This is a genomic window from Hymenobacter coalescens (assembly GCF_054783195.1).
Genome location: NZ_BAAGRA010000011.1, coordinates 170,655 through 226,303, shown reverse-complemented (window position 1 = coordinate 226,303; position 55,649 = coordinate 170,655). Strand labels below are relative to the sequence as shown.

Genomic DNA, 55,649 nt, shown 5'->3' with positions numbered 1-55,649 from the left:
CGCGGCGTGTCCATACCCAGCCGGCTGGTGGTGCGCGAAGTGGAAACCGTGCCCTACCTGCCCGAGGCGGCCAGCCTGGAAGGCGGCGGCACCCGCGTGCTACCCTTTTTCTTCGACCAGGGACAGTCGGCCATCCGCAACTACCTAGGCACCAACGTGGCCGCGCTGGAGGAATTCATCGAGGCCAACCAGCGCACTGAGAAGGTGATGATTGTGGCTGGCCACTCCCCCGACTCGCTCGACTCGCGCGACCCGCAGCTGGCCGACAAGCGCGTACGGGCCCTGCTGAAGTACTACCAGAAGCGCCTCGACACCGATTCGTACCTGAATTCGCTGAAGTCGGTGAAGTTTGAGACGCGCGCCTACCACCGCCGCTGGGACCTGTTCGTGTCCAAGGTGCAGACCTCGGCCCTGAAGCCGGCGCAGGTCGATTCCATCGTCGACATCATCAACGAGGCGCCCGGCGGCTGGGCGGGCAAGGAAAAGGCCCTGCACCGGCTCAGCTACTTCGATTACCTGGAGCAGTACATCTACCCGGTGATGCGCTTCGGCACGGTGGCCGTGAAGTACTCGGCCCCGCAGCGGCTGCAGTCGGAGATTTACATTCTCTCGAAAAAAATCGTGGAGAAGGAAGTCGAGGCCGATGCCCTCACGCCCGAGGAGCTGCGCTACTCGGCCACGCTCACGCCGCTGCTGGCCGAAAAGCAGCGCATCTACGAAACGTCGGTGGCCACCACCGGCAGCTGGCAGGCCTACCACAACCTGGGCGTGGTGCTGCTGGAGCGCTCCGAGAAGGAAGTGTCGGACAAGGTGCGCAAGGCCTACCAGCGCCGCGCGGCCACCAACTTTACCCTGGCGGCGCACCGCAACCCCACGGCCGAAATGTTCTACCACGTGGCCACGGCCTGGCACCGCGCCGGCGACCGGCTCGAAGCCCTGCAGAACTACGACTACGCCATCAAGCTCGGCGGCCCGCGCCTGGTGCTCGACAAGGTGTTTGCCGACAAAGCCGCCCTGGAAATCGAAATCGGGCAGGCCGACGACGCGCTGCGCAGCATGGCCTACGGCGACCCGCAGGCCTACCAGAACGTGATGAACAAGGCGCTGATCTACCTGATGAAGGAGAACTACGACGGCGCCGCCCAGATCTACCAGCAGGCGCTGGAGGTCAAGCCCAACGACCCGATGGCCTACTACTGCCTGGCCGTGGTGGCTGCCCGCGCCCAGCGCGACGCCGACGTGGGCCAGTACCTGCGCCGGGCCGTGCAACTCGACCGCGCCTTTGCCCAGAAGGCCGTGGAGGACCTGGAGTTCCGGGCCTACGCCAGCAGCAAGATTTTCACCGAGGCGCTGCGGCAGTAGCACTCTGAAGCATTTCCGCTGACCGCAAACGTTTGCTATTTCCGGCAACGCGGCCCGGATTTGTCCACTCCCGCCGAGGGTTGTAGCTTTACGAGCCGGTTCTGCTCAGGGCCGGCTCGTTTTTCATTGACCCGACTTTTTCTTTCCTGACATCTACATGCGGACGATCCAATTCCGGGAAGCCCTGCGCGAAGCCATGTCCGAGGAAATGCGCCGCGACCCGCGCGTGTTTCTGATGGGCGAAGAGGTAGCTGAATACAACGGCGCCTACAAAGTAAGCCAAGGCATGCTCGACGAGTTTGGCCCCGAGCGCGTCATCGACACCCCGATTGCCGAGCTGGGCTTTGCCGGCATCGGCGTGGGCGCGGCCATGAACGGGCTGCTGCCCATCATCGAGTTCATGACCTTCAACTTCTCGCTGGTAGCCATCGACCAGGTCATCAACGCCGCGGCGAAGATGATGTCGATGTCGGGCGGGCAGTACACCTGCCCCATCGTGTTCCGCGGCCCGACCGGCAACGCCGGCATGCTCTCCTCGCAGCACTCGCAGAACTTCGAGAACTGGTACGCCAACACGCCCGGCCTGAAGGTGGTGGTACCCTCGAACCCTTACGACGCGAAGGGCCTGCTCAAGTCGGCCATCCGCGACGCCGACCCGGTTATCTTCATGGAGTCGGAACTGATGTACGGCGACAAGGGCGAGGTGCCCGAGGAAGAGTACCTGCTCGAAATCGGCAAAGCCAACGTGGTGCGCCAGGGCAAGCACGTGACCATCGTGTCGTTTGGCAAGATGATGAAGGTGGTGTACGCCGCCGCCGACGAGCTGGCCAAGGAAGGCATCGAAGCCGAGGTCATCGACCTGCGCTCGGTACGCCCCATCGACTACGCCACGCTCGTGGAGTCGGTGAAGAAAACCAACCGCATGGTGGTGGTGGAAGAAGCCTGGCCGCTGGCCTCGATCAGCTCGGAACTGGCCTACCACGTGCAGCGCTACGCCTTCGACTACCTCGACGCGCCGATCCGCCGCATCACCTCCGCCGACGTGCCCCTGCCCTACGCGCCGACGCTCATCGAAGCGGCCCTGCCGAACGTGGCCCGCACCATTCAGGCGGTCAAGGAAGTGCTCTACCGCTAATTTTTAGCGCCAAGGTTTATACAGCAGAAGGCCCCGACTCGCTGAGTTGGGGCCTTCTTTTAATTAGAACCGCTCACGTCGTTGAGCGATGAGCACAGCTGGGCCTGCCGAAGCATCTCTATCGTCTCGGATGAGTTCGTTCAATGAAACGGCAAAGATGCTTCGGCAGGCTCAACAGGACGTTCATTGGCTAGAGTCGAACCATAGCCAAATCCCACCTCAGGCGCCGCATTCATGGCCAGAGCATGCGGGGGCCGTTGGTCATGTGCCAAAGGGTGTTCGAGGAGATGATCATGCAGGTGAGCACGAAGCCCACGTAGGCAATGGCCACGGGCCAGCGCAACAGATCCTGACGCCAGGTGCGGGGCCACTGAAAGCAGAGTACCGCGTAGAGGAGCAGGTAGATGGGCAGAAAAAAGCGGCACTCCATGGCCGTGGGAATGGCCAGAATGCACGGCCCGACGAGCACGATGAGCACAATCCACTGCGGCAACGTGAGGCGGCCGTGGCGACGCTGCACCAGTAGCAGGCCGGCTACGAAAAGCACCGTATAGTTGAGCAAGGACAAGGGCAAGGTGGAGCCGTAGACGTGCTGCAGGTAGGGCGTGGGGTATTTCACATCCATACCGTTGAAGGCGTGGCGGGCGTACAGCGCCACCATGTCGGGCACGTGCCGCGACACGGCCACGAGGTAATGCTTCAGGTCGCGCAGGCCGTAGACAAAGGAAATCTGCTCCTCGTCCATGATGCGCTGCCCTACCTGGTCCACGTACATGATGCGCGGGTCGGGGTACGTGGGGTCGATGGTGGTTTCGTACTTCTGAATGGCCAGGCCCCAGGCCAGCTGCGAGAGGTAGAGGCTTTGCGGCTCGGCGGGGTTCTTCCAGGTGAGCACCAGCGGGGTGTACTGCTTGAAGTGGCGCACGTTGATGGCAAACTGCGGGGCCCCGATCAGGGCCATGCCCAGCAGAAAGGCCCCCACCAGCTTGCCGATTACCGGCCAGGCAAAGTGCCGCCGCGCCAGCCACACCCCGCCGCCGATCAGCAGCACGGCCGCGCCGGCGTACACCGGGCGCATGTTCACGGCCGCCATGCAAAGCATGCCGGCCACCAGCATCCAGCCCGCGTGCTGCCCGCGCCGGGCAATCAGCCAGAACACGGTGAGCATCACGGCCAGGGTCAGAAAGTCGGTGAGCGGGAAGTTGAAGTAGTCGCGCCAGAACACGAAGCCCAGCAGCGTAAACGCCACCCGCCGCTGCCAGCTGATGGGCCGCGGCGACACCACGGCCTGCCAGGTGGCCGGCGCGGCCCAGCCAAACAGCCCGGCGGCCAGCAACGCGCCGAGCACCCGCGTAAACTGAATGGGCTGGATGTGCGTGACGTAGGCAATGACGCGGAACGGGAACAGCAGCAAGGGCAGCAGGTACCCGCGAATGCTGTAGTTGAACGACAGCAGGTTGAAGCTCTTAGTCTCGTAGTAGAACAGGCCCGTCAGGTCCCAGTACGTCATCGAGTCGTAAAACAGGGTCCAGTAGCTGGTGCTGAAGAGGTACACCAGGTATACCAGGAAGATGGCCACGGTCAGGCGCCGGACGAGCGCGGCCTCGGAGGTTGGGAGTGGTTGCAGGGACATTCTAGCGCAAAGGTGTACCTTTTGGGCTGAGCTTGGCTTATTCTGGCCCCGCTTTTGCCGCTGCCGCCGCCATGAATCACCGCCTGCACCTGCGCTTCGAGCAGCTCGAACGCGCCACCGAACAGCTTTTGAACGCCGCTGAGAGCCTCGGCGAACGGGCCTACACCGCGCCGGCCCCCGGGCAGTGGTCGGCCGCCCACGTGGTGCACCACTTGGTCACGTCGGAAGCCGGCATCGGGCAGTACGTGCAGCACAAGCTCCTGGAGCAGGATCAGCTGGCTCAGGGCGACTTCGCCATGAAGCTGCGCGCCACCCTGCTGCGGGTACTCTTGCGCCTGCCCGGTTTTAAGTTCAAGGCACCCTCGCGCCTGGCCGACCTCACGCCCGCCGACGCGGCGCAGCTACCGCCGCTGGCCGAGATGCGCCGGCAGTGGGCCAGCGCCCGGCGGCAGCTGGAGCAGCTGCTCAACGAGTACCCCAGTCGGCTTACGCACCGGGCTATCTTCAAGCACCCGCGCGTGGGCATGCTCACCATCGGGCAGACGCTGGACTTCATGCTCGACCACGTGCTGCACCACCGCCAGCAGCTCACGCGTATCAGCAAGGCCCTGGGCGCGGCGCCCGCAGCCAATTCGGCCCGAACGGCTAGCTAGCCGCCTTGGGGCTGCGCTCAATGTCGGCGTACGTGTTGTGGCGCTCAAGCTGCCGCATAGCCTCGCCCAGCTCGGGCGGGGGCACGGCCAGCCTGCGCTGCCGCAGGTCCAGCCACGCCCCGTCGACGGTGATGATGGCCGACTCGCGCCCATCCTGCTTGTAGATGGTGTGCACGATGCGCCAGCGGCTGCCGTCGGAGCTCAGGCCCGCCAGCTGCGCCCGCACCTTAATGGTCTCGTTCGGGCTAATTTCCTTAAGGAACCGGGTGTCTTCGCGGAACAGGATAGGGCCAATACCGAGCTTGGCAAACTGCGCCAGCGGAAAGCCCGCGTCGGTGAGAAAATCGAGGCGCAGCTGGGCGGCGTAGTCGTTGTAGGCCGAGTGGCGCATGTGGCCGTTCGGGTCGAGGTCGGCCCAGCGGATGGGATAGTGCTTCGCGTACTCCATCAAGTGGTCTTGGGTAGTCGAAATGTGTCGAACAGGCCTCCGAAAGCAGGACAGCTTCGCGGGGTAGCCTGGTTTAGCGGCGCGTGAGGCGCACCAGAAACTGCTGCTGGTCGTCTTCGTCCACGAACTCCACCTCGTAGCCGGCCGCTTCGGCGTAATCCTGCACGATGGTGGGGTCGGCAAACAGCCAGTGGAACGTGGGCCCGGTTTGTTCCCGGTAGCTCATTTGGTATTCCACTTCGCCGTAGTAGGGTGCGTTCAGGTCGAACACCAGCGCCCCATCCTCGTCCTCGTAGAGGTAGCTGATGTCGGAGCTGGTAGCCAGAATCTGCCCGCCGGGCGTAAGCAGCGGGTGGGCCAGGGCCAGAAACTTCTCCAGCCCTTCGAGGGTGCCCACCAGGCCCAGGCCGTTCATGAGCATCAGAACGGTGTCGTAGCGTTCTTCGGGGGCGCGCACGGCCAGCTCAAACACGTCGTGGCAGGCCACCTCGCGCACGCCGCGCTGCTGCATCACCTGCACGGCGCCCACCGAAGCGTCGATGGCCTTGACCTGGAAGCCGCGGTTTTGCAGCTCCAGGGCGTGGGCACCGGCGCCGGCCCCGAGGTCGAGCACGCGGCCCCGGCACTCATCAAGGGCCGTACGCTCCAGTTCGGGCATCTCCCAGAGCGTGCGGAAGAAATACTTGGCGGGCAGGGGCTCGTCCTCGGCCACGTTGCTGTGCACGGTGATGGTGGCCGCCGAAGCGCCGCCCACGAAATCGAGGAGCGCGGCGCCGATGGGGTCGAAAGTAGCAGAAGCCATAGCTGGCAGGTCAGGGGCAAATTAGAAACGGCGAATCAGTACTACGCCGATGAGCAGCAAAAGTACGCCCGCCACCCGGCCCGGTGAGAGGCGCTGCATGGGCAGCCCGAACAGGCCGAAATGGTCGAACAGCACCGACAGCAGCAGCTGCCCGGCAATGAGCAAGCCGAAGGTCAGGGCCACGCCCAACCGGGGCGTGAGGATGGTGACCGACCCGACGTAAAAAGCGCCGATTACGCCGCCCAGCCACACCGTCGGCGACTGGGTGCGGGCTGCTTCGGCCAAGCCGGTCAGGCGCATGCCGGCGGCCACGGCAATGAGCAGCAGCGTGAGGGTACCAATGGCGAAAGAGGCCAGCGCGGCCACCACGGGGCCATCGGCAGCGCGGGCCAGGCGGGTGTTCAGCGCGGCCTGCACGGGCAGCAGCGCCCCCATGCTGACGGCCAGCAGCATCAACAGTAAACGATTCATGAAGGGCGGGGAGACGGAAAAAACGCGGCAAGTTAGCCACAACTTCTGGCCCGGCGGGCGAGTTAACGTCACGAACGCCTTTCTTCCCCGCCCCATGGCCGCTTCTTCGCCCGCTCCGCGCTACACCAAAGCTACTCTGCCCACCAAGCTGTGCGCTACCTGCGGCCGGCCATTCGCCTGGCGCCGGAAATGGGCCCGCTGCTGGGATGAGGTAAAGTACTGCGGCGAAAAGTGCCAGCGCCAGCGCCCCAAGCAGCCCGCCGCGTCCCGCTGAAGTCACGCCAGCAGGTCGGGGCTCCTTGTATCCTTCGCCCGTTGGCTTGCGTTGAGCATGCATTACTCTTTCCGTCATCATGGCCTCCAACCTCGACTACCTCGACCCCAACCTACTCCCGCTGGAGGAGAAAGTAAACGCCTACCTCGCCGCCGAAGAAGAACTGCGCCAAGCCGAGGTGGATGCCCGCACGCTGCAGGCCACGCACACCGGCCCGGCACCGGCCGACATGGGCGCCGGCTTTGCGCAGCGCGCCGCCACGGGCAGCTTCGATCAATCATCCGATGAGGTGCAGCTGCACCAGCAAAACCTGCACACCACGCTGGCGGAGCTGCGCCAGGACATCCTGAACCTGCTGCCCACCCGCGACGAATGGGTCAAGGTGAACCTGGGCTACGGCCCCAGCCGCGTCGGCGCCTTCCGCGACGCTAACGCGACTGGCCCCGAGCCGAGCTATATCATTCGCGTGGTGCACTAAAAGCCGGGCTGCCGATTGGCCAGTGCGGCCATGCAGGGCCTGCAGCCGTCCGCAACCGCTGCGGACGGCTGCTTAGGTATTACCACAGCCTTGGCCGGCGTAGCGGTACCTCCGATGATTTTCTGTACCGCCGCTTATTTGGCGGAGCGCAGGTTTTGCGTCACTTCGTCGCTGAGCGGCGACACGGCCGGACCAAAGTAGTGCGTCAGGCGGCCATCGGCGCTGATAAGGTATTTGGCAAAATTCCAGTCCGGAGCCTGCTCGTTCCACCCGTTGCGCTTCGCGTCGCTAAGCCAGCGGTACACCGGGTGCTGCTCGCCCTGCTTCACCACCACGCTTTTCTTCATCAGCGGAAACGACACGCCGAAATTGACTTGGCAAAACTGCTGAATGGCGTGGTCGTCGGCCTTTTCCTGCTCGGCAAAGTCGTTGGCCGGGAAGCCCAGCACCACGAGTTGATCGGCAAACCGCTCCGAGAGTTGCTGGAGCTCCTCGTACTGGTTGGTGTAGCCGCAGTTCGAGGCCGTGTTGACCAGCAGCACCTGCTTGCCCTTTAGGTCGGCGAAGGAAAACGGCTTCCCGTTGTTGAGTTGGCTGCCCAGCTCGTAAAAAGGCACGGGCGCGGCAACGCGCTGCTTGTTTTCCAGCACCTTGCCCTTGCCGCCCGACTTGGAAAGGCGCATAATCAGCGGATACAAGGACTTAAGCAGCTTTTGGCGGATGGTGGCCATTGATGAAGATGATTGAGAAGGTGGAAGGCGCGCCATTGGTCTTTTTCTGGCGTGCCCGCCTGTAGTAAGCGGATTCGCCCTAAAAGGTTAGAGAGCTTCTTTGTCCGCACACCTTAGCTCTCTGGGCTGCCGCAAACGCTGTGCAGCAGTAGCGATAAACGTGTCAGGCAGGTTGCTGTTTCGACCAAAAACGCCTCTGCCGGCGCATGTACAACGGTTAATTGCAGCGTATCACCTTAATTATCAGCAATAAAAAAAGGGCAGCTAACAGCCGCCCTCTTTTCCACAACCAAAACACCTAAAAACTATTCTTTCGCAAATTTAGTGACAATCTTCGTGCCAGAAACATTTATTGTAACAAAATATACTCCGGCCTTCAGATTGCTAACATCAAGAGTCGAACTATTGGCTCCCGGTTGCATGCGCAGCGTTTGCGAAAGAATCTGGCGGCCCAACACATCGGCTATCTGAATAGTGCCCGCAGCAGCCACTCTACTTTCAACACGCAGGTTTAGAGCATGTTGCGCTGGATTAGGAAAGACTCGAAACGACTCGGCCACCACCGCCGCTGGCTGCGTGGCCAACACCCGGCTTAGGTTGCGGGCACCACGGAATACCTGCCCCCGAATTTCGCCGCCGGGGTTGGCGGCCGTGTGCAGATTCACGTACATGCTGTCGCGGCGGAACTGCAGGGAGCGGCGCAGGGTAAAGGGCTGGCTGGCGGTGCTGGTCCAAGTGCCTTCGGCAGCGAAGGGGTTGGTGGTATTGTTGAAGAACGGCGGCAGGTTGAAAGCCACTGGTCCAGCCTGCCCAAGCAGGCCCGTATGGAAGTGGCCCGTGGTGGTCGGCCCGCTCAGGCCGCCCCAGACCATGGAAAAGTGCGCGTTGGTCTGGTCGCGGTCGATGGAAACGTAGCCCGCCCCGTAACCCTGGGTAGCCACTGGGGTTGGTGCCTCCTGCAACCCGTTCAGCGCGAAGGTGTAGCCTTCGCGGGCCAGGCGGTACACCTGCCCGCGCACCTCGCCGTTGGGGTTGGTCGCCGTGGTCAGCACGATGTTGACGCCCCCCGTCAGGAAAAGGTTGACTCCGGCTGCACTCAAGCCCGTGAGAACCAAACCGAAGCTGTTGGCGGTACCGGCCGGAATAGCTACCGTGGACAGCTGCGCGGCTGCGGTATTGGCAACGCCGGCGTCGGCGGCAAACAGCCGGATGTTGGTGGGCGGCCCGGTCAGATCGGTATGGGAAATGCTCAGCCGCAGCGTATCGAGTGTGGTATTCAGCCGCAGCACCGCCACCGCCTTGCCCGTGGTCGTCACGGCCGGCACCATCTGGCTGCCATCCAGGCGAGCGTCGTGGGCGAGGGCGCGCACCGTCGGCAGCACCTGCCCGCGAATTTCCCCGCCGGGGTTGGCGGCCGTATGGATGTTGACGTAAATCTGCCCGGCGGTAAGTGCCGTCAGGAAAGCCGCCGTGGGCGTGATTTCGCCCTCGATAAGGTTGCCGGTGCGGAAGGGCGCTAAATCGACAATGACCGGCCCGGCCACTCCGACAGCCCCGGTGTGGAAGTGCGCCAGCGTGGCAGGTCCGCTCAGGCCCGAGAAGACAATCCGAAACTTAAGCTTGGTTTGATCCTGGCTCAGGTTGAACGTGCCCAGCCCCGTGGCCGAGGTAATAACGGGCGGTACCTCCTGCCCGCCCGAAAGCGTGGCGCTGTACTCCCCGTCCGTTTCCACTTCGATCTGCCCCCGGATTTCGCCGGCCGGGTTAGCGGCCGTGTGCACGTTGATGTAGTACTCCCCGCGCAGGTATTTGCTGAGCTTGGCGCGGTCGATGTCGGCCCCGGTCAGGAAGCCTTGCATGCGGTTGCCGCGCACGAACTGCAGCAAGTTGGTAACGACGGGCCCGACCACGCCGCGGGCGCCGTCGTGCACGTGGGCCTGGGTGACGGGGCCGCTCAGGCCGTTGAAGGCGGCGGTAATAAACAGGGTGTCCCGGTTGGCGTTCAGCGTGAAGCTGGCCACGCCGCGGGCGGCCGTGGTCACCACGGGCACTTCCTGGGCGCCGGTAAGCTGCGCGCCCAGCAGCAGGTGCGGGCGCAGGTGGTCGGCGTGGGCACTCAGGCTCCACAGCAGCAGCGCGGGCAACCAGCGCAGGTAGCGGGTAGAAAGTTTGAGCATCGCAGTAGCAGGGTTTGGTTGGAAGATGAAGGCGTTATGTTGGCTGTGGCGCACTGGCTTTGCGGACAGAAAGTGTTCTGGTCCGTTGGTGTTTCGCAAAACCCAACCTGATCCGGGCCCAGTGCATTCATGCACTCGGAGCCCCGGCACTGATGGTTGCCCGCCGGCGCCGTATTTTTACCGGCTCATTCCCGTATTGCTATGGATTCTCCCAACCCCGATTTCATGCGCGAGGCCATTCGCCTCTCCGTCGAGAAAATGCAGGCCGGCCACGGCGGCCCGTTTGGTGCCGTCGTCGTCAAAGACGGCCGCATCATTGCCCGCGGCTTCAACCAGGTCACCAGCACCAACGACCCGACCTGCCACGCCGAAGTTGATGCCATTCGCAAAGCCTGCAAAGAGCTCGGCACCTTCCAGCTCGACGGCTGCGACCTGTACACCTCCTGCGAGCCGTGCCCGATGTGCCTGGGCGCCATCTACTGGGCCCGCCCGCGCCGCGTGTTCTACGGCAACACCAAGCAGGACGCGGCCGCCATCGGTTTCGACGACCAGTTCATCTACGACGAAATCGAGAAGCCCCTCCCCGACCGCGGCATTCCCATGGAACAGCTCCTGCGCGACGAAGCGCTGGCCGGCTTCCGTGCCTGGGAGCAGCACGAGGGCAAGACGGAGTATTAATACGTATCGGCCCCGAATCCAGCAGGATTCGGAGCTTTTCTTTGGCCTGGGCCCCACCAGCCAGCGCCCCGCTGTACTTTCCCCTTATGCAAGCCGCCACTCCCTCCGCTCATTTGACGCCGCTGGAACAAGAAATACATGCGGCGTTGGCTGAGCCCAATCCTGTGCTGGCCAACCTCAAAATCACCCGTTGCCATTACTTGCTGTCCGAGGCACTACAGCGGGTGTTGGGTGCCGAGGCCGGGGCCAATTTTCACTCTTGGGCCGTGTGGGGTTCGCGTAAGGCCGGAGTCACCATTCGGCAGGAAGACCTAGACCAAGCCCGGCGCGACGGCACCATAGTGGGCGGCATCGTGGGGGCAGTCGTTGGGCTGAGCTGCGGCTGGCTCATGGGGTTCCCTATGCTGGCACTGCCGGCCGGCGCACTGCTTGGGCTTGCTTGCGGGGCTGGCGTCGGGCGCCTGATCATCCGCCGCAGCCGGCGGGTATCGGCTCAGCTGATTCTGGCAGGCAACCGCACGGTGTTGGAGGATATCGGCTTGCAGACGGCCCGGTTTGTGGCTCGCTTTTCCAGCCCCGATACGCTCACTACTGCGGCCGAGAACGATTTTTTAGCTCACCTTCGGTCGGGGTCAGCTGAGAAAGGTGGCCAGGAACTGCTGCGTCAGGCCTTTTCTCAGTATTTCACGGCCGCGCGTGCCACCGATGTGACCCGCAAGCAGGAGGCTGTCTATCTGGCTAATTGTTTTGCGGTGTGGCACGAGCACGTGCGGCTGGAACCTTACATCCGAGGCGCTATGCCGCTGATCATCCGCCGCTGTGTTACGCAACGGCTGTTGCAGTTTGACATAGGACCGCGCCGCTTGGCAGTGGCCCAAGATGTACCTCTGGTCACGCCCCTACTTCCGCTGTCGGCGGAGCAGGCGCCAGCCATCCGTTTGCTGCGCAGCATCGGTGGGCCGCTCTCAGAACTGGCAACGCCTGCTTTCCGCACAGCCGCGCAGGACTGGACGCGCATACAAGAGCGTATGCGCTACGTGTTCACGCTGTTTCGGGCTTTTCATACCGAGCCGCAGGTGCTTAGCGCGCCCTATCCTCCTCCCCAATTAGCGGCCATTGCTGGCGGGCAATTCCCATTCGGCGCCCTGTAGCCGTTCTCATTCTGTTCTGCGCCTGACACGAAAAGGCCCGGCCGCTGCAAAGCGGCCGGGCCTTTTCGTGTGTGCTTACCGGAGGCTAGCGGCGCATGCCCATCATTTTGGCCATCTGCGCCATGCCGCCCTTGGTCTGGCTCATCTTGTTCATGGTGCGCATCATCTTGCGCATCTCATCGAACTGCTTCATCAGGTTGTTGACCTGCTGAATGCCCTGGCCCGAACCGGCCGCGAGGCGCTTGCGGCGCGAACCGTTGATGATGTCCGGGTTGGCCCGCTCCTGCGGGGTCATGCTCTGGATGATGGCCTCGATGGGCTTGAACGCGTCGTCGTCGATTTCTACGTCCTTCATGGCCTTGCCCATGCCCGGAATCATGCCCACCAGGTCCTTCAGGTTGCCCATCTTCTTGATCTGCTCCAGTTGGGAGAGGAAGTCGTCGAAGTTGAACTGGTTTTTGCGGATCTTCTGGTTGATGCGCTTGGCCTCGTCCTCGTCGAACTGCTGCTGGGCGCGCTCTACCAGCGAAATCACGTCGCCCATGCCCAGGATACGCTGGGCCATGCGGTCGGGGTAGAACAAATCCAGCGCCTCCATCTTCTCGCCCGTCGAGATGAACTTGATGGGCTTCTCGACCACGGCCCGGATCGAGAGGGCCGCGCCGCCGCGGGAGTCGCCGTCGAGCTTGGTGAGCACCACGCCGTCGAAGTTGATGCGCTCATTAAAGGTCTTGGCGGTGTTCACCGCGTCCTGACCCGTCATGGAGTCCACCACGAACAGGGTTTCCGAGGGGTTGATGGCCCGCTTCACCTGCTCGATTTCCTGCATCATCTGCTCATCCACGGCCAAACGGCCGGCGGTGTCGATGATGACGACCTTTTTGTTGTTCTGCTTGGCGTGCTGAATGGCGTTCTGGGCAATCTGCACGGGGTTTTTATTCTCCACTTCGGAGTACACCTCCACGCCGATCTGCTCGCCAAGCACCTTCAGCTGGTCGATGGCGGCCGGGCGGTACACGTCGGCGGCCACCAGCAGCACGGTACGGTTCTGCTTCTTGATAAAGGAAGCCAGCTTGCCGGCAAACGTGGTCTTGCCCGAGCCCTGCAGGCCCGAGAGCAGCACCACGGCCGGGTCGCCCTTGATCTGGATGTCCTTTTTCTCGCCGCCCATGAGCTCGGTGAGCTCATCGTAAACGATTTTGACCATGAGCTGGCCCGGCGACACGGCCGTGAGCACCTCGCGGCCCATGGCCTCGTCCTTGATCTTGTCGGTGACTTCCTTCGCCACCTTGTAGTTCACGTCGGCGTCCACCAGCGCGCGGCGGATTTCCTTTACAGTCGAGGCGACGTTGATTTCGGTGATGCTGCCCTGGCCTTTGAGGGTCTTAAAGGCGCGGTCGAGCTTGGTAGATAAATTATCAAACATGGGTTGGGCGTAGCAAAAGAATGCTTCGGACGAAGGAAGAAGGGCGGGCGGCAAAGCCACACCGCGGGGCGGGGCCGGAGCACCAAGCACAAAAATAGCCACAAAACCATGAAAGCCGGTTTCGTGGTTTACTTTCGCCCTCCCATAACATCAAAAACCGCCCTGCCGTGCCCGCGCCGCTTCGTTTGCTGGTCATTACCTACTACTGGCCTCCTTCGGGCGGGGCCGGGGTGCAGCGCTGCCTGAAGTGGGTGAAGCACCTGCCCGCGCTGGGCGTGGAGCCGACGGTCATCACCGTCGATTCGGCGCAGGCGGCCTATCCGGTGCTGGATTACTCCCTGGAAGCCGATGTACCCCCGGGCGTACGGGTGCTGCGCACGGCCACGCTGGAGCCGTTCGGAGCGTACCAAAAGCTCACGAACCGCCCGATTCCGCACGGCGGCTTCGCCAACGAGGGCCGCCCCTCCATGGCGCAGCGCGTGGCGCGCTTCGTGCGCGGCAACGTCTTTCTGCCCGACCCGCGCCGGGGCTGGAACCGCTTCGTGCTCCGGCAGGTGGAGGCGCTCGTGGCCCAGGGCGAGCAGTTCGACGCGGTACTGACTTCCTCGCCGCCGCACTCCACCCAGCTCATCGGCCTGGCCCTGAAGCGGCGCTACGGCTGGCGCTGGCTGGCCGACCTGCGCGACCCGTGGACCGACATCTACTACACCCAGACGCTGATGCGCACGGCCCCGGCCCGCTGGCTGGACGCGCGCTACGAGCGGCAGGTGCTGCAGGCCGCCGACGCGGTCATCACCACCAGCCCCGACACGCGCCGCCTGCTGCTGGGCAAGGCCTCGGGCCTGCATTCGGACAAGTTTGAGGTGCTGCCCAACGGCTACGACGAGGCCGATTTTCAGCATCCCTCCACCCCACCGGCCGATGCCTTGCTCCTGACCTACGTGGGCACCATCACCGCACAATACCACATCGGGCCGTTTTTGGCGGAAGTAGCCGCCTGTGCCGCGCGCCACCCCGACGTGCCGCTGCGCCTGCGCTTCGTGGGGCGGGTGGCCAAGGAAGTGGAGCGGCAGCTGGCCGACGCGGACCTGCTGGCGCGCACCGAGCTGGTGGAGTTCGTGCCGCACGACCAAGCGGTGCAGTACATGCTGCGCAGCACTGTGCTGCTGCTGGCCATTCCCGACGTGGCCCACAACCGCGGCATTCTGCCGGGCAAGGTGTTCGAGTATTTGGCGGCCAACAAGCCCATCATCTGCATCGGCCCCGAGGGGGCCGACGCGGCCCACATCCTGGAAGAAAGCCACGCGGGCCAGAACTTCAGCTACGAGGACCGCCCGGCCATGCAGGAACACTTGGAGCAGCTGGTAGCCAGCTGGCAGCAAAACCCAAACCTGGATTTGCCGGCCTTCAGCCGCGGGCGCTACTCCCGCCGCGCCCTTACGCAGCGGCTGCTTGAGCTGATTCGGCGGTAGAGTTGGCCCAAAGCCCCGGGCCAGACGCGGGCTAAAGCCCGCGCTACTGCTTCAGCCGGTCCCAGACTTTACGTACCGGCTGGGGCAGCGCATCCAGCAAAGCGGCGCGCAGCTGCCCGACGGCGGAGCGCTTCAGCTGCTGCCCTTGCCACTGGGCCAGTTCGGCGGCCAGTTGTTCGGCCAGGGCTTTGTAGAGCGGGCGTTGGTAGTGGCGCAGGTTGTTGGTCACGTCGGCGCGGGTGCGCACCGTGTCGCGTACGTCCACCACCAGACAGTTCGGCGTCGCGGCGGCGAAGGCGAGCAACGCGGCGTTCATCTGGCGGTGGCGCTCCACGGCGCCGGCCTCGGGCGAGCCGGGCACCTCCACCTCGGCGCCGGTGAGCAGCAGCAGCGGTACGGCGGCGGGCAGCTGCTGGCGCAGCCACTGCAGGTTCTGCCGAAACCGCTCGGGCGTGAGCGGGCCAGCGTAGGTAAACTCCTCGCGAAAGCGGCGCAGCCAGACTTCGTCCATGCCCCGAAACTTGCGCTGGGCGTAGCGCTGGGCCTGCGCGGCAGGGTCGACCTGGGTCAGGTCCTGGTAGCCGCCGAAGGGAATAAGCAGGCCGGTGGCGTTTTCGCGGTACAGGTCCTGGGTATAGTCCATCAGCGGGCTGTACACCACCGCGTCGTAGCCACCCTGCCAGAGCCGGGGCTGGAAGGCTTCGCGGTCCAGAAACGGCAGCGCATCGGCCAGGCGCTGCTGCTCGTCGGGGGGCAGCGTCTGGCTCAGGCGCAGCAGCTCGGTGTGCTCGGTGTGCACCGGTACCTGGTTGTCGTTGACGTAGTTGAAGTCCTCGGTCACGTCCACCTGATAGGTTTGCAGGTAGGACGTGAGCTGGCCCAGGTCGCAGCCGCCCTTGAGCAGGATGCGCAGGCGGGCCTTGCCCTCGGCAATGGAAGCTGCGGGCAGGGCTGCTGCGTCTTCCGCGCTGGTTTCCAGACTGATCCAGTCGGGCGCTTCCGTCGGGCTGAGCGCGGTGGCCACGTCGCCTTGCACATCTAAGCGCGGAAAGCCTAGGTGGGCGTAGGTCCACTGCTCCACGCCCAGGTGCAGGATGCGGCAGCTGAAGGTAAACTGGGTCAGCTCGTTGGTGTTGGTATTCAGGCAGTACACGCCCACCAAGCCGTAGTCACCGAACCGGTCACGTACGCGCACGGTGCCCCAGCGCAGGTGCGGATCGGTGAGGCAGGCTTCCAGCTCCGGCAGCGCCACGCGGCGCTTGGTGTAGTTGAGCTGGTTGGAGCGGTTGATCAGCTCATCGATGCGGGCCAAATCGGGGCGCACGGCTGCGGCCCCTTCGCGTAGCTCCACGCGCACCTGGGCGTCGCGCAGGAAAGCGAGGTTGTCGCCTTCGTATTCGGCGCGGGCCTGCTGCTGCCGCTCCAGCAGCCGGTACTGCTCCAGGCGGGCGTAGGTCGGGTCGGGCTTGCCCAGCGCCAGCAACTGCGGGGCGAGGCGGGGCAGGTCGGCGGGGTCGGCCACCTGCAGCCGGGGGTTGTAGTGCAGGGCCTCGGCCCGGTTCATGGGGTTGTCGTCGAGAAAAAGCGCGTTCGGAGCGCGTAGCTGCATATCGTCGAGCAGCTGCCGGATGATGGGGCCCTTCGGCTGCCAGCTCACCCGCAGAAACACGAACAGGTCGCGCACGCCCAACTCGGCGAGCTTGGCTTCGGCCGGCGCCAGGTCGTTTTTGCTTACCACGGTGTGGATGATGCCCCGCGCGGCCGTGGCGCGCACCAGCGCCACGTTGTCGGCAATGGCCTCGATGTCGCCCTCGGAAAGCGTGCCCCGCCAGAACGTATCGTCCAGGTCCCAGATGATGAGCTTGACGGGATTGTCCGTTGACAGGTGGAAGGTGGCAGTTGTCAGGTCGGGCGCCATGGGAAGTAATCGGTAGACAGTTGTCGGTTGTCCATTTCCGCGGTCAGGGGCCCGAACGCCGTTATCGACTTCATCCCTACTGACAACGCGCAACCGGCAACTGGCAACTGATAGACCGCAAAACTACGCAAACCCCGCCCCGATTGCCTACTTTTGCGCCCTTGCCGCCACCCACCCGGGCGGCTGGCTTTTATTTTACGCATGGCCCTCGACCTCAACCATAAATCCATCCTGGTAACCGGCGGCACCGGTTCGTTTGGCAAGCAGTTCGTGCAAACGGTGCTCGACCAATTCCCGCAGATCAAGCGCCTCGTCGTGTTTTCGCGCGATGAGTTGAAGCAGTACGAAATGGCCCAGCACTTCCCCACGGAGAAGTACCCGGCCATGCGCTACTTCATCGGCGACGTGCGCGACCCGGAGCGCATGAAGCGCGCCTGCGAAGGCATCGACATCATCGTGCACGCCGCGGCCCTGAAGCAGGTGCCCGCCGCCGAGTACAACCCGATGGAGTGCATCAAGACCAACATCTTCGGGGCCGAAAACGTGATTAATGCTGCCCTGGACTGCGGCGTGCAGGACGTGGTGGCCCTGAGCACCGACAAGGCGGCGGCGCCCATCAACCTGTACGGGGCCACCAAGCTCTGCTCCGACAAGCTCTTCGTGGCGGCCAACAACATGAAAGGCTCGCGTGATTTGCGCTTCTCGGTGGTGCGCTACGGCAACGTTATCGGCTCGCGCGGCTCGGTGGTGCCCTTCTTCCTGCAGCAGCGCCACAAGGGCGTGCTGCCCATCACCCACCCCGACATGACGCGCTTCAACATCTCCCTGGAGGAGGGCGTCGACCTGGTGCTGTACGCGCTGGAGCACTCCTGGGGCGGCGAGATATTCGTGCCGAAGATTCCTTCCTACAAAATCACGGAGCTGGCCACGGCCATTGCCCCGGAGTGCCGGCAGGAAATCGTGGGCATCCGCCCGGGCGAGAAGCTGCACGAGGAAATGATTACCGAAACCGATGCGCTGAGCACCGTGGAGCTGGACCGCTACTACGTGATTCTGCCGGCCACCCCGCCGTGGAGCATCGACAAATTCATCGCCCACTTCGGCGGCCGCCGCGTGCCGCTGGGCTTTCATTACGACTCGGCCAACAACACCGAGTGGCTGAGCGCCGAGCAACTGCGCGAGGAAATCCGCGTGCACGTCGACGCCGATTTTCAGGTGTAAGCCTGAGCAGCAAACATGAAAAAGCCCCGCCGTACTGGCGGGGCTTTTTTGATGGCACCCGGGCTCAGCGCACCACTTCCACCCAGCCCTTGCGCAATTGGCCGGTCCGGCGGTGCGTCAGCTCATAGTAGTACAGGCCGGCGGGCTAGTCGTTGCGGTACGCATCGGCCTCGAACACCACGCGGCCCCAGCGGCTGAAGAAGCGGCCGCGCCAGTCGGCCGCGTTCAAGCCTTTCAGCCGGAAATAATCGTTCTGGCCGTCGGCATTCGGCGTGATGATGTTGGGCAGGTCCGCGCACTCTTCCGGCGCAACGACCACTTCGTCGGTGGCCGAGCAGCCCGCGGCATTGGTCACCGTGACCCAGTACCGACCGGCCTCCCCCACCGTGTGCTGGGCGCTGGTGCTGCCATCGTGCCAGCGGTAGGTGCTGCCGGCGGGCTGCGCGCCGGGGCTCAGCACCCGGGTTTCGCCGTAACAAAGGGCCTGGTTGGCCCCCAGGTCGACGCGGGGCCGAGGCCTGACGGTTACCTGGGTAGTAGTGGTGTACTGGGCCCCGCCGCTGCTCGTCACGCGCAGCGTGACGGTGTAGGTGCCCGGCTGCTGGTAGCGGTGCGCGGGGGCCTGGCCCGTAGCCGCGTTTAGCGGGCCCGCCGCCGGGTCGCCAAAATCCCACGCGTAGGCGCTGGCCGTCACGAAAGGGCTGTGCGAGGACGAGAAATGCACCAACTCGCCGGCGCAGATACTGGCGCCGCTGATGTTGCCGGCGCTGCCCGCCGTCACAGGCGGCAGGCCCAGGTCGTTGGGCATCTTGGGCAGGCCCGACCAGCCCTGCGCGCCGGGCACAAACCGCAGCACCGAGTCGCGGAAAGCGGCGTTCTGCCCCAGCGCGTTGGGCCGCTCGAAGCACGATACCCAGCGCGCCGCCACGGTGACGTGGTAGATGCGGCCGTCGGGGCCCAGCTGCAGGTTGTTGCCGAAAGAGCCGGACAGGCCTTTGAACCCGCTCAGGGGCAGCGCCACCGTCGTGTGCGAAGCCGCCACGGCCGCCGGCGTACCGGCCGTCAGGTCGTACTGCCAGACGTGGGCGCTGAGCAGCGTATCCACGTACAGGCGGCTGCCGTCGGGGGAGAATTCGAGGCCGCCGGTGCCCCCAAACCACTGGCTGGGCTTGACGCGGTACCGCACCGAATCGGGGATGATATAGGCCCCGTTTACGCGCCCCGACTGCGCATCGAAGCGCGCCACTTCAATGTACCACATGCGCTGCCCGGTGACGCTACCCCGCTGGTCGAACAACAGGTTAAAGCAGCTGTATGCCAAGGTTCGGCCGTCGGTGGAAGCTTTGATCAACCCGCCCGAAGCGTGGGTTGATAACAACCGGCGCCCCGTGGGGTTGGGCGTCACCACCGGCTGCGCGTGCAGGCCGCGCCGGTCCAGCAGCCAGCTGAGGTAGTGCTGCTGGTCGTTCTTGATTACCAGCCACAGATCCTGGCCGTTGGCGTGGCGCACCGCGGTGATATCAGAGGCCACGTAGCCCACCGGGCTGCCCCAGGGCGCCGCGGCGGGGGCCATGCTCACCAGGCTGTCGCGCCCCACGACCTCGCCCAGGCCGCCTTGCCGGCGCATGTCCACGATGTAATAGGTGAGGTTGGGCGGCACCGACTGAAACGTGGGCGGCGGAATAATCCAGTGCCGGGGCATGAACACGTAATAGCGGCCCGGCCGCCCGGGCTGCGGCACGGCCATCACCTCGTTGCCGAAAATGCTGGGGCCGCCCAGTTGCCCGCCCGCCATTACCTGGAACTGCCGATTCCAGATGGTGTTGCCCTCGGCAATGAACTGCAGCACCCCGGCGCTGTCCGACACGCTGCTGCTGTGGTAGTTCAGCGGGGCCATGCCCCTGGGCAACACCGAAATGGGGTCAGTGAGAAACGTGAAGCCCGCTTCTTTGCCAAAGTACCAGTTGTAGTAGTGCTTCTGGGCCTTGGCCGGCAGCGCCGACGATATAAGCAGCCCGATGACCAGCAGGCCGAAGGCAAATAATTGGCGCATGGTCACTAACCCGAGGAATTACATTGTATAGGCAGCAAGAAAGCAAAGCGTGCCGGTGTTGCATGCAGCGCGTGCAAATAAATCCACCCGTACTTTTGGCTTCACTATGCCAGTCACTCCTCCGTCCCGCCCCATCCCCTACGGCCGTCAGCACATCACCGACGCCGACGTGCAGGCCGTCGTCAGCACGCTGCACTCCGACTTTCTCACGCAGGGCCCCAAAGTGGCCGAGTTTGAGCAGGCGTTTGCCCGCTACATCGGGGTGGAGCATGCCGTGGCGGTGAGCAACGGCACGGCGGCCCTGCACCTGTGCGCCCTGGCGCTGGGCGTGCAGCCCGGGCAGCGCGTCATCACCACGCCCATCACCTTTGCCGCCTCGGCCAACTGCATCCGCTACTGCGGCGGCGAGGTGCACTTCGTGGATATCGACCCGGCCACGGCGCTGATGGACCTCGGGGCGGTGCGCCGCCTGCTCGAAAGCCACCCGCGCGGCTACTTCCACGGCCTGATTCCGGTGGACTTTGCCGGCCTGCCCGTGGACCTGGAAGCGGCCCGGGCGCTGGCCGAAGAATTTGGCCTCTGGCTAATCGAGGATGCCTGCCACGCGCCCGGCGGCTACTTTACCGACGCTGCGGGGCAGCAGCAGCGCTGCGGCAACGGGCAGCTGGCCGAGCTGGCCATCTTCTCGTTTCACCCCGTCAAGCACATTGCCACCGGCGAAGGCGGCATGATCACCACCAACCGCCGCGACCTGTACGAGCAGCTCCTGCTGCTGCGCACCCACGGCATCACCCGCGACCCGGCCCGCCTGACCCTCCCCGACGAAGGCGGCTGGTACTACGAGATGCAGGAGCTGGGCTACAACTACCGCATGCCCGACATGCTCTGCGCCCTGGGCCTGACCCAGCTGGAGCGCGCCGACGAGGGCCTGCAGCGCCGCCGTCAGCTGGCCCGGCAGTACGACGCGGCCTTTGCCGGGGCGCCGGGCATCACCCCGCTGGCCGGAGCCGAGGGCCACGCTTACCACCTCTACGTGATTCAGGTGGAGGACCGTCGTGGGCTCTACGACTTCCTGCGTAGCCGGCAGGTGTACGCGCAGGTGCACTACATCCCGGTGCACACCATGCCCTACTACCAGCAGATGGGCTGGCAGGCCGGGGACTTTCCGCACGCCGAGGCCTACTACGCGCGCTGCCTGAGCCTGCCCATGTTCCCGAGCCTCACCGACGAGGAGCAGCGGTACGTTATCGAGTGCGTACGCGAGTTTGTGGCCCGATGACCGCCGCGGAGTTTCGGCAGAAGCTGGCCCTGGGCACGGCGCAGTTTGGGCTGGCCTACGGCATCAACAACACCCAGGGCCGCCCCGACGACGCGACCGTGGCCGCCGTGCTCGGCGCCGCGCGCAACGCAGGCCTGACCTTGCTGGATACCGCCGCGGCCTACGGCGTCAGCGAAGCCCGGCTGGGCGAGTGGCTAAGCCGAGACCCGCGTTCGTTCGAGGTGGTGACGAAAGTCGCGGCGGCCGAACCCGAGGCCGTGCTGGCCGCCGCGCAAGCCTCCCTGCAGCGGCTGCGGCGGCCGCACGTCTACGGCCTGCTCTTCCACGATTTTGGCGCTGTGCAGCAACAGCCCGCGGCCTGGCAGGGCCTGCGGGCCGCGCGCGCCGCGGGCTTGGCGCAGCGCATCGGCATTTCCCTGTACCATCCCTGGCAGGCCGAGTGGCTGCTGGCCGAAGGCTGGGACGTGGACCTGGTACAGCTGCCCTTCAATGTGCTCGACCAGCGCTTTGCTCCGCTGCTGCCGACCCTGGCCGCGCGCGGTGTGGAGGTGCACGTCCGCTCGGCGTTTCTGCAGGGCCTGCTGTTGCGGCCGCTGGGCACGCTCCCCGCCTACTTTGAGCCGTTGCGCCCCAAGCTGCAGCGCCTGCGGCAGCTGACCGAGGCAGCAGGCATTCCACTAGAAGCCGCCTTGCTACTCTTTGCCGGCACGCCCCCTGCCGTAGCGCGGGTCGTAATCGGGGTGGATACGGCGGAGAACTTGCGGGCTAACGTGGCGGCCGAGCAGTATTTAGCGACGTTCAATGCCCTGCGCCCGGCCCTGCAACTCCTGGCCGAAGCAAACGAAGAACTGCTGCTACCCTACCGCTGGCCGAAAGCGTAGAAGCAGTCGGTTGCGGGAGCCAGCGTGCGGGCTTAACGACGCATTACTTCCACCCAGCCTTTGTATTGCTCACCGGTAGCGGCGTTGCGCAGGAGGTAGTAGTACACACCGGCGGGCTGACCAGCGGCACCCCAGTTGTTGTCGTAGCGGTCAACTTGGTACACCTGCTTGCCCCAGCGGTTGAAGACAGTCAGAGCCCATTGCGACGAGATAAGCCCTTGGAGCACGAAGGTTTGGTTTAGCCGGTCGCCGTCGTCCGGCGTGATGATGTTCGGAATCACGACCGCGCACTTGCTGCCCACCACAATTTCGTCGCGGCTGCTGCAGCCGTCGCGGGTTATGGTTAGGGCGTAGGTGCCAGGAGCCGTCACGCGCAAGGTAGCGGCTGCGGAACCATCCTGCCAGTTGTACCGCGTGCCAGCGGGCGGCGTAGCGACGGGCCGGAGCACCAGCGGCTGTTCAAAGCAGACGGCTGTATCGGCTCCCAGGCTGAACACCGGGGCCACCCCAGGTCGTACTACTACCTCGTCGCGGCTGCTGCAACCGTTGCGGGTTATTTCGAGCGAGTACGCACCCGGCGCGCTGATAGCCAGCGTAGCGCCGGTAGAGCCATCCTGCCAGCGGTAGGTGCTGCCGGCGGGCTGGGCGGCGGTGGGCTGCAGCACTACGAAGCTACCGGGGCACAGCACGGTGTCGCGGCCCAGACTAAAGTTCGGGGGCGCGACCACCGTTACTGTCTGCGTAGCTGAAGCAGTACCGGTATTCGAGGCCCCTTGCAGCGTCACGGTGTAGGTGCCGGGTGCCGAAAATGCGTGCGTGGCGCTCAGCCCGGCAGCCGTGTTGGCGGCCCCGGATGCCGGGTCGCCGAAATTCCACGTGAACACGCCATTGGTAAAACCCGGAGCAACAGCGGTAAAGGCCGTCGGGGCGGGCAGGCAGGCCGCCGCCGCGGTGAAGGACAACGACAGCACTGGCTGGAAATCCAACTGGATGGTGTTGGGCAGGGCGTAGGTCGTGCTGGCGCTACCCAGTGACAGACCATTGAGCCGAAAGCCACAGGCCATGCCCAATTGGTTCGGGAAGTCGATGATGTGCAGGACGCTTACACCGGCCATGTATATTTTGCCGTTGGGCCCGGCCAGCAGCCCCGCCGCGCTCATGCGCGGCGCTGTGCCGATGAGCTGCGCCGACGCGGCTATGGCCATTGGCGAGCCGGCCCGCAGGTTGTACTGCAGCAGCGCTGTCTGGCCGCCGTTGGTGGAGGTGGCGTAAAGCCGGGAGCCGTCGGGCGAAAACTCCACGCCGTAACAGAACCTCAGGGCGCTGATATCGGGCAGCCGCAGGTAATTGGATAACCGCCCCGTAGCTGGATCAAAATCGTACAGATCGAAATCGGCACGCGCCCCGCTGCTCATGGCAATCTGGCGCCCGTCGGGCGACGCCCGTAGCGCTCCGGCGGCGTAGCTAAAGCCGGAAGGCGAAGTAGCGCTCTGCAAGGGTCCCACGATGCTAATCACCGGCAGTGGGGTTATTCCGTTGGCTGACACCCGGAAGCTATAGAATTCATTGGTATCCCAGCCGTGCACCACCAACCAGTAATCTGTGCGGTTGGCGTGGGGCACCACGGTCACCTGTTCGCCAACGAGGCCGGTCTGACTGGGTGTAAGCAGGCGCAAGCCCTTCACGCCCGGCACCACGTCGCCCAAACCTCCTTGCAGGCTCATATCAACCAGCGAATAGCGCAGCCCATTCTGCAACTGGCTTTCCATGGCGTCGACCGTGAAAAGATAATACTGCCCGGTGGTACCCGGCCGGGGCGCATAAGCCATTTGTGAGGCGGAAGTGTGCCCGTTAAGTCCACTGCCGTTGGGCATGATGGCGTGGTTGCGGTTCCAGACTTTCTCACTGTTGGCGTAAAACAGCAGGTTGCCGGCGGCGTCTGAAGGCGACACACAGGCTTCGTAAGTAGACATAGCGCTGCCGCTGAAGGTGGTAGCAGTACCGCCTCTGAATCCCACCGCTGCCCCGTAACCAAAATACCAGTTGTCGTTTTGTCCCTGCGCGGTGGCTGAAAACCAGCCACACATAGCGCAACACACCAGTAACAAGTCGATGCAGGAGTAGCGGCTGCTCATTTACCAAGTCGAATAAGGAATGTTAATCAATCGAATGGGCCCATTTCAGCCGGCAAAATACGCTACCAGAGCACGAACCTTCGTTTTTTCGACACTTTTGCTTCTTCGGGGCGGCCTATTCGCCCGCCCGTGCACCACTCCTCATGCCTTCCCCGTCCTATTCCTCTCTTTTCTCCCTCACCGATCAGTTGGTACTGCTCACCGGCGGCTACGGCTACCTTGGCCAAGCTATTGCGCACGGCCTTGCGGCCTACGGCGCGACTGTAGTGGTGCTCGGCCGAAACGAAGGCGCTTTCCAGGCTGCATTTTCAACGCAGTCGCGCATTCATTTTCAATCCTGCGACGTGGCGCACACCCCCTCCTTACAGGCCGCATTGGCGGCCACGGAGGCGGCGTACGGCCTGCCCGCCGTGCTCATCAACAACGCCTTTTACAGCCGCGGCAGCCGCCCCGATCAGCTCACCGACGAAGAGTTTGCCCTGGGCCTCGATGGCTCGCTGGGTAGCACGTACCGGTGCATCCGCGAAGTGTTGCCCTACCTGCGGCGGCGCGGAGGCGGCAAAATCATCAATGTGGCTTCCATGTACGGGGTAGTCGCCCCGGACTTTTCGGCCTACGAGGCCACACCCCAATTCACCAATCCGCCGCATTACGGCGCGGCCAAGGCCGGCGTGATTCAGCTCACCAAGTACTTTGCCTCCTACCTCGGCCCGGAAAACATTCAGGTCAACTGCGTGACGCCGGGGGCCTTTCCCAGTCCCGCGGTGCAGGCGCAGAGTAGCGAGTTTGTGGCTCAGCTCACGCGCCGCATTCCACTGGGCCGCATCGGCCAACCTGCTGATCTGGCGGGCGCATTCGTATTTCTGGCTTCACGAGCCTCGGATTTCATGACGGGCCACAATTTAGTTGTCGACGGCGGATGGACCATCAAGTAACTGGCAAGAGAGCCTTGCGCATCGGGGCACTGGTTCAGGCCCGCATGGGTTCCACGCGGCTGCCGGGCAAGAGCCTGCTGCCGCTGCCCCTGGGTACGCCTTTCCCGATGCTACAGCACGTGCTGGCCCGCGCCCAACGCGCTTCCCGCCTGCACACGGTGGTACTGGCTACCTCCACGCTGGTTCAGGATGACGCGCTGGCCGCGGCCGGGCTGGCCCTGGGCGTACCCGTCTTTCGCGGCGACGAGGCCGATGTACTCGGCCGCTTCCAGCAGGCCGCTCTGGAGCACCGGCTCGACGTGGTGGTGCGCCTGACCGGCGACAACCCCGCCATCGACCCGTATTACCTCGATGCGGCGGTGCAACAGCACGTGGAGGCGGAGGCCGACTACACGCTGACCACCGGCCTGCCGCTGGGCACCAACCTTGAAATCATCAACGGCCGGGCGCTGGCCCGCGCCGCCGCCGAGGCGCGGCAGCCCGAGGAGCGGGAACACGTGACGCCCTACCTGCGCCGCCACCCCGAGCTGTTTCGGCTGCAGACCCTACCCCTGACGGCCCCCGATGCGCCGGCCGACCTGCGCCTAACCCTGGATTACCCCAGCGACTACGCCCTGCTGCACCTGCTGTTCACGACGCTGCCGCCGGATTTTGGGCTGGCCGAAGTAGGCCAGCTGCTCCGCGCGCAGCCTTGGCTACGGCTTATCAACCACGACAACCAACAGGTAACCGTATGAGTGTTGCTGCTCTTCCCCGCCTTGTGCTCCGCGCCGATGGCAACCCGCGTATCGGGCTGGGCCATGTGATGCGCCTGCTGGCGCTGGCCGACCTGCTGGGGCCGGATTTCCGCCGGGTATTTGTCATCCAGGAGCCCTCCCCAGAGCTGCGCCACACCCTGGCTACCGGCGTAGATGAGGTCGTGGAAATGACGCCGCAACCGGCTGCAGGCGAACCGGCCTGGCTGGCGCAGCATGTATTACAACCTAATGATATTCTGATTCTTGACGGCTACGGCTTCGAGTACAACTATCAGGAGGAAGTACGCCCGCACGTAGCCCGCCTGGTGTGCCTCGACGACCTGCACAGCTTCCCCTCGGCGGCCGACCTGGTCATCAACCCTGCCGGCGGCGTAGCGGCGGCCGACTACGAGCTGCGCCAGCCCGGCGCCCGGCTGCTGAGTGGCCCGGCCTACGCCCCGCTGCGCCCGGCATTCATCGCAGCGGCCGCCGAAGCCAGCGGCCGCCCGGCCGCCCCCACCGATACCGTGCTCATCTGCCTGGGCGGCGCCGACCCGTCGCAGCAAACCCAGCGCGTAGCCGAGGCGCTGCTGGCCCTGGCCCCGGTGCGGCAGGTGCACGCCGTGGTGGGCAGCGCTTACGCCGGCTGGGAAGCCCTGCAGCACTGGGCCGGCGACCAGCCGCGCCTGCTGCTGCACCGCAACCTCGCCGCGGCCGACCTGGTAGCACTGATGCAGCAGTGCGGCGCCGCCGTATGCGCCCCCAGCACCGTCAGCTACGAGTATTGCGCGGCTGGCGGTGGCCTGCTGTTCACGCAGCCCCTGGCCGACAACCAGCGCGGCATCGACCACTTCCTGCGCGAGCAGGGCCTGGCCCTGCCCTACCACTCGGCCACCAACGTGCTGACGTCGCCCGAGGCCGGCCGCGTGGCCGAGCGCCTGCGCCAGGCCCAGCGCCAGCACTTCGATGGCCACACGGCCGAGCGCCTACGCCAGGCCTTTGCTGATTTGGGCATGGCCTCAGCGGCGCCCAAATCAGCCGTGTCTGCCGCGCCCCGTCCCAGCGGCGGCCTCACCGTGCGCCGGGCCACCGACGACGACGCCCGGCTGTACTTCGATTGGGCCAACGACCCGCTCGTGCGCCAGAATGCGGTGCAGACGGAGCCCATCAGTTGGGAAACGCACGTGGGCTGGTTTGGTCGCCGCCTGGCGGATACCGGCGCCTACCTCTACGTGCTGGAGCAGGACGGCACGCCCGTGGGGCAGGTACGCGTGGAGTTCGAGCCCAAGCAGCCCGAAGCCCCCGGCGTCATTGACTACGCCGTGGCGCCGGCCTGGCGCGGGCGCGGCCTGGGGGCCGCGATACTGGAGCAGGCCCTTACCCAACTGCGCCACGAGCGGACCGGCTCCTGGGCTGTGGTGGGCCGGGTAAAGGCGCACAACGTGGCCTCGGCCCGGGTGTTTGAGCGGCTGGGTTTTCAGCGGCAGCCGGCGGAGTGGCTGCACGGTCAGTCCTACGACGTATTTTTGCGGGCGGCTACCCCGTTCGAGTTGGCCGATTGACTTCGCTTTTATGCAGGATATACTCATCGGCGACTACCGCATCGGCGCGGGCCACGCGCCGTTCATCATCGCTGAAATGTCGGGCAACCACGGCCAGTCGCTGGAAAAGGCGCTGGAAATCGTGGATGCCGCGGCCGCCGCGGGCTGCCAGGGCCTGAAGATTCAGACCAGCACCCCGGACATGCTCACCCTGAACAGCCGCGAACCGGACTTCATCGTACGCGGGGCCAATATGGACTGGGAGGGCCAGTCGCTTTACGAGCTGTACACCACCAACTACACGCCCTTCGAGTGGCACGCGGCCATTTTTGCCCGGGCCCAGGAGCACGGCATGGTGGCCTTCAGCTCGCCCTTCGGCCCCGAGGCCATCGACTTCCTGGAATCGGTGGGCTGCCCGGCCTACAAGATTGCCTCCTTCGAAAACAACTGGCCCGAGCTGATTTGCCACGCGGCCCGCACCGGCAAGCCCGTCATCATCAGCACCGGCATGGCCGACCTGGCCGACCTGGAACGCATGGTGCAGGCCGTGCGCGCCGAGGGCAACGAGCAGGTGATTCTGCTCAAGTGCACCAGCACCTATCCGGCCCTGCCCCACAACACCAATCTGGCCACCATTCCGCACCTGCGCCAGATGCTGGGCTGCCACGTGGGCCTTTCCGACCACACCATGGGCACCGGCGTGGCCGTGGCGGCCACGGTGCTCGGCGCGGCTGTCATCGAGAAGCACCTGACCCTGCGCCGCGCCGACGGCGGCCCGGACTCGTCGTTTTCGATGGAGCCCGACGAAATGGCCCGCCTCGTGCAGGAGTGCCGGCAGGCCCAGCAGGCCCTGGGCACGGTGCAGTACGGCCCCACCGAGGCGGAGCTGAAGTCCCTGGCGTTCCGCCGCTCTCTCTACGTGGTGGAGGATGTGGCCGAGGGCGAGGTGCTCACGCGTGAGAACGTGCGCGTCATCCGGCCGGGGCACGGGCTGCCGCCGCACCTGCTGGAGCAGGTGCTGGGCCGCCCGGTGCGTCAGGCCGTGCGCCGCGGCACGGCCCTGCGCTGGGACCTGCTGTAGCGCCGCCCAGGTAGCGCTTGACACAAACCAGCTTGACACAAAAAGAATTTGTGTCAGCTCATTTTGTGTCAGGTGCTGCTTGCTTCACTTCATCCGGGCATCGGTAGCATACCGATGGCATCCTTTAGTTTTACGGATCATGGAAATCCGCAAATTCGAGAACGGCAGCTACATCATTGCCGACCGCATCAGCATCGGGGAGAACTTCCGCATCGGGCCAAACACCACCATCCGGGCCGGGGAGTGCCTCATCGGCGACAACGTGACGCTGGGCGCGGGCAACGCGTTTCTGGTGAGCCAGCGGCTGGAAATCGGCGAGCTGACCGTCTTCGGCAACCAGAACAACGTGACGGCCCGCACCGTGCAGGTCGGCCGCTACGTGTACTGGGACTCGAACGTGGTGGTGGGGCACGGTGGCAAGTTCAGCCCCGACGCGCACCTGACCGTGGGCGGCTACTCCATGATCTGCGCCCGCATCACGCTGAACGTCAACCACCGCATCGACATCGGCGAGTACGTGGGCATCGGCGAGGACGTGGCCGTGTGGACGCATGGCTCTTACCTGCCCATCCTGGAAGGCTTCCCGGCCGATTTCGGGCCGGTGAGCATCGGCAACCGGGTGTGGCTGCCGGCCAAGTCGACGGTGCTGCCCAACCGGCGCATCGGCAACAACGTGGTCATTGGCACCAACTCGCTTATCAACAAGGATTTGCCGGATGGCTGCCTGGCCGGCGGAATCCCGGTGAAGATTCTGCGCGAAAACGTGTACCCCAGCCACGATCCGCAGCGCAACGACCAGCTGGTCGCGCGCGTGCTGGCCGATTACGAGGAGCTGGCCGCCTACAAGCAGCTGGCCGTGGCGCTGCGCTTCGACGCAGAAAGTCAGCGTATCCACTGCAACGAGGTCGTGTTCGACCTCACCACGATGCAGGCCGCCGGCACGTTCGGCGAAGTCGAGGAGGATTTCCGCGACTTCCTGCGCCGCCGGGGCATCAAGTTTTACACCGGCCGCCCCTTCTCCTCGGTGCTGCCCGAGGAATACCGTCGCCTGCTAGCCGTTTCGCCCGATGCCGTTTGATTTTGAAGGCAAGAAAATCCTGGTCGTGGTAGCCCACCCCGACGACGAGCTGCTTGGCCTGGGCGCCACCATTCACCGCTTGGTGCACCGCCACGGCTGCACGGCCCGTGCCGTCATCCTGGGCGAGGGCATCACCTCCCGCGCCACGGTACGCGACCCGGCCCAGTGGGCCGAGGAACTGCGCGTACACCGCAGCAACATCGAGCGGGCCGCCGCAGCCATTGGCTACAGCTCCACCGGCATCTACGACTTTGCCGACAACCGCTTCGATTCGGTGGATCTGCTGGACTTGGTGAAGGTGTTCGAGCAGGAAAAGGAGCAGTTTCAGCCCGACGTCATCTTCACCCACCACGGTGGTGATACCAACATCGACCACCGCCGCACCTTCGAAGCGGTGGTGACGGGCACGCGCCCGCTGCCGGGCGAGCCGATGCGCACCATTCTGGCCTGCGAAACGCCCTCGAGCACCGAGTGGCAGGCGGCCAACTACCCAAATCCGTTTTTGCCGAACGTGTTTCTGGCCGTAACGGAGGAGGACGTGCAGGCCAAAATTGCGGGCATGGAAGCCTACGAGTTCGAAAAGCGCGCCTACCCCCACCCCCGCTCCCCGGAGGCCCTGCGCATCCAGGCCCAGCGCTGGGGCGTGGTCATTGGCCAGCCCTTCGCCGAGGCCTTTATGCTGGTGCGCCACATCGGTTGAGCAGCGCGGAGAATCGAGAGCTTAGAACTTAGCTACGACTTCATTGGCCGACCACGCTGCCCCCCTTCCCAGCACCCGCGCCGCCCGCGTGCGCGACCTGCTGTACGTGCGCTTTACCGACCACTTCGAGGCGTTTCCGAAGGCGCTGCTGGAGCAGATTTCACCCGGCAACCCGATCAAGCGCCTGGCCAAAGTGCTCGGCTACGCGGCCCTGCGGCTGGTGGGCAACGTGTTCAAGCCCATCCGCAACCCCGAGCAGCTGCGCGGGGCGGTGTGGCTGTACGTGGTGAGCCAGAACAACTACGACTCCCTGCGCTTCATCCGGGAGCACCGCCCCGACGCGGTGTTGCTGGCGGGCCAGGCCAAGCAGATCGGGCGCTACAACCAGCAGGTCAACCGCCTCTCCTTGCGGCGCAAGCTGCTCTACTACTGGCAGCTGCCGCTGGTATTCATCGGGCTTGTGCAGACCGAAGGCCGCCGGGCCTGGCGCTTTTTCGACTTGATTTTCAACGCTGTCGGCTACTACGAGGTGTACCGCCGGGCCCTGCGCCACTACCGGCCGCGGGCCGTCGTCTTCGCCAACGACCACAACGATGACGCCCGCGCCCTGCTGCTGGCCTGCCGCGCGGAAGGCGTGCCTACGGCCTACGTGCAGCACGCCAGCGTCAGCACCAACTTCCCGCCCCTGGGCTTCGACCTGAGCTTGCTTGAAGGCCAGGATGCGCTGGACAAGTACCGGCGCTGCGGCCCCGTGCGCGGCCAGACGCGGCTGGTGGGCATGCCCAAGGCCGACGCCTTCGTGCGCCAGCGCAACGAGCAGCCCCGGGTGCAGCGCGTGGCCCTGGCCACCAACACCCTCGACGATACGGCCGGCATCGGAGCCGCCGTGGAATACCTGCTGACGAGCTTTCCCGATCTGCAGTTCACCTTCCGCGCCCACCCCAGCGACCCGCGCCGCTTCGAGGAGCTGCGCGCGCGGTTCCCGCAGCTGGCTTTTTCCGATGCCCGGCAGGAGTCGGTGTTCGAGTTTCTGCAGCGCCACGACGCGCTGATTGCGGCCGACACCTCCACTCACCTGGAGGCCACCCTGCTGAACCTGGTGAGCCTGTACTACCGCTTCGGTCCGCACGGCGTGGCCGACGACTACTATGGCTACGCCGCCCACGGCCTAGTGAACCGCGCCTTCACGCTGGACGAGCTGGGCCAGCTGCTGCGTGGCTACGTGGCCCACAAGCCCGCCGACCACTACCAGCGCGCCGCCTACTACTGCGCCACCCTCGGCACGCCCGACGAAGGCCACAGCCAGCAGCTGGCCCTGCGCGAGCTGGACGCGTGGCTGTCGGCGGGCGCCGGCGCTTAAATTGCCGCGGATGGCTGCTCTGACTTACTCCCTGCCCCCGCTGCAGGCTTCGCCGGTTTCGGTAGAGGCCCGGCTGGCTTACGTGCTGAAGCATTTCCGGCTGGCCTACGAGGTGGCGGATCTGCCCGCCATCGGCTACGCCGACGCGCAGCCCGCCATTGCCGTAGCCGCTGGTGCCGACCGGTTTTTCGAGCAGACGGCCCCCTACCCGCCGGAGCCTTCGCTCCGGGAGTGGCGGGGCCGCCGCCTGCCGTTCTTTTTCGACCCCAACCCCGCCGGGCCGCTGCTGACTCTTTCGCCGGGCCGGGCCGACATTCACGCCGACGTGCTGGCCGCCGCGTTTTTTCTGCTCAGCGGCTGGCAGGAGTACTACTCGGAGGAGCGCGACCAGCACGGGCGTTTTCCGTTCACCGCCAGCGTACAGCACCGCTACGGCTTCGTGACGGTGCCCGTGGTCAATTACTACTTCGACGTGCTGCGCACGGCCGTGGAGCACGTAACTAGCCGGCCGCTGCGGCCACGCCAATGGGCGGCCGGGGCGCCCTTTGCCACCTTCGTTACCCACGACATCGACAACCTGCAGAGCGCCTGGAAGGCGCCGGCCAAAGCCGCTTTGCAGCAGCGTAACTGGCTCGGCTTCGGTAAGCACCTCTGGCACCACCTCACGCGGCCCGACGCCTGGGACAACCTGGCCCAGGTGCGGGCTGCGGTAGCCAGCCACGGCGCCGTCAGCACCTTCTTCCTGCTGCCGAATCACCGTCCCGGCCTGGGCGGCACGCCCAACGCGGATTATCGGTTCCGGGCTGTCTGGCCCCGCATTGCGGCGGCCATTGGTGATGCGGAAGTAGGCCTGCACGGGAGTCTGGGCACGGCTCGGCACGGCGGCCACCTGAAGCGGGACTGGCAGCGGATTCCGGTGCCGGTTGAGGGGCTGCGCTTTCACTACCTGAGCTGGGAGCCGCGCCTGACGCCCACGCTGGTGAGCATGCACAGCTTCACCCACGACTCGACGCTGGGCTTCGCGGAGCACTTTGGCTTTCGCCACAGCTACTGCCTGCCGTTTTATCCCTACGACCTGGCGCAGCAACGCATCGTCTCGTCGAAGCGCTACAGCTTACCCGGGCAACTCGAGCCCGGCAGCGGGCCCGAAGAGCCACACCCCGACCAAGCCTGCCGCTTCCTCGAAATTCCGCTGAACCTGATGGACGCCACCCTGCACCACCCGCACTACCTGCAACTGGCCCCCGACGAAATCCTGCCCGCCATCGAGCCAATGCTGCGGGAAATCGAGCGGTTCGGCGGCGTGTTCACCATGCTTTGGCACAACGAGAATTTCGATGCGGCCAACACCGCGAACGGCCCGCGGGAGTTCCACCGCATCATGGAGTACCTTCGCGGCCGCGGCACGGCGTTTCTGACGGGCCGGCAGATCTGTGAAATGGTGACTTAGTGACTTAGTGAGTTGGTGTTCGACAACTCACTAGGTCACTAAGTCACCACCTCACCACCTCACCACCTCACCACCTCACCAAATCCGCTTGGGCATCGTTCGGCGCCAGGGGCTGCGCAACACCGTTATTTCCTACTTCGGGCTGGGGCTGGGCTTCGTCAACACGGCCCTGCTGATGCCGCGCTTCCTGGCGGCCGACCAGGTGGGCCTGACGCGGGTGCTGCTGAGCCTGGCCACGATTTACGCGCAGCTGTCAGCCTTCGGGTTTGCCAGCGTGGGCATCCGCTTTTTCCCGTATTTCCGCAACCGCGAAGCCGGCCACCAAGGCTTCCTGCCGCTGCTGCTGGGCCTGCCCCTGCTTGGCTTTGCCGTGGTGACGGCTGCCTACTGGCTGGGCCAGCCCCTGATTCTGCGGGCCTACGAGCACGACGCGGCCCTGCTGGGGCCGTACTACGGCTGGGGCGCCCTGCTGGCCCTTTTCATCCTGCTTTACTCCCTGCAGGATGCCTACCTGAAGGGCCTGTATCACACCGCGTTTTCCTCGTTTTTGCAGGAAGTGCTCCTGCGCGTGCTCATTGCGGGCGTCACGCTGCTCTTCGGCCTGGGTTACCTCTCGTTTCACCAGTTCGTGCTCGGCTACATCCTGGTCAACAGCAGCATCACCGTGCTGCTCACCGGCTACCTGGCCTACATCGGCGAGCTGCACCTGCGCCCCACGCGCGCGGCCCTGCGGGTGCGGCCGGTGCGCGAGCTGCTGCACTTCGGCGCGTTTGCCCTGCTCTCGAACATCTCCGGCACCGTCATCAGCTCCATCGACGCGCTCATGGTCGGCTCGAAGGTCAGCCTGAAAGCGGCCGGCGTGTACACCACGGCGTTTTTTATCAGCACGGCGCTGACCATTCCGTTCCGCTCGCTCTACAAGATTGCCTTTCCGCTGCTGGCCGACTACTGGAAGGAGCAGGATATGCCGCGCATGGCCGATTTCTACCGCCGCACCACGCGGCTGAACACGGTGCTGGGCTGCTACCTGGCCCTAGGCATCGGCCTGAACCTGGACTTCATCTACTCGCTGATGAAGCCCGAGTACGCCGCCGGCACCGCCATCGTGTGGATTCTGCTCGTCGGGCGCCTGCTCGACGGCATCACCGGCGTCAACGGCTTGATCGTGGTGACGTCTCCGCGCTACCGCTTCGACCTGGTCTTCAACGTGGCGCTGGCCCTGGGCACGGTGCTGCTGAACCTGCTGCTCATCCCGCCCCTGGGCATGGTGGGTGCCGCCTGGGCCGCCCTGCTGGCCCTCACGAGCATCAACGTGGCCCGCACCTGGTTTGTGTGGCACGCCTACCGCCTGCAGCCCTTCGATTACCGCATCGGGCTCATCCTGGCCGTAGCCGCCGCCGCCGCGCTGGCCGGCTGGCTGGTACCGCCCGTGCATTCGTTGCTGGTTACCATGCTGCTGCGCTCCGCCGCGCTGACGGTGGTGTACGCCGCCGGGCTGCTATTCACCCGCGCCGTGCCTGAAGGCAATGCCTTGCTGCGCAACATAACCCGCCGCTAAGCGCCGGCGGCCACTGCGCCAACAAGCCCGCCACAACGACCGTTGCGGCGGGCTTTCTCGTGCACCTTAACCGAAGCGCGGCTTTATCTTCCGGCCGTCACCTTCAGCTCGGCGCTGCCCAGCCCCGGCTGGCCGGTGGCGGTCAGGCCTTCGGCCAGCAGCCGAAACGGCCCGGCTTCCTCCGAGGTAAAGAAGGTGAGCTGGGCGCGGCCGTTGGCGTCGGTGCGCACCGTGGGGTTCCAGTACAGGGTGGTGCGACGCGGGTCGGGGCGCGCGGGCTGCTTGGCGTTGTCGTAGCGCGGGGCGTAGAACTCCCGGGCGCGGTAGTAGCCCGGCCGGCGCAACGCCACCGAACCGGGCGCGGGCTCCTTGGAATAGTCGTAGCTGGGGTTGCCGCGCTTGGTGTACACGGCAATGGCCCCGTTGGCACCCTGGCTGCCGTAGATGGCTGCCCCGGCCCCCTTCAGCACCTCGATGGATTCCACGTCGGCCACCGGGATGGAATTGATGGCGGCCGCGTCCACAGGCACGCCGTCGAGCAGGTACAGCGGGGCGTTGGAGCCGCTGATGGAGGTGCCGCCGCGGATCTGGGCTTCCATGTCCATGCCGGTGCCGCTGATCTGCACGCCCGGCACGCGGCCCTGCAGCAGCTGCAGCGGGCTCGAAAAGCTAGCGCCCCCCACCACGTCGGCAGCCCGGACCACGGCGGCGTTGGCCGAGGAGTAGAGGCGGAAACGGCCGTCCCGCGCCTCTTCCGGTACGCGTCGGCCCTGCACCGTCACGTTGCCGAGCAGGATGTTTTGGGTGGTATCGAGCCGAAACTGCCGCTCGGTCTGCTGCTGGCGGCGGCTGCGCTCGGCGTAGGCCTGCAAGGGCGCGGCAGCATCGGGGCCGCCGGGCAGCGCGAAGGGCGGCCTGGCCACCGCTTCGGGCCAGGGCGGCAGCAGGCGAATGAGCAGGTTGCTGTTCTTGCCCTGGCGGGCCTGAATCAGGACCTGTGCCGTGTCGGCCCACTGAAAGCCGGTGAAGAGAAACCGGCCGTCGGCGTTGGTGGTGCCCTGCAGAATCTCTTGCTTGGGCCGCTTGGTAAACAGGGTCACCTGTACTTGGTCGGCGGGCTTGCGGCCGGCGGGTCGCAGCACTTGCCCGCCGATGCTCAGGCCCTGCTCCAGCGGGTATAGCCGCGCCGCGGCCGGCTGCTGCTCCAGCAGCTCGCGCCACACAAAGCGCCGCCAGCCCTGGGTCAGCATGAGGTAGTCCACGGCCAGCAGGGCTTCGGGCTGCCCGTCGCGGAAGTACCAGGCCGGGTCTTCCACGAAGCCGCGCAAGTCGGAAGTCAGCAGCAAGTTGGTGAGGATGTTTTCGCCGAAGGCTGCTGTCCCGGGCACCTCGGGCGTCTGGGTAGCCGCCACCGAGAGGTCGGCCGCGACGGGCTGGCCGGCCGCGTCGCGCACTTCCACGCTTACCTGCACCCGCTCCTTGGGGCCGTAGCTGGCCTTGTCGGGCGTGAGCGTCAGGCGCGGCGTGCCGGTGGGCGGCACGAACACCAGTCGCTCAGCCTGCGGCACACCGGCCCCGTCGAACAAGGTGAAGTGGGCCACTCCGGCCGGGAAACGGTTGCGCGGAATGCGGGCCGAAAAGGCCGCGCCGTTGGCCACCTGGGCCTGTCCGACAAAGGCCACCTGCCCCCGCACGTGCGCCACTACCGTCACGGGGGCCGCCGCCGGGCCGGTGGGCTGGTCGCGGCGCTGCACCACCAGCATGAGGTTGTCGGCGATGGTGCGCACCGCCAGGGTGTAGCCCGTGGCCTGCGCGGCCGGGAGCGGAAACTCCGCCGTGCCGCCGCCGGGCAGCTTCACGCGGGCGCGGTAGGTCTGGCCCGGCTCGGGCCGCAGCGGAAAATGCCCCATGCCCCGGTGCCGGGCTTCAAAAGCCACTACCTCCTGGTTTTGCGCGTTGAGCACGGTACCGCTGACGGCCAAACCCAGGCCCGCCGCGTCGGTGGCCTTGAAGGCCACGGTGTTGTCGAGCCCGGCTACCAGGTTGCCGCCTTCGGGAAAAAACTGCACGTCGGGACGGGCCGCGGCGGGCGCCGCCGTGACCAGGCGGCTTTTGCCGGCCGCCACCGGCTCGGCCGGACGGGCGCTGCTCCCCACGGCGAGCCGGTACACGGGCAGCCGGCGGGTGAAGAGCAGCTCCGGCGCCGCATTGCGCATCCAGGAAGTGTAGGCGCGCACGGTGTATACGCCCGCCGCCAGCGAATCGCCGAGCGCAAACTCGGCCGCGGCCCCCGCCCGGCGCAGGCGCAAGGTGCGTTGGGTGAGCACGCGGCCGTTGGGCGCCAGCAGGTCGGCGTACAGTACCCGGCTCAGCGTGTCGGGCCGGTGCTGGCCGGCCTCCACCACGTAGGCCCGAAACCACACGGTTTCGCCGGTGGCGTAGTAGGGCTTGTCGAAGTGCAGGTACACTTTCTCGGGGTTCTCCCCGGCGTAATACTCCGCCAGGCGGGTCAGAATACGGGCCACCACGGGGTCGTCAGCCGCTCCGGCGTAAGCGGCGCCCAGCAGGGGCGGCAAGGATAACAGGGCCCCCAGGCGGGCCAAGCGAAACCAATCAGGCATAGCAGAAGGGATAAGGCAGAAAAGCCGCGTAAGTTGCGCGGCTGGAGCATCGCGTGCAAGGCGGGCGGGGCTTTTTTGGCTTGGTGGCCGGTCCGTCACGCCCTCAGCGCAACCCGCCGCCGGCCGGGCGCCGCGTCAGGCGCCCAATGGCGAACATGCCCAGCAGCAGCAAGCCCAGCGTGAGCCCCAACACCCCGGCGCCGGACCACCCAGTCGGCAGCATGTCGCTCACCGAATCGTAGTGCCGCAGGGCCGGCAGAAACCCCGCCCCGAAGGCCACGGCGTTGTTGAGAAAATGCAGCCAGATGCAGGCGGCCAGCGAGCGGGTGCGCACGTACACCCAACCCGCCAGCAGCCCCAGCAGAAAGGCGCTGACGGCCTGCGCGGGGTTCAGGTGAAACAGGCCGAACAGCAGGCTGGACTGCAGAATGGCCTTGCCCGAACCGTAGTTTCTTTCCAGTCCCGGCAGCATTACTCCCCGAAACAACAGCTCTTCCAGCACCGGCGCGGCCACGCAGATGGTGAACCCCGCCGCCACCGGAAACGCGGCCAGCTTCTGCATCACCGACTCCAATTGCCACGACGGCAGGCCCAGGTGGTGCACCTGGCTTCGCAGGATTAGTTGGGCACCGGCTATGCCCAGCATGGCCGCATATACCCCCGGCTGCTCACGCGGCGCCAGCAGGCGCAGCGGCAGCACGCGCGACTTGCCCGCGTACCACATCAGAAACACGATGATCAGCGCCTTGGCCGAGTCGGTGGCCAGCAGGGTTACCAGCATGGTATGCCGGTGACTGGTGCCCACCAGGTTGGCCACGGCAAAGAACACCACCCCCAACAGGGCTAGCAGGAGCAGGAACCAACCCAATACCGCCCAACTCTCTTTGTAAGTGGGATATACGACCCTGGCTACGACGCTTTTTTCGCCGGCTGATGCTGCTGAATCGGAATAAAGTTGTTCCATAAGGCATTGCGTATCGGGGCAAAGTAAAGCAAACCGCCAAGCCTGAACGCACGAAGCCGCTGGTGGCGTACCAGCGGCTTCGGCGGTTATGAGTGCAGCGTAAGCTAGGCGACCTGATTGCCCGGCGCTTCCACCGTCGGGTTCACCACTAGGCCCTGGCCCAGCTTGCTGTGCTTTTTGCCGTAGAAATAGTAGATAACCAGCCCGATGGCCAGCCACACGAACAGGCGGAGCCAGGTGTCGCCGGGCAGGCTGAGCATCATCACCAGGCAGGTGACCACGCCCAGGATGGGCACCAGCGGCACCCACGGCGTGCGGAAGGCGCGCGGCGCATTTGGCTCCCGCTTGCGCATGATCAACACCCCGATGCACACCATCACGAAGGCCAGCAGCGTGCCGATGCTGCACATCTCGCCCACCACCTTGATGGGCACCAGCCCGGCAAACAAGCTGATGAACACGCCCAGCAGCAGGTTGGACTTGTGCGGCGTCTGGAAGCGCGGGTGAATCTGCGAGAACACCCGCGGCAGCAGCCCGTCGCGCGACATGGAGAAGAACACGCGGCTCTGGCCCAGCAAATCCACCAGAATAACGGAGGTGTAGCCGATTAGGATGGCCCCGATGATGGCCGTCAGCAGCCAGCCCTTGTAAGGCGTGTGCTCGATGGCCACGGCCACCGGCGCGGCGCTGTTCTTGAACTCGGAGTAGTGCGCCAGGCCCGTCATCACGTAGCCGAACACCACGAACAGCACCGTGCACACCAGCAGCGAGCCGATGATGCCGATGGGCATGTTGCGCTGCGGGTTCTTGGCTTCCTGGGCCATGGTGGCCACGATATCGAAGCCGATGAAGACGAAGAACACCACGCCCGCCCCGCGCAAGATGCCGCTCCAGCCGTACTCGCCGAAGGTGCCCGTGTTGGCCGGGATGTACGGCTGGTAGTTGGCCGGGTTGATGTACTGCCAGCCCAGGGCGATGAACACCAGCACCACCGATACTTTCAGGGCCACCACCACGGCGTTGAACCAGGCCGAGCCCTGCGTGCCGCGGATGATGATGGACGTAATGGCCAGCACCACGATGATGGCCGGCAGGTTCAGCCAGCCGCCCACCACGCTGCCGTCGGCCAGCGTGGCCGTTTCCCAGGGCGACATGACCAACTGGGGCGGCAGGTGCAGCCCGAAGATGCCGAGGAACTTCACCAGGTACTGCGACCAGCTGATGGCCACGGTGGCGGCGCCCACCGAGTATTCGAGCACCAGGTCCCAGCCGATAATCCAAGCAAACAGCTCGCCCATGGTGGCGTAGGAGTACGTGTAGGCCGAGCCGGCCACCGGCACCATGGACGCAAACTCGGCGTAGCACAAGGCCGAAAACGCGCAGCCGATGGCCGCCACGATAAACGAGAGCGTCACGGCCGGGCCGGTGTGTTCGGCGGCGGCGATGCCGGTGAGCGAGAACAGCCCCGCCCCGATGATAACCCCGACGCCGATGGCAATCAGGTTGAGCGGCCCCAGGCTACGCTTGAGCGTGTGCGAGCCGGTCTCCGCGGCTTCGAGCCGCAGCAGTTCCAATGATTTTTTGAGCATAAAGCGGAAATAGCCCGGGCCACGGCCCGCGCAACGGTGGCGCCCTGCCCCACCGTGACGCCGCCGCACACGGCGGGCGCCACCGGACCGGCCGGCAGGGCAAAAAGGTAAACGGGGGGAGGATGAGGGCCGCCTAAGTAGCGGCCGGCCACCGCAGGGGTGGCGAGGAAAGCCGTGGTAGTTCAGCAGCGCGAACCCACGGCCTCAGGGATGCTTCAACAGCAACAACACCCGGGCAGCTCCGCCGCGGCAACGGCGCAGGGCTGCGCCGTGCGGCGCGTGTACAAAGCGGTAAAGTAGTCGGGGAAGCCCACAGCAACTTGTTTTTATATGGTCAGGAATTGGCACCGTTCAGGACTTTCCCGATGGTTGCCGGCGCTTCGCAGAGCCTGTCTCTCCGCGCCTCTCTATAAAAACAATCCTTCAGGAGTAAAGAATTGATGCCGCAAAGGTAGGGCCGGGCAGCCGGAACTTGCAAACTCCGCAATACCGGGTAGCGTTTGGGCGGGCGCTGCCACCAGCTTGCCGGCATGCCAAAACTGTATTTCTCCTGACTCTGCCTGCTAGCCCTGCATGGCGTGTCCGTCGTTCCGAGCCACACCGCCGGGCCGAACGTGGTTGTGATGCGGGTGCTGGAACTGCCGGGCAAAGGCACGCTGATCGTTTCCCGCAGCAGCGGGCATTTCAGCACCGGCTCTTCCGGCAAAGGCCTCAGGGCGTCCGGGGCAGGCCGCCAGGCAGCCCTTCGGCAGCCGTAACGGGAAGGCTACCGGCCCTAAAGAACCTTTTCTGGGTCCGGCAACCCGGTTACGCTGGTGTTTGTCGAAGGCACGTGATGCCCGCCGTTTCGGGCCGGCCAGGCGGCCGCGCCGGTTACCAATTAGTAGTTGTACGACACGCCCGCCGACACCGCGGTGGACTGCCCCAGGTTACGGCCCGATACGTACCGGCTCGCGCCCAGCACCACGCCGAAGCCCTTGGTCACGGGCTTGTACAGGCTCAGGCCGATGCGGGTGTAATCCACGCGGGTGGCGGTGAAGTCCCCGTCGAAGCCGGGCTGGACAATGTCGGTGCCGTTGCTGCCCGATTCCTGCACCGAGGCCCAGGCTTCGGCGTACACGTTCAGGCCCGCGTAGCCCACCTTGGCGTCGGCCAGGAAGGCGTTGGGCACCCGGGTGGTGCGCAGGCTGTAGCCGGCCTGCCCGGTCACGAACACGCCCGAGGGCGTACGCAGGTGCGCAATGCCCAGGGTGGTGTACTTGGTGGCGCGGTTGCCGATGGCAATGATGTAGGCCAGGCCCGGGTCGTTGCGGTAATTGCTGGCCGGGGTGCTCACGCCCACCACCCCGAGCAGATCCAGCTGGCTGCTGCCCACCGGCGCCGAATACGACTTGAACTTCAGCAGCACCGACACGTCCTGCAGCCCGCTGCGGGTATTGGTGTAGCCCTCGTCCTGGAGCACGGCCCGCGCCGCCCGCCCCGTCGACTTGATGTAGGGCAGGCTCAGTACCGCCTCGATTTTATCGGTCAGGCCGTAGTTGGCGTACACGCTCACCGACGACACGCGCACTTCCCGGAAAATCGGCACTGCGTCTACCTTGTCCGGGACCAGGTACACGTTGCGGTACCGCTCGGCCGTGCCCGTAAACACCACCGAGCCGTGGTGCTTGCCGGCCATAAAGCCGCTCACCAGGCTCTGGCCCGATACGCCGATGGCCGCGGCCAGCACGGTGACTCCGGTAAGTACAGCAGGAAGGTAAGCGTGTCGCATATGGCGGAGAGAAAGAAGTGAAGATTTAGCCAGCAGCTTCGGGCGTTGGGATAGAACCAGCCCGGTATAGCCAAGTTTGGGCCGCTAGCTACGGGGGCAATTGTACCTTCGGATTTCCATTTTGGGAGAAAATTTTTCCGAACACCTAAATCCACTCTCCCAGTCCATTGCGTTTCTACGCCAGCTCCGTCGGCCTCTGGCCGTGTTTCTCCCTTTCTGCTGCTTCTATGTCCCGACCCCTACGCCGCTGGTTTCCCATTTTGGGCTTATTGAGTGCTTCCCTGTTGCTGCCCGGCTGCAGCAAGAACACCGAGTCGAATCCGTCCATTGCCGGCGTGGCCGTAGCCAATAAGGATTTCAGCGTGCTGGAAGACGCGGCCCTGCGCGGCGGCGTGGTGGGCTTGCTGTCCAACCGCAACCCCAACGACCCGCAGGGCAATTACACCGTTTTCGCGCCCAACAACGACGGGTTTGCGCGCCTGGGCCTGCGCAGCGCCGAGGACCTGCTGGTGCTGAACCGCGACTTTCTGACCAGCACCCTCTACTACCACGTCACGGGCGGCACCGTGCCGGGTGCGGCCCTGCAGCCGGGCTACCAGTCCCCCTCGGCGCTGGGACCGGTGCGCCGCATCATCGCCCGCAACGGCGCGCAGTACGTCAACGGCGCCCGTATTCTGGTTACCAACATCAAAGCCTCTAACGGCACGGTGCACGCCATCGACAAGGTGCTGCTGGCTACCGGGGCCGACATCGTGCAGTCGGCGCTGGCCCTGAACAACCGCCAGGTGTTCGTGCAGCCCGAACTTACTTTCCTGGTGGAAGCCGTGCTGTACACGCGCCTGGAAGGCACGCTGTCGAGCCCAGGCCCGTTCACGGTTTTTGCGCCCAACGACCAGGCGTTCCGGCAGTTGCTGACCGCGCTGAACGTGGCGCCGGCTTCGCCCGCGGGCTACGTGCCCGCCGACGTGCGCAAGCTGCCCGAGGCCACGGTGCGGGCCGTACTCCTGCAGCACGTCATCGGCCACCCGGCGGGTTCCACGGCCAAGTTCACCCCCGAGCTACCCGACAACACGTCCAGCACGGCCTCGGCCGGCGGTACGCCCCTCACCTTCGGCCCTTTCGTCGATGGCACCCTAACGGTGAAAGGCAGCGGCGCCGCTTCGCCCGTAGCCACCATGGTCATCCCCGACGTGCTCTGCACCAACGGCATCGTGCACGTCATCGACCGGGTGCTGCTCCCCTGATTGCTCCACCGCGTTGGCCCGTTCGCCCAGCGCCCTGGGCGTTTCGGCCGCCGCAGAAGCCCGTTCGGCCAGGCGACTGCCGGGGCCTTCCGCGGGGCCGTTACCTTTATCTGATGAATAAGCTGCTTGCCGGCTGCCTGTGCTGGCTGACGTTGCTCCCTTTGCTGGCATTTGCCCAGGCGCCTCCCGTTGCCCCGGCCTCGCTCGAAGGCGAGTGGAAGGGCCCGCTCACCGTGCCCGGCGGCAGCCTGCCGCTCAGCATCACCGTTACGGAACTGGCTTCGGGCACGCGCTTCGCCGTGCTCAACGTGCCCGCCCAGCGCATCAATCGCGCCTTGCTGACCGTCGACCTCAAGGGCGACACCATCATCTTCGACTCGCAGGAGCTCGGCTGCAGCTACCGCTGCCTGCGCTCCGCCGACGGGAAGCAGTTGCTGGGCCAGTGGCGTCAGCAGGGCTTTCAAACCGCCCTGACGCTGCAATTTACCCCGCTGCCGCCCCAACCCAAGAACTTTCGGTTTCCCCCGCCCTACCGCGTGGAGGAAGTAACCTTCACCAGCGCCCACGACAACACCCGCTTGAGCGGCACGCTCACCGTGCCGCCCGGCGAAGGCCCCTTTCCGGCCGTGGTGCTCCTCTCCGACCTCGGCCCGCACGACCGCGACGCCACCCAGGGCGAGTACAAGCTCTTCGGCGCCATGGCCGACTACCTCACCCGCCACGGCGTGGCCGTGTTCCGTCTCGACGACCGCGGCGTAGGGCAGTCGGGCGGCGACTGGCGCACGGCCACGCCCAACGACTTGGTGAAGGACGCGCAAGTGGCCCTGAACTTTCTGCGCAGCCGCCCGCTGATCGATATTGCCCAGCTCGGGCTGCTCGGGCATGGCACCGGCGGCAACGTGGCCCTGCAGGTCGCTACCCTGCCCCTGCCGCCCGCCTTCGTGGTGACGCTGGCCGCCGCCGGCGCGCCGGGCTACGAGGTGCTGGCCCAGCGCCCGGTAATCGGCTTTCTGAAGGCCGGCGAAGCCGATACGGCCCAGGAAGCCCTGGGCCGCCGCCAGCTGCGCCAGCAACAGCAAACCGCCCAGAAAATCGGCGAATTACGTGCCAAAGGCGCCAACTCCGCCCAAATTGAAACCTACGTCGGGCAGCAGCAAATGCGGCAGCGCGCCGCCGATAAAAAGCAGCTCGACGCGCGCTACAAGCGCCAGCGGCCGATGATGGAAATCGTGCGCCACAACGCCGATAACGGTCAAGCCCAGGCCATCGTGGCCAACATGCTGCGCCAGCAGCAACCCGGCCTCGACCCCGCCGCGGCCCAGGCGCAGGCCGCCGAGCTGACCGCGCCGTGGTACCGCGCCTTCCTCTCCTACGTGCCAACCTTGGAGCTGGGCCAGCTCCGCTCGGCCGTGCTCCTGCTCCACGGCACCGAGGACCAGCACCTGCCGGTGAGCAACCTGAGCGCCTTGGAAAAAGCCCTGAAGGACAACCGCCGCGCCCAGGTGCGCCGCCTCGACGGCCTCAACCACACGTTTCAGGCGCCGCCGCTGGAGTGGCCCCTGCTCAACGGCGAGCAGAAAGCCATCGTGTCGCCGCAGGTGCAGCTGCTCATCCTCGAGTGGATTCGGCAGCAGGTGAAAGGGTAAGCCCGCCTGGCCGCTAGCGCCGGCTGGTGCGCCGGGTCTACCCTTCCGCGGCCGTTTTGGCCCCGAAGTAGCGCAGGCGGTAGCAGTTCATGGCCGTTTCGCCGAGCTGTTCCAGCAGGCGGTAGTTGGCTACCGCCCCGACGGCGGCCCCGATAAACGGTATCAGCTGGGCCAGTTTCGCCAGGTCGATGTAGTCGCGGTACTCCTGCTGAAAGGTACGCCAGTCGAAGTCGGCCGCATCAGGCGGCAGCGTGCGGCGGTACTCCTCCCAGTGCGCCAGGCGCTGGTAAGTCGCGTTGCGGGTGTGCTGGCTGCTGAAGGCCAGCTGAAACACGTGCAGCAGGTACAGGCGCTCGGTGTAGTCGTGCACGTCGTGGCCGTAGAGAGCCGCCACGTCGAAGAGCAGTTTGAGCTTGATGCCGAGCAGCAGGGGAAAATCCGTCAGCCCGACGAAAAAGCCGGCCGCTCCGGTGGCGGCGCCTTCTACCACGGCCACGTGCCGGTAGCGGCGGATGCGCTGGCGCACCACTTCCTCCCGCTCGGCCAGGGTGCCCTCAAGCAGCGGCCGGCGCGTAAGGTGCTGGGAGCCAAACAAGACGCCGCGCACCATTTGCTTGATGGTGGCGGTAATGGCCTGGTGCAGCTTTTCGGGCAGCAGCGCGTTCAGGCGCACCTGCATGCCGCGCGTGAGGCGGTCCAGAGGACCGGGCGCCTGCTGCATCTTTTGCTGCCAGGCGTGAAGCTCTTGTAGTTCGTTCATGCTTTTTAGCCCGCAGAGGGCGCGGAGGCCTTCTAAAGGCCGTTTGCTTTACGGAAGATACCGGCTTTACTGACTGGACGTTGAAGTTGATGAGTAGTTCCAACCGGTGCCCCGAGAGTTTGAGGTAAGTCAACAGCTGCATGTGATGCACTTCCAGCAACGTCTCCACCGATTTGAGCTCCACCACGACGTTGTCTTCCTCCAGCAGGTCGATGCGGAAGCCATTTTCCAGCTTCAGCCCGTCGTATACGACCGGCAGCACCACCTGCGTCTGCACCCGCAGCCCCGCTTTGCGTAGCTCGTGGCACAACAGCGTCTCGTACACAGATCCAAGTAGCCTCGGCCCCAGCGCCGAGTGAATATTAAACGCTGCCTTCCGAATCAAATAGGATATATCATTCTCGTGCATCAGCTTCCTCTGCGCAAACCTCTGCGGGCTCACTACGTCAGGACTTCAAGCTATAAATCCGCTCGATAATATCTACCACCTTCAGCCCTTCCAGCGCGTTGGTAGTCGCAAAGCCCCGTTTCTGCACCGTGTCCACCACGTTTTCGATAACCTGCACGTGGTTGGCGGCCGAGCCCTGGTAGGGACCGTAGTCGTTGGCAGGGTTGGTGGGCGGCAAATCCGGCATGGAGTAGCCCTGCAAGTGGCAGTATTCTACTTTATCGAGGTACTGGCCGCCGAGGCGCAGGCTGCCGTGCTCGGCAATGACCGTGAGCGAGCTTTCCAGGTTCCGGTCCCACACGGCGGTGCTGTACTGCAGCGTGCCCGCGCCCCCGCGCACCAGATCGAACATCACCAAGCCGGAGTCCTCGAACTCGGTCAGGTCCTGGTGGTTGAAGTCGCGGAAGCGGGCCGCGATGTTGTGGACGTCGCCGAACACCCAGTAGAGCAGGTCGATGAAGTGGCTGAACTGCGTGAACAGCGTGCCGCCGTCCTGCGCGCGGGTGCCGTGCCAGGAGCTGGGGTGGTAGTAGCGGGCGTCGCGGTTCCAGAAGCAATTGAGCTGCACCAGGTAAATCTGCCCCAGGCGCCCTTCGTCGTACACCTGCTTGAGCCAGGCGGCCGGCGGCGAATAGCGGTTCTGCATCACCCCGAACACCAGCCGGCCGGTTTGCAGCGCGGTGTGCACGATGTCCTCCGCGTCGGCCTTGCGCAGCGCAATGGGTTTTTCGACGACCACGTGCAGCCCGTGGCGCAGGGCGCGGATGGCCTGCGGGGCGTGCAGGTAGTTGGGCGTGGCCACGGTCAGCACGTCGGCCTGGGGGCCGTGGGCGAGGTACTCGTCGAGGGAGGCGAAGCAGGGCACGCCGGGGAACTCGGCTTCCAAGCCGGGCTGCAGCGCCGCGTTGACATCGATGAGGGCCACCAGTTGCGCGCCGGGGTGGCGGGCCACCAGGGCGGCGTGGCGGCGGCCGATGTGGCCCACGCCGCAGATAACGAAGCGGACGGGGGCCGCAGTAGCAGAATTGGAATCAGAAGACAGCACGCCGCAAGCTGCGAAAAAAGCGGCGGATGGGGCAAGGCGGGCTCTTCCCTGCCCAAAACAGCTTGTAAACTATTTTTCATGACGTTGTAAGTAGTTTACAAACCTCTTCAGACCGTTTGTAAACTATTTCTCACAACACACGAAATAGTTTACTCCACTCCTATCCTGATGAGCACAACTTACCCACGACAAAACGCAGGTGCCGCCCTGATTTAGAGAGGTTGGCGGCTGCGCTTTGCCGTGGGCAAACGGGCCGGGTAAGGCGCTCAGACTGCGAAGCCGCAGGGCCGCGGCTTGGACCGCTACAGCAGCCGCTTCAGCTCCTGGAAGTTGGTGTTGCTCACTGAACGATTGGTGCAGCCCAGCTGCCGGGCGCTGTTTTGGATGGCCTGCACCCGCGAACCGGGGTTGGGGTGGGTGCTCAGAAACTCGGGCGGGTTGCCACCGCCCTGCTTCTCGGCCTTGATGAAGAAGCCCGCCGCCCCGTCGCAGGCGTAGTAGCGGGTGCCGTTCAGGTACACCGTGGAGTACTTGTCGGCTTCCTGCTCGAAGGTGCGGCTAAACTTGAGCTGGCCCAGGCCGGCCGCAATCTGGGCCAGCATGTTCGGGTTCTTGCCCAATATCACGCCCGAAAGCAGGCTGATGCCGTACTGGCGCTGCAGCAACTGGGTGCTGTGGCGGCGGTCGGCGTGGGCAATTTCGTGGCCGAGCACCCCGGCCAGCTGGCTTTCGTTGTCGAGGAATTTGATGAGGCCGGTGAAGACGTAGATGTGGCCGCCGGGCGTGGCGAAGGCGTTCTGCACGGCGTCGTCCTTGATGATCTGCACATCCCAGGGAAACTGCGTGCGGTACTTGAGGTTGCCGTTGTCGAGCACGCGCTTCACCACGCCGTCGAGCAGCTGGTAAGCACGGGCGTTGCTGCTGCGGGCCATCAGCTGGCCTTTGGCCCGGTAGAGCGAGTCAGTCTGGTGCGCCACCTGCGCGCCCAGCGCAATGTCCTGATCGACGGAAAAGATGTTGAAGCCCTGCGAGGGTTTCGTCACGGCGGCCGACGTCAGCCCGGCCACGGTGGCCAGGCCCAGGGCGATGGTCAGAAAAGAGCGAGTCATGGAAAAGGAAGTAACGGGTAGCTGACTTTTACGTCGCCAAGAAAAAACGGTGCCAGGGCCAGCCAGGGGAGCTAACAAGAGCCCGTTGCACCCTTTCGCCGCGTTCCGCGCCGGTAGCGGGAAGCTCTGCAGGGAACTGCTTCTTTTATCCGGCAGGCGTGCCGTGCCTCAGGCCCATGCCCGAATCACGGCGGCCACGTACGCCACCTGCTCGGGCGTGAGCCCTGGGTGCACGGGCAGCGACAAAACCGTGTGGCACAGCTGCTCGGCCACCGGAAACTGCCCGGCCCGGTAGCCGAGGTACGCGTAAGCCGGCTGCAGGTGTACCGGCACCGGGTAGTACACGACCGACGGAATGCCGTGCTGCTGCAGGTGCTGCTGCAGCGCGTCGCGGCGGGCCGCGGTGTCGAGCGTAATGGTGTATTGGTGAAAGACGTGAGTGCTGCCCGCCTGCCGGGCCGGAATGCGCAGGCCCGGCAGGCGGGCCAGCGCCGCGTCGTACTCGGCGGCCACGCGCTGCCGGGCCGCCGTCCAGGCCCCCAGGTAGCGCAGCTTCACGCGCAGCAGCGCCGCCTGCAGGGTATCGAGGCGGGAGTTCAGCCCGATGCGCTGGTGCACGTACTTGCGGCCGCGCGGCTGGCCGTGGTTGGCCAGCTCGTACAGCTGTGCGGCGCGGTGCTCGTCACGGGTAAGCAGAGCGCCGCCGTCGCCGAGGCAGCCGAGGTTTTTGGAAGGGAAAAACGAGGTGGTACCCACCTCGCCGACCGTGCCGGCGGCCTGCACCTGGCCGTCTGGAAACTGCCACGTCGCCCCGATGGCCTGCGCGTTGTCCTCAATCAGGGCCAGTCCGCGGCGGGTAGCCAGGGCGCGCAGGGCCGTCAGGTCGGCGCACTGCCCGTAGAGGTGCACGGCCAGAATGGCCCGGGTGCGCGGCGTAAGGGCGGCCTCCGCGGCGGCCGCATCGAGGGTGAAGGTGTGGGCGTCGACCTCGGCCGGCACGGGCCGCAGGCCGAGGATGGCGGCGGCTTCGGCCGTGGCTACGTACGTGAAAGCCGGCACGATGACTTCGTCGCCGGGCTCTAGCCCCAGGCTCATCAGGGCCAGCTGCAGCGCGTCGGTGCCGTTGGCGCAGGGCACCACGTGGGCGCCGCCCAGGTAATGGCCCAGCTCCCGGGCAAAGTGTTGCACGTCGGGGCCCTGGATGAAAGCGCCCTCCTGCATCACGCGCTGCAGGGCGGCATCGAGCTCGGGCTGAATGGCGGCGTGCTGCGCCGGCAGATCCAGCAGCTGAACGGGCGACGGAGGCGCGGTAAGAAGAGGCGAAACGGGCAAGACCACAAGCAGAAAACGGCGCAACGGTGCGCCGGCCGGGCTAAAGATAGATGCGGGGCATGCGGGAAACGACTGCGGCGGCCGTAAAAAGGGGAAAACCAACCTCGCAGCGGCTTTTATGCGTAACCTGCTATGTATGGCCTGCGTTTAGCGGGCCAGATGCCCCGCTGGCCGCAGTGCGGGCGCCATTCCTTCCCACCGTAACCTAGCTACGATCATGTTGAAAAAGACCCTCACCACCCACGCCCTGGCTTTGCTCCTGCTCGGCGGCGTGGCTTTCACCAGCACCAGCTGCAACCGCGCCGACCAACAGGAAGCCGCGGCCGAAACCGACCAAGCCTACGACGACTTCAAAACCTTCGTGGCCAACACCGAAGCCAATGCCGAAGCCGTGGGCAACAAAACCCAGGCCGAATGGGACGAAGAAACCAACCAGCTGAAGGCTGACTACGACGCCAAAGTGGCCGCTGCCGAAGCCAACATGAGCAGCTGGGACGACAACCGCAAAACCGAGTACGAGCAGCTGAAGACCCGCTACACCACCGCCTACGACAAGCGCAGCGCGGCCTACAGCGGCAGCATGAGCGCCGGCGGCAGCATGAGCGCCGGCACCGCTACGCCCACCAAGCCCGGCAAGTACTACACGGCCATGAACCCGGCCGCCCAGCTGACGGCCGCCAACGCCCGCCAGACCTACGAGTCGTTCGTGAGCAACATCAAGAAGAACGAGGACAAGTACGACATCGACGACTGGCGCTACATCAACATGGAGTGGCGCGCCCTCGACGAAGCCTACGATAAAGTAAAGGGCGACATTCCGGCTAAAGATCTAGCCGAAATTCAGAAGGAGAAGCTGAAGTACGCCGCCTTTAAGTCGTTCGACAAGGCCGAGGCCCGCGCCTCGCAGGGTGCCAACGCCGTGGGCCAGGAAGCCCAGGAGGCTGAAATGGAAACCCGCGACGAACGCTCCAAGGTTGGCCAGGCCGCTACTAACACGGCTTCGGACGTGAAGGAAACCGGCAAAAACGTCGGTCAGAAAATCGGTAACGTCGCTCAGAAAGTAGGCGAGAAAACCAAGGAAGGCTACAAGGAAGTGAAGTCGGAGGTCAAAAACACCGACAACGACTAAGCCCGGCTCTCAGCTACCACCTATTGCGCAAACGCCCGGTTCTTTTCAGAGCCGGGCGTTTTTCGTTGACTTGGGGCTGGCTCACCAAGCCTGCAACAACCAGCTCAGCTTGAGCAGGTCGAAGGCGCGCAGATCGGGGGCAGCACCCAGCACGCGGCGGCGCAGCCACGGCTCGGCCGCGCGCAGGGCGGCTCCGGCCGGGGCGGCCAGCCCCAGCCGGCGCAGGTGCAGCGCAGCGCGCAGCAGACGCGTTTCGCTCCCGAGGCCCTCGGTCTGGTAGAGGCGCAGCAGGTTGCGCACCGCGTCGGCCGACTTGCGCAGAAACGCTTCGGCCGGCTCCAGCCCGTCGTGCTCCACCGGGTTGTCGAGGTGGCGCACGGGCACCCGGGCCTCGCGCAGGCGCCAGCCGAACTTGGTGTCTTCGTGCCCGTAGCGCGTCAGGCTCTCGTCGAGGCCGAAACGGCGGAACACCTCGGCCCGAATCAGCAGGTTGTTGATGGTCAGCTGCGCGTACGGGTCCTGCTGCCGCACGGCCCCCGGGCGCTGCTCCCGCTGCCGGCCGTAGTGCCAGCGCAGTCGCAGCTCCGGCTGCGGCGGGGGCTGCTCCCGGTAGCAGGTGCCACCCACCAGCGCCGGGGTCTGCTCCCGGGCGGCGGCGTAGCGGGCGAGGAAAGCGTTATCGGGCAGCAGGCTGTCGTTGTCGAGCAACAGCAGCCAAGGGTACCGGGCCTGCGCCACCAGTTGATTGCGGACGGCCGCCCGGCCCACGTTCTGCGGAAGCTCGGTATAGAACAGGTCAGCTGATGCCGGCAGCAGACGGCGGTTTTGCGCGCGCGCATCCGCACCCGATCCATCGTCGAGCAGCCGGATTTCCACGGGCCCGGGCCATGACGCCAACTGAGCCTGCAACTGCTCTACCAGTGCGTGCACGGCCCGGTTGTAAACCGGAATAAGAATAGACAGGCCGTCGGAGGTCAATTAACCGCGGAGCGTTAAAAAGTAAAATAACCTCGTAGCTGAACCGTCGTGGGCCTTAAAACGCCACGTGGACGCCAGGCCAAAGGTCAGCTGCCGCTATGCATGCCGCCTAGCCTTCCCAGGTCTTGACTAGCAGCTCGGCGTTGGTGATGACGCGCACCTGCCCGTTTTCGCAGCGAAACACCCGCTTGGGGTAGCGCCGGATCAGGTCGTAGTTGTGGGTGGCCATCAGTACGGCCGTGCCTGCGTTGTTGATTTCCAGGAACAGGCGCATGATGCCGTCCGTTACGTCCGGATCGAGGTTGCCGGTGGGCTCGTCGGCCAGCAGCAGCACGGGCTCGTTGAGCAGGGCGCGGGCAATGACCACGCGCTGCTGCTCCCCGCCCGAAAGCTGGTGCGGCATTTTGGTCATCACGCTGCTCAGGCCCACACGCATCAGCACGTCCTGCACGCGCTGCTTCATCTTGGCCCGGTCGCGCCAGCCGGTGGCCTGCAGCACAAACAGCAGATTTTGGGCTACGCTGCGGTCGTAGAGCAGCTGAAAATCCTGGAATACGATGCCGAGCTTGCGGCGCAGGTAAGGCACTTTGGCCGGGGCCAGCTGCCGCAGCGGGTAGCCCACGACGGTGCCCATGCCCTCGGTGAGCGGCAGGTCGGCGTACAGCGTTTTGAGCAGCGAGCTTTTGCCCGAGCCGGTACGGCCCACCAGGTACGCAAATTCCCCCTTGGCCAGCTCCAGCGACACGCCTTGCAGCACGGTGTGGAAGTCGTGCATGATGCGGGCGTCGCGCAGCTCGATAACGGCGGAGGGAGTTTCCATCAGCGGGGATAAACAAACGTCAGTAGAACGGCGACGCGGCGCGCTCGGCTACAGGTTCAGTGGCTGCAGCTTGCCAAATTCCAGTTGCTCAATGACTGCCGCCAGCTCGGTTTCCTTGCCCTCCAGCCCGTAGCGGTGCAGGTCCTTCAGCGGACGGTCGGCCCGGAAGTAAGCAATGAGCACAAATTCGCTGTCCCGGAGCTGGATATAGTCCGGAATCTTGGCCTTGCCCTTGACTTTGATGATGTACATCCGGTTGGTTGTTGATTGTTGGTTGTTGATTGCTGATTGTGGCTACGCCTGAACGACCAACAATCAACAACCAACAATCAACAATTACCCATTTACCTTCTTGTGGTCGGCCAGGAACTGGGCCAGGCCTTTGTCGGTGAGCGGGTGGTTCAGCAGGCCGGTGATAACCGACAGCGGGCAGGTCACCACGTCGGCGCCCACTTCGGCGCACTGCAGCAGGTGCGGCACGTGGCGCACCGAGGCCGCCAGCACCTGCGTGGGGTAGCCGTAGTTGCCGAAAATCTGCACGATCTGCTCGATGAGCTGCACGCCGTCGTGGCCGATGTCGTCGAGGCGGCCGACGAAGGGCGACACGTAGGTAGCGCCGGCCTTGGCGGCCAGCAGGGCCTGCCCGGCCGTGAAGATGAGCGTGCAGTTGGTCTTGATGCCTTTCTCCGCGAAGTGCTTGATGGCTTTCACGCCGTCGCGGATCATGGGCACCTTCACCACGATGTTGGGGTGCAGCTCGGCCAGGGCCTCGCCTTCGCGCACGATTTCGTCGAACGTGGTACCGATAACCTCCGCCGACACGTCGCCATCCACCATTTCGCAGATGCGCTTGTAGTGGGCCATCACGTTGTCCACGCCGCCGATGCCTTCCTTGGCCATCAGCGAGGGATTGGTGGTCACGCCGTCGAGCACACCCAGCTCTACGGCTTCCTGAATGTCCTTCAGGTTGGCGGTGTCAATGAAAAATTTCATCCGGAGAAGAAAACGCTTGAAACGAAAACTGCCCCAAAGCTAAGCACGGAAGCAGACGGATTTTCCGGGCGCAGCCGATTTTATCGGCGGCCGTGCATCAGAAACGATGCCGATAGGCCCGGAAAGCGCTGCCCTGGCAAGCCTGGGGCGAGGCAAAAAAAAAGCGAACCAGTATCGCACCGCTACAACCGCCTGCCCTTGCTACCTTCCGGTCCTGGGGGAGTTCAGCGGGAGCTGGTCGTACTGATTCGCCGGTGCAAAGATACAACGGCGATTCGCCCCGAAACAAGCTCCGGGAGCGAATCGCCGCAAAAAACTTTACGCCGAAGCGTTATTCGCGCACAAAGCGCTGGGTAATAACCGTTCCGTCGAGGTCCTGCTGGTGCAGCACGTACACGCCGGCCGGCAGCGCGGCTACCGGCAGGGTAATGCGCCCCCCCACCGGGCGCAGCAGCGCGGCGGGGCGCACGGTGCGGCCCAGCAAGTCGGTCACCCATAGGCGGGCCGCCCGGTCAGCCGTCAGGTTCAGCTCGGTATGCGCCGGGTTGGGGTACAGCTGCGAGGCGCTCAGGTAACGTTCCTGGACCGAGGCAGTGGGGTTGCCGAAGGTCAGACGCAGGTTGACGAGCACATCGGACTGCGTCAGCGAAGTGGAGGCGCTCAGCGGCGCGGTGCCGGAGTAGCGCCGGGCCGCGTCGCGGTTGCCAAGAAAGGCGTAGCGCCACAACGAGCGCACACCGGTGGCCACCACGTTGCCGTTGTTGCGGATGACCAGCACCGCCAAGTTGCCGGTGTTGTTGTAGGTGAACGGGGTGCGCAGCGTCACTTCCTGGTAGCCCGAGGTTGCAGCGTTGGGGAAGCTCCCGGCCCATACGCGCTGGTAGCCGGTGGTATCGAGCGCACCGGTGGTAAAGGCCGTGGCCGAGGTCGTCTTCAGGTAGACGACCGTGTTGGTAATGGGGCTCAGGTCGCTGCCGCTGGCTTTTTCAAATGCCAGGCGAGTGATAGGCCCGGCCTGGTTAAGCTGGCTTTGCAGGTAGATGAACTCCTGGGCCTGGTGGGGCGCGTTGTTGTTGATGGGGCTCAGGGCCGAGGAAGAAGTACCGGCGGTGACGGTAACCACTTGGGCAGTAGCAGCTACGGACAGCCCCAGGCAAAGGGCGACAACGGGTAAATGTTTCAGCATGTAACAGGGGTGAGGTGGAGCGGGAAGCTACGCACAAATGCACGGCTCCGCTAACAAATACTATTGTTGTCAGGGCTTTGCGGTCCTTAGCGCAGCGGCGCCACGCGCAGCGCCAGCCCGAAGCTGACCTGGCTGGCAAAGTGCCGGAACGGGTAGCTTCGCCCGTCCAGCTCGATGCGGCGGGCTACGTTGAGCACGCTGCGCTCGTAGCGGGCCGTGAGCAGCACGCGGCCCAGCTCGTAACCCAGCCCGGCCTGCCAGGCCAGCCCGGTGCGGCGCATGCTGTGGTTGATGCTCTCCACGATGCGTAGCGCGTAGCCTTGGTCCTGCCGCTCGTAGGCCGTGGGGATGCGGCAGGCCAGCACCGGGCCACCCAGCACCAGCAGCCGCGAGGTGAGGCGGTAGCCCAGGGGCAGGGCCAAGTTGAGTCGCTGCCAGTCCTGTGCCGTGGACAGATTCGCAAAGTCGGCGGAGGATGGATTGGCGGTATTGGTGACGTGGTGCCAGCTCTGGCTGCGCGAATACGCCAGCTCAGGCTGCAGCAGCCAGCGCCGCTGCGGACCAAAGTTGTAGCGCCCCCACAGCCCGATGCGGAAGCCCGGCGACGGCGTGGTCATGCGCGGCACCACGCGGTACGGGCCCACGGCAAAGGCCGGGCGCTGGTTGGTGACGCGAAACAAATCGTGGCCCATGAGCAGGCCGCCCTGCCAGGCGGTACGCGCGGCGGCGGGCGGTGGCGGCGCGGTGGATTGGGCATGGGCGGACGAGGCCGCCAAAAGCAGCAGAAGGTAAAGTTTTTGCACGCAGGTAGTGAAAGGGCAGTACTCGGGATGTGGTGTAAGAAAGTTAAATTCAAGCATTCGTCCCAAGCCAAAATCAAGGTTTTCAGTCGCTTTATTGAAAAATATAGCCGCGCCTTGGCGGCATCCTACTTTGCCGCACGCGGGCCCGCCGCCGGGCGCGGCCGCCCCTGACAGCGCAGGCGTCCGGGCGCCCAAGGCTTGGATGGCTGGGTTTTCCAGCCCTACCTTTGCTCATGCCTCAACAGATTCTGATCCTTGATTTCGGGTCGCAGTACACCCAGCTGATTGCGCGCCGCATTCGTGAGCTGAACGTTTTCTGCGAAATCCACCCCTTCACGCACGCCCCGGACCTCACTGAGGATATCCGGGGCGTGGTGCTTTCGGGCTCACCGT

At 65.1% G+C, this 55,649-nt stretch carries 49 protein-coding genes, 1 other RNA gene, 1 pseudogene and 1 riboswitch (2 of these 52 cut by a window edge); of the genes and pseudogenes, 25 read left to right on the top strand and 26 right to left on the bottom strand.

The window, feature by feature from the left end; genetic code table 11:
• Both ACYVKQ_RS08735 and ACYVKQ_RS08730 read left to right on the top strand, forming a co-directional pair.
• On the top strand, positions 1–1,362 hold the 3' portion of the coding sequence (locus tag ACYVKQ_RS08735) for a tetratricopeptide repeat protein (RefSeq protein WP_460577694.1). Its footprint begins 375 nt before the window's first position; the window shows 1,362 of its 1,737 coding nt (coding positions 376–1,737); the start codon falls outside the window, past its left edge; its stop codon occupies positions 1,360–1,362.
• A 157-nt stretch (positions 1,363–1,519) separates the two neighbouring features.
• Positions 1,520–2,497: a pyruvate dehydrogenase complex E1 component subunit beta gene (locus ACYVKQ_RS08730; RefSeq protein WP_460577691.1), complete on the top strand. Its 978-nt coding sequence runs from the start codon at positions 1,520–1,522 to the stop codon at positions 2,495–2,497.
• A 232-nt stretch (positions 2,498–2,729) separates the two neighbouring features.
• Here the strand turns inward: ACYVKQ_RS08730 and ACYVKQ_RS08725 are convergent, their stop codons facing one another.
• Positions 2,730–4,130: a hypothetical protein gene (locus tag ACYVKQ_RS08725; protein WP_460577687.1), complete on the bottom strand. Its 1,401-nt coding sequence runs from the start codon at positions 4,128–4,130 to the stop codon at positions 2,730–2,732.
• Positions 4,131–4,201: 71 nt separating this feature from the next.
• On the opposite strand from ACYVKQ_RS08725, the gene ACYVKQ_RS08720 reads away from it, so the two are divergent.
• Complete coding sequence (locus ACYVKQ_RS08720) at positions 4,202–4,783, top strand: DinB family protein (RefSeq protein ID WP_460577684.1); 582 nt, start codon at positions 4,202–4,204, stop codon at positions 4,781–4,783.
• On the opposite strand, the gene ACYVKQ_RS08715 is transcribed toward ACYVKQ_RS08720, so the two are convergent.
• The 3 genes from ACYVKQ_RS08715 to ACYVKQ_RS08705 form a co-directional block, all read right to left on the bottom strand.
• The gene (locus ACYVKQ_RS08715; protein WP_460577680.1) at positions 4,776–5,231 is read right to left on the bottom strand and encodes an acyl-CoA thioesterase; all 456 of its coding nucleotides are present in this window, start codon (positions 5,229–5,231) and stop codon (positions 4,776–4,778) included. The two genes, ACYVKQ_RS08720 and ACYVKQ_RS08715, sit on opposite strands and share 8 nt — an antisense overlap.
• A gap of 73 nt (positions 5,232–5,304) precedes the next feature.
• Positions 5,305–6,033 (bottom strand): class I SAM-dependent methyltransferase, encoded by a 729-nt coding sequence (locus tag ACYVKQ_RS08710; RefSeq protein ID WP_460577676.1) that lies wholly within the window; start codon positions 6,031–6,033, stop codon positions 5,305–5,307.
• A 21-nt stretch (positions 6,034–6,054) separates the two neighbouring features.
• Positions 6,055–6,504 carry a DMT family transporter gene (locus ACYVKQ_RS08705; protein WP_460577674.1) on the bottom strand — a complete coding sequence of 150 codons (450 nt, stop codon included), beginning with the start codon at positions 6,502–6,504 and terminating at the stop codon, positions 6,055–6,057.
• A gap of 94 nt (positions 6,505–6,598) precedes the next feature.
• Between ACYVKQ_RS08705 and ACYVKQ_RS08700 the strand changes: the two genes are divergently transcribed.
• The gene (locus ACYVKQ_RS08700; protein ID WP_460577672.1) at positions 6,599–6,778 is read left to right on the top strand and encodes a DUF2256 domain-containing protein; all 180 of its coding nucleotides are present in this window, start codon (positions 6,599–6,601) and stop codon (positions 6,776–6,778) included.
• A gap of 79 nt (positions 6,779–6,857) precedes the next feature.
• A complete protein-coding gene (locus tag ACYVKQ_RS08695; RefSeq protein WP_460577670.1) occupies positions 6,858–7,256 on the top strand; it encodes a hypothetical protein in 399 nt (132 codons plus the stop codon).
• A gap of 134 nt (positions 7,257–7,390) precedes the next feature.
• On the opposite strand, the gene ACYVKQ_RS08690 is transcribed toward ACYVKQ_RS08695, so the two are convergent.
• Positions 7,391–7,987, bottom strand: coding sequence for a glutathione peroxidase (locus ACYVKQ_RS08690; RefSeq protein WP_460577668.1), 597 nt, complete (start codon positions 7,985–7,987; stop codon positions 7,391–7,393).
• A 305-nt stretch (positions 7,988–8,292) separates the two neighbouring features.
• Positions 8,293–10,164, bottom strand: coding sequence for a CHRD domain-containing protein (locus ACYVKQ_RS08685; protein WP_460577667.1), 1,872 nt, complete (start codon positions 10,162–10,164; stop codon positions 8,293–8,295).
• 201 nt (positions 10,165–10,365) lie between these two features.
• On the opposite strand from ACYVKQ_RS08685, the gene ACYVKQ_RS08680 reads away from it, so the two are divergent.
• Both ACYVKQ_RS08680 and ACYVKQ_RS08675 read left to right on the top strand, forming a co-directional pair.
• Positions 10,366–10,842 carry a nucleoside deaminase gene (locus ACYVKQ_RS08680; protein WP_460577664.1) on the top strand — a complete coding sequence of 159 codons (477 nt, stop codon included), beginning with the start codon at positions 10,366–10,368 and terminating at the stop codon, positions 10,840–10,842.
• Between the two features lie 86 nt (positions 10,843–10,928).
• The gene (locus tag ACYVKQ_RS08675; protein WP_460577662.1) at positions 10,929–11,993 is read left to right on the top strand and encodes a hypothetical protein; all 1,065 of its coding nucleotides are present in this window, start codon (positions 10,929–10,931) and stop codon (positions 11,991–11,993) included.
• Positions 11,994–12,078: 85 nt separating this feature from the next.
• Here the strand turns inward: ACYVKQ_RS08675 and ffh are convergent, their stop codons facing one another.
• The gene (gene ffh, locus ACYVKQ_RS08670; protein ID WP_460577660.1) at positions 12,079–13,419 is read right to left on the bottom strand and encodes a signal recognition particle protein; all 1,341 of its coding nucleotides are present in this window, start codon (positions 13,417–13,419) and stop codon (positions 12,079–12,081) included.
• Positions 13,420–13,586: 167 nt separating this feature from the next.
• Here ffh and ACYVKQ_RS08665 point away from each other — a divergent pair, with 167 nt between their 5' ends.
• Positions 13,587–14,891, top strand: a complete 1,305-nt coding sequence (locus tag ACYVKQ_RS08665; protein WP_460577658.1) for a glycosyltransferase family 4 protein — start codon at positions 13,587–13,589, stop codon at positions 14,889–14,891.
• A 43-nt stretch (positions 14,892–14,934) separates the two neighbouring features.
• Here ACYVKQ_RS08665 and ACYVKQ_RS08660 read toward each other — a convergent pair whose 3' ends face one another.
• Entirely contained in the window at positions 14,935–16,809 is a 1,875-nt protein-coding gene (locus tag ACYVKQ_RS08660) for a hypothetical protein (protein WP_460577657.1), read from the bottom strand.
• Positions 16,810–17,010: 201 nt separating this feature from the next.
• Here ACYVKQ_RS08660 and pseB point away from each other — a divergent pair, with 201 nt between their 5' ends.
• Positions 17,011–18,030 carry a UDP-N-acetylglucosamine 4,6-dehydratase (inverting) gene (pseB, locus tag ACYVKQ_RS08655; RefSeq protein WP_460577655.1) on the top strand — a complete coding sequence of 340 codons (1,020 nt, stop codon included), beginning with the start codon at positions 17,011–17,013 and terminating at the stop codon, positions 18,028–18,030.
• Positions 18,031–18,175: 145 nt separating this feature from the next.
• Here the strand turns inward: pseB and ACYVKQ_RS08650 are convergent, their stop codons facing one another.
• Entirely contained in the window at positions 18,176–20,083 is a 1,908-nt protein-coding gene (locus ACYVKQ_RS08650) for a PKD domain-containing protein (protein ID WP_460577653.1), read from the bottom strand.
• A 106-nt stretch (positions 20,084–20,189) separates the two neighbouring features.
• Here ACYVKQ_RS08650 and pseC point away from each other — a divergent pair, with 106 nt between their 5' ends.
• Together pseC and ACYVKQ_RS08640 are read left to right on the top strand one after the other, a co-directional pair.
• Entirely contained in the window at positions 20,190–21,362 is a 1,173-nt protein-coding gene (pseC, locus tag ACYVKQ_RS08645; RefSeq protein ID WP_460577651.1) for a PLP-dependent aminotransferase family protein, read from the top strand.
• Positions 21,359–22,243, top strand: coding sequence for an aldo/keto reductase (locus tag ACYVKQ_RS08640; RefSeq protein ID WP_460577649.1), 885 nt, complete (start codon positions 21,359–21,361; stop codon positions 22,241–22,243). Before pseC ends, ACYVKQ_RS08640 begins: the two co-directional genes overlap by 4 nt.
• 32 nt (positions 22,244–22,275) lie before the next feature.
• Here ACYVKQ_RS08640 and ACYVKQ_RS08635 read toward each other — a convergent pair whose 3' ends face one another.
• Positions 22,276–24,216, bottom strand: coding sequence for a T9SS type B sorting domain-containing protein (locus ACYVKQ_RS08635; protein WP_460577647.1), 1,941 nt, complete (start codon positions 24,214–24,216; stop codon positions 22,276–22,278).
• Positions 24,217–24,521: 305 nt separating this feature from the next.
• On the opposite strand from ACYVKQ_RS08635, the gene ACYVKQ_RS08630 reads away from it, so the two are divergent.
• The 9 genes from ACYVKQ_RS08630 to ACYVKQ_RS08590 all read left to right on the top strand — a co-directional run bounded on the left by ACYVKQ_RS08630 (position 24,522) and on the right by ACYVKQ_RS08590 (position 34,818).
• Positions 24,522–25,313 (top strand): Rossmann-fold NAD(P)-binding domain-containing protein, encoded by a 792-nt coding sequence (locus tag ACYVKQ_RS08630; RefSeq protein ID WP_460577645.1) that lies wholly within the window; start codon positions 24,522–24,524, stop codon positions 25,311–25,313.
• A complete protein-coding gene (locus tag ACYVKQ_RS08625; protein ID WP_460577643.1) occupies positions 25,298–26,050 on the top strand; it encodes a cytidylyltransferase domain-containing protein in 753 nt (250 codons plus the stop codon). Before ACYVKQ_RS08630 ends, ACYVKQ_RS08625 begins: the two co-directional genes overlap by 16 nt.
• Before the next feature lie 23 nt (positions 26,051–26,073).
• On the top strand, positions 26,074–27,612 hold the full coding sequence (gene pseG, locus ACYVKQ_RS08620) for a UDP-2,4-diacetamido-2,4,6-trideoxy-beta-L-altropyranose hydrolase (RefSeq protein WP_460577641.1): 1,539 nt from the start codon (positions 26,074–26,076) through the stop codon (positions 27,610–27,612).
• Positions 27,613–27,622: 10 nt separating this feature from the next.
• Positions 27,623–28,672 carry a pseudaminic acid synthase gene (gene pseI, locus ACYVKQ_RS08615; protein WP_460577637.1) on the top strand — a complete coding sequence of 350 codons (1,050 nt, stop codon included), beginning with the start codon at positions 27,623–27,625 and terminating at the stop codon, positions 28,670–28,672.
• Positions 28,673–28,811: 139 nt separating this feature from the next.
• Positions 28,812–29,750 (top strand): acyltransferase, encoded by a 939-nt coding sequence (locus ACYVKQ_RS08610; protein ID WP_460577633.1) that lies wholly within the window; start codon positions 28,812–28,814, stop codon positions 29,748–29,750.
• Positions 29,740–30,450: a PIG-L deacetylase family protein gene (locus ACYVKQ_RS08605; protein ID WP_460577629.1), complete on the top strand. Its 711-nt coding sequence runs from the start codon at positions 29,740–29,742 to the stop codon at positions 30,448–30,450. Before ACYVKQ_RS08610 ends, ACYVKQ_RS08605 begins: the two co-directional genes overlap by 11 nt.
• 43 nt (positions 30,451–30,493) lie before the next feature.
• Positions 30,494–31,810 (top strand): glycosyltransferase family protein, encoded by a 1,317-nt coding sequence (locus ACYVKQ_RS08600; protein ID WP_460577627.1) that lies wholly within the window; start codon positions 30,494–30,496, stop codon positions 31,808–31,810.
• A gap of 10 nt (positions 31,811–31,820) precedes the next feature.
• Positions 31,821–33,260 carry a polysaccharide deacetylase family protein gene (locus tag ACYVKQ_RS08595; RefSeq protein ID WP_460577625.1) on the top strand — a complete coding sequence of 480 codons (1,440 nt, stop codon included), beginning with the start codon at positions 31,821–31,823 and terminating at the stop codon, positions 33,258–33,260.
• A gap of 88 nt (positions 33,261–33,348) precedes the next feature.
• Positions 33,349–34,818, top strand: coding sequence for a lipopolysaccharide biosynthesis protein (locus ACYVKQ_RS08590; protein ID WP_460577623.1), 1,470 nt, complete (start codon positions 33,349–33,351; stop codon positions 34,816–34,818).
• An 83-nt stretch (positions 34,819–34,901) separates the two neighbouring features.
• Here ACYVKQ_RS08590 and ACYVKQ_RS08585 read toward each other — a convergent pair whose 3' ends face one another.
• The 3 genes from ACYVKQ_RS08585 to ACYVKQ_RS08575 all read right to left on the bottom strand — a co-directional run bounded on the left by ACYVKQ_RS08585 (position 34,902) and on the right by ACYVKQ_RS08575 (position 39,992).
• On the bottom strand, positions 34,902–37,439 hold the full coding sequence (locus ACYVKQ_RS08585; protein ID WP_460577621.1) for a TonB-dependent receptor plug domain-containing protein: 2,538 nt from the start codon (positions 37,437–37,439) through the stop codon (positions 34,902–34,904).
• A 103-nt stretch (positions 37,440–37,542) separates the two neighbouring features.
• Entirely contained in the window at positions 37,543–38,271 is a 729-nt protein-coding gene (locus tag ACYVKQ_RS08580) for a lysostaphin resistance A-like protein (RefSeq protein ID WP_460577619.1), read from the bottom strand.
• A gap of 236 nt (positions 38,272–38,507) precedes the next feature.
• Positions 38,508–39,992 carry an amino acid permease gene (locus tag ACYVKQ_RS08575; protein ID WP_460577617.1) on the bottom strand — a complete coding sequence of 495 codons (1,485 nt, stop codon included), beginning with the start codon at positions 39,990–39,992 and terminating at the stop codon, positions 38,508–38,510.
• Positions 39,993–40,315: 323 nt separating this feature from the next.
• Positions 40,316–40,408: riboswitch (SAM riboswitch) on the bottom strand.
• A 162-nt stretch (positions 40,409–40,570) separates the two neighbouring features.
• Between ACYVKQ_RS08575 and ACYVKQ_RS08570 the strand changes: the two genes are divergently transcribed.
• Complete coding sequence (locus tag ACYVKQ_RS08570; protein ID WP_460577615.1) at positions 40,571–40,750, top strand: hypothetical protein; 180 nt, start codon at positions 40,571–40,573, stop codon at positions 40,748–40,750.
• A gap of 122 nt (positions 40,751–40,872) precedes the next feature.
• On the opposite strand, the gene ACYVKQ_RS08565 is transcribed toward ACYVKQ_RS08570, so the two are convergent.
• Positions 40,873–41,763, bottom strand: coding sequence for a hypothetical protein (locus tag ACYVKQ_RS08565; protein ID WP_460577612.1), 891 nt, complete (start codon positions 41,761–41,763; stop codon positions 40,873–40,875).
• 227 nt (positions 41,764–41,990) lie between these two features.
• Here ACYVKQ_RS08565 and ACYVKQ_RS08560 point away from each other — a divergent pair, with 227 nt between their 5' ends.
• Positions 41,991–43,007, top strand: a complete 1,017-nt coding sequence (locus ACYVKQ_RS08560) for a fasciclin domain-containing protein (protein ID WP_460577610.1) — start codon at positions 41,991–41,993, stop codon at positions 43,005–43,007.
• 113 nt (positions 43,008–43,120) lie between these two features.
• A complete protein-coding gene (locus ACYVKQ_RS08555) occupies positions 43,121–44,653 on the top strand; it encodes an alpha/beta hydrolase family protein (RefSeq protein WP_460577608.1) in 1,533 nt (510 codons plus the stop codon).
• Positions 44,654–44,690: 37 nt separating this feature from the next.
• On the opposite strand, the gene ACYVKQ_RS08550 is transcribed toward ACYVKQ_RS08555, so the two are convergent.
• From ACYVKQ_RS08550 to ACYVKQ_RS08530, 5 genes and pseudogenes are all read right to left on the bottom strand, one after another.
• The gene (locus ACYVKQ_RS08550; protein WP_460577606.1) at positions 44,691–45,413 is read right to left on the bottom strand and encodes an EcsC family protein; all 723 of its coding nucleotides are present in this window, start codon (positions 45,411–45,413) and stop codon (positions 44,691–44,693) included.
• Positions 45,414–45,531: 118 nt separating this feature from the next.
• Positions 45,532–45,822 (bottom strand): annotated as a pseudogene (locus ACYVKQ_RS08545) (GxxExxY protein); the annotation flags it as partial.
• 37 nt (positions 45,823–45,859) lie between these two features.
• The gene (locus ACYVKQ_RS08540) at positions 45,860–46,906 is read right to left on the bottom strand and encodes a Gfo/Idh/MocA family protein (protein WP_460577604.1); all 1,047 of its coding nucleotides are present in this window, start codon (positions 46,904–46,906) and stop codon (positions 45,860–45,862) included.
• A gap of 302 nt (positions 46,907–47,208) precedes the next feature.
• The gene (locus tag ACYVKQ_RS08535; protein WP_460577602.1) at positions 47,209–48,015 is read right to left on the bottom strand and encodes a M48 family metalloprotease; all 807 of its coding nucleotides are present in this window, start codon (positions 48,013–48,015) and stop codon (positions 47,209–47,211) included.
• 168 nt (positions 48,016–48,183) lie between these two features.
• Positions 48,184–49,347, bottom strand: coding sequence for a DegT/DnrJ/EryC1/StrS family aminotransferase (locus ACYVKQ_RS08530; protein WP_460577600.1), 1,164 nt, complete (start codon positions 49,345–49,347; stop codon positions 48,184–48,186).
• 217 nt (positions 49,348–49,564) lie between these two features.
• Between ACYVKQ_RS08530 and ACYVKQ_RS08525 the strand changes: the two genes are divergently transcribed.
• Positions 49,565–50,476 carry a hypothetical protein gene (locus ACYVKQ_RS08525; protein ID WP_460577599.1) on the top strand — a complete coding sequence of 304 codons (912 nt, stop codon included), beginning with the start codon at positions 49,565–49,567 and terminating at the stop codon, positions 50,474–50,476.
• Positions 50,477–50,557: 81 nt separating this feature from the next.
• On the opposite strand, the gene ACYVKQ_RS08520 is transcribed toward ACYVKQ_RS08525, so the two are convergent.
• From ACYVKQ_RS08520 to ACYVKQ_RS08490, 7 genes are all read right to left on the bottom strand, one after another.
• Positions 50,558–51,454: a glycosyltransferase family 2 protein gene (locus tag ACYVKQ_RS08520; RefSeq protein WP_460577597.1), complete on the bottom strand. Its 897-nt coding sequence runs from the start codon at positions 51,452–51,454 to the stop codon at positions 50,558–50,560.
• Between the two features lie 109 nt (positions 51,455–51,563).
• On the bottom strand, positions 51,564–52,274 hold the full coding sequence (locus ACYVKQ_RS08515) for a cell division ATP-binding protein FtsE (RefSeq protein ID WP_460577595.1): 711 nt from the start codon (positions 52,272–52,274) through the stop codon (positions 51,564–51,566).
• Between the two features lie 48 nt (positions 52,275–52,322).
• On the bottom strand, positions 52,323–52,526 hold the full coding sequence (locus tag ACYVKQ_RS08510) for a fructose-6-phosphate aldolase (protein WP_460577593.1): 204 nt from the start codon (positions 52,524–52,526) through the stop codon (positions 52,323–52,325).
• Positions 52,527–52,610: 84 nt separating this feature from the next.
• Positions 52,611–53,267, bottom strand: coding sequence for a transaldolase family protein (gene fsa / locus ACYVKQ_RS08505; protein WP_460577591.1), 657 nt, complete (start codon positions 53,265–53,267; stop codon positions 52,611–52,613).
• Between the two features lie 157 nt (positions 53,268–53,424).
• Positions 53,425–53,522, bottom strand: an RNA gene (gene ffs, locus ACYVKQ_RS08500) — signal recognition particle sRNA small type.
• A gap of 76 nt (positions 53,523–53,598) precedes the next feature.
• Positions 53,599–54,453, bottom strand: a complete 855-nt coding sequence (locus ACYVKQ_RS08495) for a T9SS type A sorting domain-containing protein (RefSeq protein WP_460577589.1) — start codon at positions 54,451–54,453, stop codon at positions 53,599–53,601.
• An 86-nt stretch (positions 54,454–54,539) separates the two neighbouring features.
• The gene (locus tag ACYVKQ_RS08490; protein WP_460577588.1) at positions 54,540–55,229 is read right to left on the bottom strand and encodes a hypothetical protein; all 690 of its coding nucleotides are present in this window, start codon (positions 55,227–55,229) and stop codon (positions 54,540–54,542) included.
• A 260-nt stretch (positions 55,230–55,489) separates the two neighbouring features.
• On the opposite strand from ACYVKQ_RS08490, the gene guaA reads away from it, so the two are divergent.
• A protein-coding gene (gene guaA / locus ACYVKQ_RS08485) for a glutamine-hydrolyzing GMP synthase (protein WP_460577586.1) crosses the window boundary here: on the top strand, positions 55,490–55,649 show its beginning. 1,373 nt of this gene lie beyond the right edge of the window; only the first 160 of its 1,533 coding nucleotides appear in the window; the start codon lies at positions 55,490–55,492; its stop codon lies beyond the right edge, outside the window.

What these genes read in the sequence shown, in the direction of transcription:
- ACYVKQ_RS08685 (WP_460577667.1), bottom strand. Translation starts at nt 10,164, where the DNA reads ATGCTCAAACTTTCTACCCGCTACCTGCGCTGGTTGCCCGCGCTGCTG.
- ACYVKQ_RS08555 (WP_460577608.1), top strand. Translation starts at nt 43,121, where the DNA reads ATGAATAAGCTGCTTGCCGGCTGCCTGTGCTGGCTGACGTTGCTCCCT.
- ACYVKQ_RS08550 (WP_460577606.1), bottom strand. Translation starts at nt 45,413, where the DNA reads ATGAACGAACTACAAGAGCTTCACGCCTGGCAGCAAAAGATGCAGCAG.
- ACYVKQ_RS08715 (WP_460577680.1), bottom strand. Translation starts at nt 5,231, where the DNA reads ATGGAGTACGCGAAGCACTATCCCATCCGCTGGGCCGACCTCGACCCG.
- ACYVKQ_RS08515 (WP_460577595.1), bottom strand. Translation starts at nt 52,274, where the DNA reads ATGGAAACTCCCTCCGCCGTTATCGAGCTGCGCGACGCCCGCATCATG.
- ACYVKQ_RS08635 (WP_460577647.1), bottom strand. Translation starts at nt 24,216, where the DNA reads ATGTCTACTTACGAAGCCTGTGTGTCGCCTTCAGACGCCGCCGGCAAC.
- ACYVKQ_RS08705 (WP_460577674.1), bottom strand. Translation starts at nt 6,504, where the DNA reads ATGAATCGTTTACTGTTGATGCTGCTGGCCGTCAGCATGGGGGCGCTG.
- ACYVKQ_RS08625 (WP_460577643.1), top strand. Translation starts at nt 25,298, where the DNA reads ATGGACCATCAAGTAACTGGCAAGAGAGCCTTGCGCATCGGGGCACTG.
- ACYVKQ_RS08525 (WP_460577599.1), top strand. Translation starts at nt 49,565, where the DNA reads ATGTTGAAAAAGACCCTCACCACCCACGCCCTGGCTTTGCTCCTGCTC.
- ACYVKQ_RS08495 (WP_460577589.1), bottom strand. Translation starts at nt 54,453, where the DNA reads ATGCTGAAACATTTACCCGTTGTCGCCCTTTGCCTGGGGCTGTCCGTA.
- ACYVKQ_RS08680 (WP_460577664.1), top strand. Translation starts at nt 10,366, where the DNA reads ATGGATTCTCCCAACCCCGATTTCATGCGCGAGGCCATTCGCCTCTCC.
- ACYVKQ_RS08675 (WP_460577662.1), top strand. Translation starts at nt 10,929, where the DNA reads ATGCAAGCCGCCACTCCCTCCGCTCATTTGACGCCGCTGGAACAAGAA.
- ACYVKQ_RS08510 (WP_460577593.1), bottom strand. Translation starts at nt 52,526, where the DNA reads ATGTACATCATCAAAGTCAAGGGCAAGGCCAAGATTCCGGACTATATC.
- ACYVKQ_RS08695 (WP_460577670.1), top strand. Translation starts at nt 6,858, where the DNA reads ATGGCCTCCAACCTCGACTACCTCGACCCCAACCTACTCCCGCTGGAG.
- ACYVKQ_RS08730 (WP_460577691.1), top strand. Translation starts at nt 1,520, where the DNA reads ATGCGGACGATCCAATTCCGGGAAGCCCTGCGCGAAGCCATGTCCGAG.
- ACYVKQ_RS08560 (WP_460577610.1), top strand. Translation starts at nt 41,991, where the DNA reads ATGTCCCGACCCCTACGCCGCTGGTTTCCCATTTTGGGCTTATTGAGT.
- ACYVKQ_RS08660 (WP_460577657.1), bottom strand. Translation starts at nt 16,809, where the DNA reads ATGGCGCCCGACCTGACAACTGCCACCTTCCACCTGTCAACGGACAAT.
- pseI (WP_460577637.1), top strand. Translation starts at nt 27,623, where the DNA reads ATGCAGGATATACTCATCGGCGACTACCGCATCGGCGCGGGCCACGCG.
- ACYVKQ_RS08640 (WP_460577649.1), top strand. Translation starts at nt 21,359, where the DNA reads ATGACCGCCGCGGAGTTTCGGCAGAAGCTGGCCCTGGGCACGGCGCAG.
- ACYVKQ_RS08700 (WP_460577672.1), top strand. Translation starts at nt 6,599, where the DNA reads ATGGCCGCTTCTTCGCCCGCTCCGCGCTACACCAAAGCTACTCTGCCC.
- ACYVKQ_RS08720 (WP_460577684.1), top strand. Translation starts at nt 4,202, where the DNA reads ATGAATCACCGCCTGCACCTGCGCTTCGAGCAGCTCGAACGCGCCACC.
- fsa (WP_460577591.1), bottom strand. Translation starts at nt 53,267, where the DNA reads ATGAAATTTTTCATTGACACCGCCAACCTGAAGGACATTCAGGAAGCC.
- pseB (WP_460577655.1), top strand. Translation starts at nt 17,011, where the DNA reads ATGGCCCTCGACCTCAACCATAAATCCATCCTGGTAACCGGCGGCACC.
- ffh (WP_460577660.1), bottom strand. Translation starts at nt 13,419, where the DNA reads ATGTTTGATAATTTATCTACCAAGCTCGACCGCGCCTTTAAGACCCTC.
- ACYVKQ_RS08595 (WP_460577625.1), top strand. Translation starts at nt 31,821, where the DNA reads ATGGCTGCTCTGACTTACTCCCTGCCCCCGCTGCAGGCTTCGCCGGTT.
- ACYVKQ_RS08610 (WP_460577633.1), top strand. Translation starts at nt 28,812, where the DNA reads ATGGAAATCCGCAAATTCGAGAACGGCAGCTACATCATTGCCGACCGC.
- ACYVKQ_RS08575 (WP_460577617.1), bottom strand. Translation starts at nt 39,992, where the DNA reads ATGCTCAAAAAATCATTGGAACTGCTGCGGCTCGAAGCCGCGGAGACC.
- ACYVKQ_RS08630 (WP_460577645.1), top strand. Translation starts at nt 24,522, where the DNA reads ATGCCTTCCCCGTCCTATTCCTCTCTTTTCTCCCTCACCGATCAGTTG.
- ACYVKQ_RS08535 (WP_460577602.1), bottom strand. Translation starts at nt 48,015, where the DNA reads ATGACTCGCTCTTTTCTGACCATCGCCCTGGGCCTGGCCACCGTGGCC.
- ACYVKQ_RS08690 (WP_460577668.1), bottom strand. Translation starts at nt 7,987, where the DNA reads ATGGCCACCATCCGCCAAAAGCTGCTTAAGTCCTTGTATCCGCTGATT.
- ACYVKQ_RS08725 (WP_460577687.1), bottom strand. Translation starts at nt 4,130, where the DNA reads ATGTCCCTGCAACCACTCCCAACCTCCGAGGCCGCGCTCGTCCGGCGC.
- ACYVKQ_RS08605 (WP_460577629.1), top strand. Translation starts at nt 29,740, where the DNA reads ATGCCGTTTGATTTTGAAGGCAAGAAAATCCTGGTCGTGGTAGCCCAC.
- ACYVKQ_RS08650 (WP_460577653.1), bottom strand. Translation starts at nt 20,083, where the DNA reads ATGCGCCAATTATTTGCCTTCGGCCTGCTGGTCATCGGGCTGCTTATA.
- ACYVKQ_RS08585 (WP_460577621.1), bottom strand. Translation starts at nt 37,439, where the DNA reads ATGCCTGATTGGTTTCGCTTGGCCCGCCTGGGGGCCCTGTTATCCTTG.
- pseC (WP_460577651.1), top strand. Translation starts at nt 20,190, where the DNA reads ATGCCAGTCACTCCTCCGTCCCGCCCCATCCCCTACGGCCGTCAGCAC.
- ACYVKQ_RS08710 (WP_460577676.1), bottom strand. Translation starts at nt 6,033, where the DNA reads ATGGCTTCTGCTACTTTCGACCCCATCGGCGCCGCGCTCCTCGATTTC.
- ACYVKQ_RS08565 (WP_460577612.1), bottom strand. Translation starts at nt 41,763, where the DNA reads ATGCGACACGCTTACCTTCCTGCTGTACTTACCGGAGTCACCGTGCTG.